This window comes from Rhodococcus sp. IEGM 1354, assembly GCF_030056855.1.
Lineage (GTDB): Bacteria > Actinomycetota > Actinomycetes > Mycobacteriales > Mycobacteriaceae > Rhodococcoides.
Genome location: NZ_JASHKT010000005.1, coordinates 383417 through 441087, shown reverse-complemented (window position 1 = coordinate 441087; position 57671 = coordinate 383417). Strand labels below are relative to the sequence as shown.

General features: G+C 65.4%; 55 protein-coding genes. 37 read left to right on the top strand and 18 right to left on the bottom strand.

The genetic code is table 11. The annotated features are described in order from the left end of the window. Window positions 1–358: 358 nt before the first annotated feature. The gene (locus QM588_RS14205; RefSeq protein ID WP_283314111.1) at window positions 359–1705 is read left to right on the top strand and encodes a hypothetical protein; all 1347 of its coding nucleotides are present in this window, start codon (window positions 359–361) and stop codon (window positions 1703–1705) included. Between the two features lie 5 nt (window positions 1706–1710). Here the strand turns inward: QM588_RS14205 and QM588_RS14200 are convergent, their stop codons facing one another. Then, a complete protein-coding gene (locus QM588_RS14200; protein ID WP_283314110.1) occupies window positions 1711–2988 on the bottom strand; it encodes a glycosyltransferase in 1278 nt (425 codons plus the stop codon). Window positions 2989–3131: 143 nt separating this feature from the next. Between QM588_RS14200 and QM588_RS14195 the strand changes: the two genes are divergently transcribed. Together QM588_RS14195 and QM588_RS14190 are read left to right on the top strand one after the other, a co-directional pair. Beyond that, entirely contained in the window at window positions 3132–4505 is a 1374-nt protein-coding gene (locus QM588_RS14195; protein ID WP_283314108.1) for a hypothetical protein, read from the top strand. Between the two features lie 115 nt (window positions 4506–4620). Continuing rightward, the gene (locus QM588_RS14190; RefSeq protein WP_027496480.1) at window positions 4621–5064 is read left to right on the top strand and encodes a flavodoxin domain-containing protein; all 444 of its coding nucleotides are present in this window, start codon (window positions 4621–4623) and stop codon (window positions 5062–5064) included. Window positions 5065–5079: 15 nt separating this feature from the next. Here the strand turns inward: QM588_RS14190 and QM588_RS14185 are convergent, their stop codons facing one another. The 3 genes from QM588_RS14185 to QM588_RS14175 are packed head-to-tail and all read right to left on the bottom strand — an operon-like array spanning window position 5080 to window position 7699. Then, a complete protein-coding gene (locus tag QM588_RS14185; RefSeq protein ID WP_283314106.1) occupies window positions 5080–5748 on the bottom strand; it encodes a Maf family protein in 669 nt (222 codons plus the stop codon). Between the two features lie 11 nt (window positions 5749–5759). Beyond that, window positions 5760–6062: an acyl-CoA carboxylase epsilon subunit gene (locus QM588_RS14180; protein WP_283314104.1), complete on the bottom strand. Its 303-nt coding sequence runs from the start codon at window positions 6060–6062 to the stop codon at window positions 5760–5762. Next, the gene (locus QM588_RS14175; RefSeq protein WP_032390042.1) at window positions 6059–7699 is read right to left on the bottom strand and encodes an acyl-CoA carboxylase subunit beta; all 1641 of its coding nucleotides are present in this window, start codon (window positions 7697–7699) and stop codon (window positions 6059–6061) included. Before QM588_RS14175 ends, QM588_RS14180 begins: the two co-directional genes overlap by 4 nt. Window positions 7700–7794: 95 nt before the next feature. Between QM588_RS14175 and QM588_RS14170 the strand changes: the two genes are divergently transcribed. Genes QM588_RS14170 through QM588_RS14155 form a run of 4 tightly spaced genes read left to right on the top strand, consistent with a single transcriptional unit; the run spans window position 7795 to window position 11326 of the window. Further along, complete coding sequence (locus QM588_RS14170; protein WP_283314103.1) at window positions 7795–8631, top strand: biotin--[acetyl-CoA-carboxylase] ligase; 837 nt, start codon at window positions 7795–7797, stop codon at window positions 8629–8631. 49 nt (window positions 8632–8680) lie between these two features. Beyond that, window positions 8681–9280 carry a PH domain-containing protein gene (locus QM588_RS14165; protein WP_283314102.1) on the top strand — a complete coding sequence of 200 codons (600 nt, stop codon included), beginning with the start codon at window positions 8681–8683 and terminating at the stop codon, window positions 9278–9280. Window positions 9281–9319: 39 nt separating this feature from the next. Continuing rightward, entirely contained in the window at window positions 9320–10000 is a 681-nt protein-coding gene (locus QM588_RS14160) for a response regulator transcription factor (RefSeq protein WP_027496484.1), read from the top strand. A 6-nt stretch (window positions 10001–10006) separates the two neighbouring features. Continuing rightward, complete coding sequence (locus QM588_RS14155; protein ID WP_283314101.1) at window positions 10007–11326, top strand: sensor histidine kinase; 1320 nt, start codon at window positions 10007–10009, stop codon at window positions 11324–11326. Window positions 11327–11334: 8 nt separating this feature from the next. Here QM588_RS14155 and QM588_RS14150 read toward each other — a convergent pair whose 3' ends face one another. Next, a complete protein-coding gene (locus QM588_RS14150) occupies window positions 11335–11889 on the bottom strand; it encodes a GtrA family protein (RefSeq protein ID WP_283314100.1) in 555 nt (184 codons plus the stop codon). 167 nt (window positions 11890–12056) lie between these two features. Between QM588_RS14150 and QM588_RS14145 the strand changes: the two genes are divergently transcribed. Genes QM588_RS14145 through QM588_RS14135 form a run of 3 tightly spaced genes read left to right on the top strand, consistent with a single transcriptional unit; the run spans window position 12057 to window position 14201 of the window. Further along, complete coding sequence (locus QM588_RS14145) at window positions 12057–13310, top strand: 5-(carboxyamino)imidazole ribonucleotide synthase (protein WP_283314097.1); 1254 nt, start codon at window positions 12057–12059, stop codon at window positions 13308–13310. Continuing rightward, complete coding sequence (gene purE / locus QM588_RS14140; protein ID WP_283314095.1) at window positions 13303–13815, top strand: 5-(carboxyamino)imidazole ribonucleotide mutase; 513 nt, start codon at window positions 13303–13305, stop codon at window positions 13813–13815. Before QM588_RS14145 ends, purE begins: the two co-directional genes overlap by 8 nt. Continuing rightward, complete coding sequence (locus QM588_RS14135; protein ID WP_283314093.1) at window positions 13812–14201, top strand: hypothetical protein; 390 nt, start codon at window positions 13812–13814, stop codon at window positions 14199–14201. The genes purE and QM588_RS14135 overlap by 4 nt, the downstream gene beginning before the upstream one ends. A gap of 25 nt (window positions 14202–14226) precedes the next feature. Here QM588_RS14135 and QM588_RS14130 read toward each other — a convergent pair whose 3' ends face one another. Continuing rightward, window positions 14227–14937, bottom strand: coding sequence for a TIGR03089 family protein (locus QM588_RS14130; protein WP_283314092.1), 711 nt, complete (start codon window positions 14935–14937; stop codon window positions 14227–14229). Window positions 14938–14992: 55 nt separating this feature from the next. Then, entirely contained in the window at window positions 14993–16423 is a 1431-nt protein-coding gene (locus QM588_RS14125; protein ID WP_135043621.1) for an LCP family protein, read from the bottom strand. Window positions 16424–16890: 467 nt separating this feature from the next. On the opposite strand from QM588_RS14125, the gene rfbD reads away from it, so the two are divergent. Genes rfbD through QM588_RS14110 form a run of 3 tightly spaced genes read left to right on the top strand, consistent with a single transcriptional unit; the run spans window position 16891 to window position 19776 of the window. Beyond that, window positions 16891–17742: a dTDP-4-dehydrorhamnose reductase gene (rfbD, locus tag QM588_RS14120; RefSeq protein ID WP_283314089.1), complete on the top strand. Its 852-nt coding sequence runs from the start codon at window positions 16891–16893 to the stop codon at window positions 17740–17742. 38 nt (window positions 17743–17780) lie between these two features. Next, a complete protein-coding gene (locus tag QM588_RS14115) occupies window positions 17781–18692 on the top strand; it encodes a glycosyltransferase family 2 protein (protein ID WP_283314087.1) in 912 nt (303 codons plus the stop codon). After that, entirely contained in the window at window positions 18682–19776 is a 1095-nt protein-coding gene (locus tag QM588_RS14110; RefSeq protein WP_283314086.1) for an NDP-sugar synthase, read from the top strand. Before QM588_RS14115 ends, QM588_RS14110 begins: the two co-directional genes overlap by 11 nt. Before the next feature lie 40 nt (window positions 19777–19816). Here QM588_RS14110 and QM588_RS14105 read toward each other — a convergent pair whose 3' ends face one another. The 3 genes from QM588_RS14105 to cofD are packed head-to-tail and all read right to left on the bottom strand — an operon-like array spanning window position 19817 to window position 22737. After that, a complete protein-coding gene (locus QM588_RS14105; RefSeq protein ID WP_283314084.1) occupies window positions 19817–20365 on the bottom strand; it encodes an NUDIX hydrolase in 549 nt (182 codons plus the stop codon). 6 nt (window positions 20366–20371) lie between these two features. Beyond that, complete coding sequence (locus QM588_RS14100; RefSeq protein ID WP_283314177.1) at window positions 20372–21724, bottom strand: coenzyme F420-0:L-glutamate ligase; 1353 nt, start codon at window positions 21722–21724, stop codon at window positions 20372–20374. A gap of 23 nt (window positions 21725–21747) precedes the next feature. Then, window positions 21748–22737, bottom strand: a complete 990-nt coding sequence (cofD, locus tag QM588_RS14095) for a 2-phospho-L-lactate transferase (RefSeq protein ID WP_032366289.1) — start codon at window positions 22735–22737, stop codon at window positions 21748–21750. A gap of 762 nt (window positions 22738–23499) precedes the next feature. Here cofD and QM588_RS14090 point away from each other — a divergent pair. Next, a complete protein-coding gene (locus QM588_RS14090) occupies window positions 23500–23733 on the top strand; it encodes a WhiB family transcriptional regulator (protein WP_027496498.1) in 234 nt (77 codons plus the stop codon). Window positions 23734–23776: 43 nt separating this feature from the next. On the opposite strand, the gene QM588_RS14085 is transcribed toward QM588_RS14090, so the two are convergent. Continuing rightward, a complete protein-coding gene (locus QM588_RS14085) occupies window positions 23777–24262 on the bottom strand; it encodes a metallopeptidase family protein (RefSeq protein ID WP_283314082.1) in 486 nt (161 codons plus the stop codon). Between the two features lie 72 nt (window positions 24263–24334). Here QM588_RS14085 and QM588_RS14080 point away from each other — a divergent pair, with 72 nt between their 5' ends. The 14 genes from QM588_RS14080 (at window position 24335) to secA (ending at window position 43103) form a co-directional block, all read left to right on the top strand. Next, on the top strand, window positions 24335–24745 hold the full coding sequence (locus tag QM588_RS14080; protein ID WP_283314081.1) for a DUF3499 domain-containing protein: 411 nt from the start codon (window positions 24335–24337) through the stop codon (window positions 24743–24745). 205 nt (window positions 24746–24950) lie between these two features. Next, the gene (locus tag QM588_RS14075; protein ID WP_283314078.1) at window positions 24951–26333 is read left to right on the top strand and encodes a phosphomannomutase/phosphoglucomutase; all 1383 of its coding nucleotides are present in this window, start codon (window positions 24951–24953) and stop codon (window positions 26331–26333) included. Window positions 26334–26404: 71 nt separating this feature from the next. Then, a complete protein-coding gene (locus tag QM588_RS14070) occupies window positions 26405–27547 on the top strand; it encodes a tobH protein (protein WP_283314077.1) in 1143 nt (380 codons plus the stop codon). Next, complete coding sequence (gene manA / locus QM588_RS14065; RefSeq protein WP_283314076.1) at window positions 27547–28782, top strand: mannose-6-phosphate isomerase, class I; 1236 nt, start codon at window positions 27547–27549, stop codon at window positions 28780–28782. The genes QM588_RS14070 and manA overlap by 1 nt, the downstream gene beginning before the upstream one ends. A 137-nt stretch (window positions 28783–28919) precedes the next feature. Then, window positions 28920–30431 carry an amino acid permease gene (locus tag QM588_RS14060; protein ID WP_283314075.1) on the top strand — a complete coding sequence of 504 codons (1512 nt, stop codon included), beginning with the start codon at window positions 28920–28922 and terminating at the stop codon, window positions 30429–30431. A 299-nt stretch (window positions 30432–30730) separates the two neighbouring features. After that, on the top strand, window positions 30731–31834 hold the full coding sequence (locus tag QM588_RS14055; RefSeq protein WP_283314175.1) for an alkane 1-monooxygenase: 1104 nt from the start codon (window positions 30731–30733) through the stop codon (window positions 31832–31834). Window positions 31835–31954: 120 nt separating this feature from the next. Further along, the gene (gene ahcY, locus QM588_RS14050) at window positions 31955–33439 is read left to right on the top strand and encodes an adenosylhomocysteinase (protein WP_135043654.1); all 1485 of its coding nucleotides are present in this window, start codon (window positions 31955–31957) and stop codon (window positions 33437–33439) included. A 17-nt stretch (window positions 33440–33456) separates the two neighbouring features. Continuing rightward, on the top strand, window positions 33457–34122 hold the full coding sequence (locus tag QM588_RS14045) for a dTMP kinase (RefSeq protein ID WP_283314073.1): 666 nt from the start codon (window positions 33457–33459) through the stop codon (window positions 34120–34122). 4 nt (window positions 34123–34126) lie between these two features. Continuing rightward, entirely contained in the window at window positions 34127–34804 is a 678-nt protein-coding gene (gene mtrA / locus QM588_RS14040; RefSeq protein WP_027496508.1) for an MtrAB system response regulator MtrA, read from the top strand. Beyond that, the gene (gene mtrB, locus QM588_RS14035) at window positions 34801–36483 is read left to right on the top strand and encodes an MtrAB system histidine kinase MtrB (RefSeq protein ID WP_032383484.1); all 1683 of its coding nucleotides are present in this window, start codon (window positions 34801–34803) and stop codon (window positions 36481–36483) included. Before mtrA ends, mtrB begins: the two co-directional genes overlap by 4 nt. Next, the gene (gene lpqB / locus QM588_RS14030) at window positions 36480–38261 is read left to right on the top strand and encodes an MtrAB system accessory lipoprotein LpqB (protein WP_442972918.1); all 1782 of its coding nucleotides are present in this window, start codon (window positions 36480–36482) and stop codon (window positions 38259–38261) included. Before mtrB ends, lpqB begins: the two co-directional genes overlap by 4 nt. A gap of 41 nt (window positions 38262–38302) precedes the next feature. Further along, window positions 38303–38986, top strand: a complete 684-nt coding sequence (locus tag QM588_RS14025; RefSeq protein ID WP_283314071.1) for a ComF family protein — start codon at window positions 38303–38305, stop codon at window positions 38984–38986. A gap of 234 nt (window positions 38987–39220) precedes the next feature. Then, on the top strand, window positions 39221–39889 hold the full coding sequence (gene hpf, locus QM588_RS14020) for a ribosome hibernation-promoting factor, HPF/YfiA family (RefSeq protein ID WP_283314069.1): 669 nt from the start codon (window positions 39221–39223) through the stop codon (window positions 39887–39889). A 322-nt stretch (window positions 39890–40211) separates the two neighbouring features. Further along, the gene (secA, locus tag QM588_RS14015; RefSeq protein ID WP_283314068.1) at window positions 40212–43103 is read left to right on the top strand and encodes a preprotein translocase subunit SecA; all 2892 of its coding nucleotides are present in this window, start codon (window positions 40212–40214) and stop codon (window positions 43101–43103) included. A 64-nt stretch (window positions 43104–43167) separates the two neighbouring features. On the opposite strand, the gene QM588_RS14010 is transcribed toward secA, so the two are convergent. Continuing rightward, on the bottom strand, window positions 43168–43509 hold the full coding sequence (locus QM588_RS14010; RefSeq protein WP_336620073.1) for an Rv3235 family protein: 342 nt from the start codon (window positions 43507–43509) through the stop codon (window positions 43168–43170). 429 nt (window positions 43510–43938) lie between these two features. Here QM588_RS14010 and QM588_RS14005 point away from each other — a divergent pair, with 429 nt between their 5' ends. The 5 genes from QM588_RS14005 to QM588_RS13985 all read left to right on the top strand — a co-directional run bounded on the left by QM588_RS14005 (window position 43939) and on the right by QM588_RS13985 (window position 49958). Further along, window positions 43939–45384 carry a WS/DGAT/MGAT family O-acyltransferase gene (locus QM588_RS14005; protein ID WP_283314066.1) on the top strand — a complete coding sequence of 482 codons (1446 nt, stop codon included), beginning with the start codon at window positions 43939–43941 and terminating at the stop codon, window positions 45382–45384. An 11-nt stretch (window positions 45385–45395) separates the two neighbouring features. Next, complete coding sequence (locus tag QM588_RS14000) at window positions 45396–45920, top strand: DUF6912 family protein (RefSeq protein WP_032366300.1); 525 nt, start codon at window positions 45396–45398, stop codon at window positions 45918–45920. 138 nt (window positions 45921–46058) lie between these two features. Continuing rightward, window positions 46059–47174 carry a ferredoxin reductase gene (locus tag QM588_RS13995; RefSeq protein WP_283314063.1) on the top strand — a complete coding sequence of 372 codons (1116 nt, stop codon included), beginning with the start codon at window positions 46059–46061 and terminating at the stop codon, window positions 47172–47174. Between the two features lie 108 nt (window positions 47175–47282). Next, the gene (locus QM588_RS13990) at window positions 47283–48578 is read left to right on the top strand and encodes a fatty acid desaturase family protein (RefSeq protein WP_283314061.1); all 1296 of its coding nucleotides are present in this window, start codon (window positions 47283–47285) and stop codon (window positions 48576–48578) included. Between the two features lie 129 nt (window positions 48579–48707). Next, entirely contained in the window at window positions 48708–49958 is a 1251-nt protein-coding gene (locus QM588_RS13985; RefSeq protein WP_283314060.1) for a fatty acid desaturase family protein, read from the top strand. A 48-nt stretch (window positions 49959–50006) separates the two neighbouring features. Here QM588_RS13985 and rsgA read toward each other — a convergent pair whose 3' ends face one another. From rsgA to ybaK, 3 genes are read right to left on the bottom strand one after another with little or no spacing between them, the layout of a single operon-like run. Continuing rightward, the gene (rsgA, locus tag QM588_RS13980; RefSeq protein WP_283314058.1) at window positions 50007–51041 is read right to left on the bottom strand and encodes a ribosome small subunit-dependent GTPase A; all 1035 of its coding nucleotides are present in this window, start codon (window positions 51039–51041) and stop codon (window positions 50007–50009) included. After that, window positions 50993–52309 carry a 3-phosphoshikimate 1-carboxyvinyltransferase gene (aroA, locus tag QM588_RS13975; RefSeq protein ID WP_283314057.1) on the bottom strand — a complete coding sequence of 439 codons (1317 nt, stop codon included), beginning with the start codon at window positions 52307–52309 and terminating at the stop codon, window positions 50993–50995. Before aroA ends, rsgA begins: the two co-directional genes overlap by 49 nt. A gap of 6 nt (window positions 52310–52315) precedes the next feature. Next, window positions 52316–52807 (bottom strand): Cys-tRNA(Pro) deacylase, encoded by a 492-nt coding sequence (gene ybaK, locus QM588_RS13970; RefSeq protein WP_283314056.1) that lies wholly within the window; start codon window positions 52805–52807, stop codon window positions 52316–52318. 91 nt (window positions 52808–52898) lie between these two features. Here ybaK and QM588_RS13965 point away from each other — a divergent pair, with 91 nt between their 5' ends. After that, the gene (locus tag QM588_RS13965; protein WP_230591196.1) at window positions 52899–53675 is read left to right on the top strand and encodes a sigma-70 family RNA polymerase sigma factor; all 777 of its coding nucleotides are present in this window, start codon (window positions 52899–52901) and stop codon (window positions 53673–53675) included. 44 nt (window positions 53676–53719) lie between these two features. After that, window positions 53720–54007, top strand: a complete 288-nt coding sequence (gene rsrA / locus QM588_RS13960) for a mycothiol system anti-sigma-R factor (protein WP_027496522.1) — start codon at window positions 53720–53722, stop codon at window positions 54005–54007. Window positions 54008–54076: 69 nt separating this feature from the next. Here rsrA and QM588_RS25815 read toward each other — a convergent pair whose 3' ends face one another. Next, on the bottom strand, window positions 54077–54151 hold the full coding sequence (locus QM588_RS25815) for a 50S ribosomal protein bL37 (RefSeq protein WP_370878772.1): 75 nt from the start codon (window positions 54149–54151) through the stop codon (window positions 54077–54079). Between the two features lie 119 nt (window positions 54152–54270). Between QM588_RS25815 and QM588_RS13955 the strand changes: the two genes are divergently transcribed. After that, complete coding sequence (locus tag QM588_RS13955; protein ID WP_027496523.1) at window positions 54271–54486, top strand: biotin/lipoyl-binding carrier protein; 216 nt, start codon at window positions 54271–54273, stop codon at window positions 54484–54486. A 21-nt stretch (window positions 54487–54507) separates the two neighbouring features. Beyond that, the gene (locus tag QM588_RS13950) at window positions 54508–55986 is read left to right on the top strand and encodes a sensor histidine kinase (protein ID WP_283314053.1); all 1479 of its coding nucleotides are present in this window, start codon (window positions 54508–54510) and stop codon (window positions 55984–55986) included. Between the two features lie 141 nt (window positions 55987–56127). On the opposite strand, the gene QM588_RS13945 is transcribed toward QM588_RS13950, so the two are convergent. Both QM588_RS13945 and QM588_RS13940 read right to left on the bottom strand, forming a co-directional pair. Next, a complete protein-coding gene (locus QM588_RS13945) occupies window positions 56128–56382 on the bottom strand; it encodes a WhiB family transcriptional regulator (RefSeq protein ID WP_032366305.1) in 255 nt (84 codons plus the stop codon). 266 nt (window positions 56383–56648) lie between these two features. Continuing rightward, window positions 56649–57602, bottom strand: a complete 954-nt coding sequence (locus tag QM588_RS13940; RefSeq protein ID WP_027496525.1) for a diacylglycerol/lipid kinase family protein — start codon at window positions 57600–57602, stop codon at window positions 56649–56651. Window positions 57603–57671: the final 69 nt, after the last annotated feature.

Genomic DNA, 57671 nt, shown 5'->3' with positions numbered 1-57671 from the left:
GAAGCGAGTACGGCACTCACAATAGGGCGAAAGCGAAACTATTTCGCGACGCGTAAAAGTAATTCTTGTCACTGTCGAGGGGGTTGACCGACGGGTGGATCGCCGGTCGCACAATCGATTCTCGCACACATCTGCGGTGTGAATCCAATGTAACCCCAGTTCAGGGGCCGATAGTGCGAGACAATCGATCCGGGTGGCCGGCTCGGAACCCAGGCCTCGGGCCGTACCGGCACCCCGAGACCGGAGTCACATTCGCGCGTTGGCTCGGTGGAATGGCACCTATTGCAAACATTGAATGAATCGACCGACGAGAAACAGCACCACCTTCCCGTTTCATTCGATGTAGTAGGTTCGGCGCGTGACTCGAATTGGATTTGCCGATCACCTTTTCTTGCGAATGCACCACGGCATCGGATTTCCCGTCTACAACCAGTTCCTCTGGTGGTTCGACGACGTCGTGCAGCGAGAACACCTGGAAAGGCTGCGTGACAACCTGTCCGACGGTTTGCTTGCGCGCAGGGTGGTGGCATCGGCAATTCCGACGGCCCGAGATCGGTGGGTGCCGTCGGCTGCCTCTCATTCACTGGATTTTCATCCGGAATTCATGGACCCGTCGATGGTGCGGCAATGGGCGGACGGCCGGATCCATCCCGATATCGACCCCGAGACCGGATTGGGTTGGCAACTCGCGGCGGCGAGACTGAGCGACGGCGGCATGGTGGTGTCGTTGGTCGCGTCACACATGGTCGCCGACGGCGGTGCCTTGATCGCTGCATTCCGTGCGGCGAACGCCGACTGCCGTCCGTCCCGTGTCACCTCCACCTCGGGCGGTCTCGCGGCCCTCGCTTCCGACATCGGTGACGCCGTCGAGCAGATTCGGTCCGCGGGTGGGTGGCTGGTGAACGCGGCCGTGCAGGCTCTGCCTCTGCCCGGTCGCTCCGAGCCTGCCGGTGCCACCCAGTCGAAGCCGAAACCACACCGGGCAGCTCCCGAGCGCGCGGCTGCGGCGAACTGGACATCCCCGCACGTGGTTGCCGAGGTGGACGCCGATGCGTGGCGGTCGACCGCGGAGCGCTGGGGAGGAACATCCAATTCGCTGTTCGTGGCGGTCCTGACTGCTGCATCCGGACTTGCCGGCCGTGCCTCGGTGGGAGACACGGTGCAGTGGTCCTTGCCCGTCAGTGATCGCGGCGAGGCATCCGACACACGGTCCAACGCCACCAAGATCGTCAAGATCGACGTGCCTATCGCCGAACCGACCGATCTGGACCTCCGTACGATCCGCGCTACGAGCAAGTCGGCGTTCACGGCTTTCGCCGCTGCTCAGGCCGCCGGTGCCGCTCCGGCCGGTCTGTCCCAGGCACTCGTTCAAATGCTGCCCGACGCGGTGGTCGCACGAGTGCCGCAGCCGCGCGACGGTGCCGAAGGGCTGGCGTCGAACCTCGGTTCTCTTCCCGACGACTTCACGACGGTGGCGGGGATCGCTGCCCGGGCGGTGTCCGGTCGAGCGACGTTCGCCGGAGCCGACGCCGACTTCGCTCGTTCACTCGACGGCGGTCTGACCGCATGGTCGAGCGAGACCCACACCAGTGTGACCGTGACCGTCCATGCCATGGACCCCGACCGATGCCCGGACGAGCACGTACTGCGTGAACACTTGACCGAGGCGCTTCGGAGATGGGGGCTCTCGGCGCGCTTCTGGTGAGCGGGTCAGCGGTCTCGCGCTGCTGCTTCGGTGATGTCGGCGGCAGCGGCCGTCGCCGTTCGAGCAGGCGTCATCGTATCGGCAAGCTCTCGCGCGGCCAGCCGGGCGTCTTCGGTCATGAGATCGGAAATGCCTTGCAGTAGAACGGATTCGGTCAACGTCGAGAACTTCGTGCTCGACCCGGCTCCTACGCGCCGCAGCGCCGATCCCCAGAACGGTTGGTCGGCACTGAACCAGCACACCAGGGTCGGCAGTCCGGCTCGCGCCGAGGCGGCAGTCGTCCCTGCGCCGCCGTGATGAACCGCGGCCACGCAACGCGGAAAGACCGTGGCGTGATCGACCGATCTCACGACGACGACGTTCGGGTTCGATCGACGGTCGGCTGAGTCGGAGTCCAACAGATCGCTCCAGCCCGCGCAGACCAGGGCACGAACGCCCAATCGATCGGTGACGTTGTCGATCATGCGCATCAGTGCAGCCGGTTCGGGCACCGGCATGCTGCCGAAGCCGAAATACACTGGCGCAGTTCCGGCGTCGAGCCATCGGCGCAACGCGGGATCCGTCTCGGTGGCTCCGTCGACCAGGCCGATGAAGCCGACGAACGGGCGTAGCGGGCCCCACTGTCGAGCAAGCCCGGGAAACAGCGCCGATTCGTAGGCCTGGATCTCGACGCCGCCGTAGCGGGCCGACCTGACAGGCGTCGACTCCGTGGTCGGGGGCAAACCCAGTGACGCCCTCTGCGCGTTGTCGCGCGTCTTCATCGACTTCCAGCGCAGTGCTTCCAGGGCCGCCCACATCGACCGGTTGACGACGGCAGGTAGGTTCACGCCCGGTGTGATCGACACTGCATCGTTGCGCCTCAGGGGGCAGTAGTGCAGGGACACAAACGCTGTGCCGTGCGCTTCGGCCACGTTCAGAGCCATCTCCTGACCGAGCGAGCCGGTGACGATTCCATCGCACCCCGCCGCCATTCGATTCAGCTCGGACGTCATGTCGTCCCAGCCGTGATGAGCCAGCTCGGAGAGCGCAGCAAAGCGGGTCCGCGGGTTTCGAGACTTGATACGCACTCTGACCAGATCGGACTCCAACAGCTGCTGCGTGTCGGGCCCGAACGGCTGGACCGCGATCCGTTCCGAGGAAGCCGTGGCAGCCGTCACGACATCGGTGAGATTGGGTGGGGCGCCGAACAGCACGTCGTGCCCGCGATCGGCGAGTTCGAGCCCGAGAGCGACACCGGGGGTCACGTCGCCTCGGCTTCCGTTGAACGGCATCACGAACTTCACAGGCGCACTCGCAGACGTATCGGCGTGGGGAAGAGCCCCAACCTATCAGCACCATTCGAACCGAGCCGATACGCAAAACATATGGCGGGAAACACATTTGCGGCCGTTCCACCCACGTGGGCGGGCAGGGATAGTCTCTCGTGGTGGAGAGATTGACGTACGACGACGACCTGTTCCTGCGCATGGAGTGCGTACTCGGAGTGCCCGTGGTCAATCAGATCGTGTGGCGGTTCGATTCGGCCGTCTCGCTCGACGCACTCGAATCCATGTGGCAGTTGCTTGCTACCGGCCCGTTGGATCGCTCCGTACGACGCTCGGCGGTGCCCGGTGCCCGGGACGGCTGGATCACGGCCCGCACGCCCGCCGACCCGGTCGTCATCGGACACGCGATCGCCCGGGACGGCATCGATCAGTGGATCGAGAACGAGGCAGCGGTGACGCTGGACCCCATTCACGGACCTGCGTGGCGCTTGTCGGCTACCTCGGTCGACGGCGGCGGCATGGTGGTCTCGCTCGTGGGATCGCACGTGGTCGGTGACGGCGGTGCCCTGACCTCTGCGGCGGCAGCAGCTCTCGCCGGTCGGGCGACCCCGGACGACTTCGTTCGCGGCGGGCTCGACCACGTTCCCCCGCGGTCGTCGGTACGTGCCGACATCGCGGACGGCGTCGGACAGATCGGTGCGGCAGTGTCCGGGGTGGCGCGAGCGCTCGGACGTACGGCAGTGGACGCGGTGCGTTTGCGGACCTCGTCCGCCGAGGTGGTAGCGGGCTCCACGGCAGCCGAGCCGACGCCCAGCCGTACCCGGTCCGTCACCGCGGCGCGAGAAGGCAAGTGGGTGCCGAGCACGGTGGTCGTCGACTGCGCATCGGGGGACTGGGCCGCGGCCGCAGCGAGCAGAGGCGGGAGCTCGAACAGTCTCCTTGTCGCGGTCGTGCTCGGCATTCTCACCGCGAGTGGACGCGTCGGTCCACACGACCGGGTACGGGTGGCCCTTCCTGTCAGCACCCGAACACCCGGAGACAGTCGCGCCAACGCGACGTCCGGGGTGTCCATTCACGTCGACGGGGGACAGGGCTACCGCGACGATCTGACGGCCATCCGCGCATCGAGCAAGCAGGCGTTCACCGACCAGGCCGACAGTACGGTGACGTCAGTGTTCGAGCTGCTCAAACCACTGATGCAGGTGTTGCCCGACGTCGTCGTCGCCAAGCTGGCAGCGTCGGGCTCGGCACCGCTGTGTCTGTGCTCGAACCTCGGCGATCGCGGCGCGCGACTGCGCACCATCGGAGGCGTCGACGCCGCGGCAGTGGCAATGCGGTCCATCACTCAGAACACCGATGTGGCGTTGCTCCGTCGCACCGCCGGCGGGGTCAGTGCCTGGTGGAACGATTCGGGTGACCGCGCGACGCTGTGCGTCACCGGCCTCGACCCGGATGCGTTTCCCAGCAAAGAGCACCTGCGTGGGCTGGTCGAGGCCGAGTACACGAACTGGGGCCTGACCGCCGAATTCTGGTGACCTCGAGACAAATCACAACATCGGGCATACGCGGATTTTCGGCGGGATCCCCGGTACGGCTATGCTTTTGCGACTGTTCGAGTGTTCGAGCGCATGTGAGAAAGGGGAGCGATCCATGGCAGTGGTCGTGTTGTTCGGGTCCGAGACCGGTACGGCCGAGGAGGTCGCCGACAAGATCGCGGACGTGCTCGGCGATCACGATGCCGAGGTGCGAGACATGCTCGAGTACGAGGTCTCCGACATCGACACGGACGACTTCCACGTCGTCATCTGCTCCACCTACGGCGACGGAGAGCTTCCTACCGGGGCGGAGCCGTTCTACGAGGCACTCGTCGAAGATGCCCCCGACCTCGCAGGGCTGCAGTTCGCAGTCTTCGGTCTGGGCGACAAGGTATACGAGGACACCTTCAACCGCGGCGGCGAGATCATCGCCGAAAAGCTCACCGAGCTCGGTGCGAAGCAGGTCGGCACCCACGCTCGGCACGACAGCTCGTCGAACATCAAGCCCAAGGCCATGGCTGAGGACTGGGCTCGCGAGCTGATCGATCTGTTGCCCTGAGGCAGGTCTCGCCGGTCAGATCCCGATCGGGTCGTCCGGCGAGCCGTCCCAGAGGGCGGCAAGCGACGTACCCACCCGCTCGAGAAGAGTACGTACCAGCGGCAGGCCGATGCCGATCACCGACGAGGGATCACCCTCGATGCTGTCGACGAACCAACCGCCGAGCCCGTCGAGCGTGAATGCTCCCGCTACCTGCAGCGGTTCGCCGGACGCCAGATACGCGTCCAGATCGACTGCAGACGGGGTTGCGAAACGAATCGTCGTCGAGCTGTGTGCTGCAGCCTGCGCCACCACGACTCCGGCGGTCACTCGCAGAACGGCATGACCGGTCAGCAGCGCCCCGGTCGACCCGGCCATGGTCCGCCAACGCTCACGGGCCACCTCGACGGTGTGCGGCTTACCGTGCAGCTCACCGGCAATCGACAGCATCGAATCACACCCGACGATCACCAGATCCGCCTCTGAATCCGAGAACGTCTCGGCGACTGCGGCGGCCTTGGCCCGCGCAAGTTCGGTGACCACGGTGGCGGCGGACGCGGACGGCCCCAGCTCGGCCGTCACCGCGTCCTCGTCCACTCCCGACACCCGGACGATCGGCTCCACGCCGGCACTACGAAGAACCCCGAGGCGAGCAGGTGACGCCGACGCCAGAACGAGTCGTACCGAATCGGCCCGGGTCGTCACGGGCGGCACCGTCACCGCGAGTATCGGCCCGACGCGGCGTACGAATACGCCGACTGCGCCGCGAAGCCGCGATGCATCGACGACGGTGCACCCCACAATTCCCGGGGCCGAGAATCCGCGCTCGATGCCGAATCGTTCTGCGCCGCAGTCAACACCGCCACCAGAGCCGCCACGTCCTCGTCGTCCGGGTTGCCCTTGACGACCCGAATCGCCGCGGACATGCCTGAATCGGCATCGGCCAGACCGTCGTTCACGACGTCAGGGCTCGCTTCGCTGCTTGTTTCGTTCACTGCGTCGTGATTCGCTTCGTTCATAGTGGGATGTTTCCGTGTTTCTTGGGGGGCAGGGTCACTTGTTTGCGTTCGAGCAGTCGCAACGCGGTCACGATCTGGCCGCGGGTGTGACTGGGTGGGATGACCGCATCGAGATACCCGCGTTCGGCAGCGACGTACGGGTTGACCAGAGTGTCCTCGTACTGCTGCTGCAACGTCAGCCGCAACGCATCGACGTCCTCACCGTTCTTCGCCGCCTCGAGCAACTGCTTGCGGTAGACGAACCCGACCGCACCCGAGGCCCCCATCACCGCGATCTGCGCCGTCGGCCACGCCAAATTCACATCCGCACCCATGTGCTTGGACCCCATCACGTCGTACGCCCCGCCATACGCTTTACGGGTGATGACGGTGATCTTCCCGACCGTCGCCTCCCCGTAGGCATACAACAACTTCGCCCCACGCCGAATGATGCCGTTGTATTCCTGCCCCGTCCCGGGCAGGAACCCCGGCACATCGACCAACGTGATGATCGGAACGTTGAAACAATCACAGGTCCGCACGAACCGCGCCGCTTTCTCCGAGGCATCGATATCGAGTGTGCCCGCGAACTGGGTGGGCTGATTGGCCACGATCCCCACCGACCGACCGTCGATCCGCCCGAACCCGACGATGATGTTGCGGGCCCGCCCCTCCTGCACTTCCAGGAACTCGTCGTCGTCGAGGATCCGACGGATCACCTCGTGCATGTCGTACGGAGTGTTCGGCGAATCCGGAATCAACGTATCGAGCTCGAGATCCTCCGCCGTCAACGAATCCTCGATGGATCCAACGATCGGATCCGACGCCACCGTCCGTGGCGCATCGGCCCGATTGTTGCTCGGCAGATACGACAGGAGGTCTCGGACGTAGTCGAGGGCGTCCTGCTCCCCGGACGCGACGTAATGGGCGACCCCGGACTTCTCCATGTGGGTGTGTGCGCCACCGAGCTCTTCCATCGTCACGTTCTCCCCGGTGACGGTCTTGATCACATCGGGGCCGGTGACGAACATCTGGCTGGTGCCGTCGACCATGACCACGAAATCGGTCAACGCCGGCGAATAGACGTGCCCGCCCGCGGCGGGTCCCATGATCACCGAGATCTGCGGGATCACCCCCGATGCGCGGACGTTGCGGTGAAAGATCTCCCCGTACAACCCGAGCGAGACCACACCTTCCTGGATGCGGGCCCCGGCACCTTCGTTGATGCCCACCAACGGCCGCCCGGTCTTGATCGCCAGATCCATCACCTTGACGATCTTCTCGCCGTAGATCTCCCCGAGCGAGCCACCGAAGACGGTCGCGTCCTGGGAGAACACGCACACATCACGGCCGTCGACGGTGCCGTAGCCGGTGACGACACCGTCACCGAAGGGGCGATTGTCACCGAGCCCGAAATTCTGTGATCGGTGCCGCGCCAACGCATCGAGCTCGACGAACGAACCCTCGTCGAGCAGGGCGGTGATGCGCTCGCGCGCGGTCAACTTGCCCTTCGCGTGCACCCGCTCCACCGCCGCCTCACCCGACGGCATCTCCGCAGCCCCGAGACGTTTACGAAGATCGGCCAATTTACCCGCAGTGGTATGGATATCGGGTGCATCTGCCGACCCGGGTGCAGTGGAATCCTGGACGCTGGTCATGGGGCAACACTTTAACTGCGAGTGTGATCTGCGCCCCGACCGAGGGTGGTTCACGAGCCGACGTCGGTTCTCGTCGAACCCATATGCTGGTGGTCATGTGGACCAACCTGGATCGCCCACCGCTCGACGTCCGTGCACTCCGTCGAGCCTTGGTGGACGGACCGCAGGCCTCGTGGTCTCGGGTGGACGTGGTGACCGAGACCGGTTCGACCAATGCCGACCTCGTCGCTGCGGCCGCGGACCGGGCGGACCGGACGGCCTTGATCGCCGAACATCAGGGGAGTGGGCGGGGCAGGCATTCGCGTCCGTTCTCCGGTGCTCCGAGGTCGCAGATATTGCTATCGATGCTGCTGAAGTTCCCGGGGATCGACCCAGCGGTGCTCGGTTGGCTGCCGCTGATGACCGGCGTGGCTCTGGTCGATGCGCTGCGTACCGTCGCCGAGGTCGATGCGCGGTTGAAGTGGCCGAACGATGTTCTGATCGGCGGGAGGAAGGTCTCGGGCATTCTGGCCGAAGTGGCCGCCCATGGGCCGAGTCCGACAGTGGTCATCGGCCTGGGAGTGAACGTCTCGATGACCGAGGCCGAGCTGCCGGTGCCCACGGCGACGTCACTCGCGCTCGAACAGGCCGCGGTGCTCGATCGAGACACCCTGGTGCGTGCGATTCTGCGCGGGGTGGCCGGCGAAGTCGACTCGTGGCGGGATGCGCACTGGGACACCGAGGCGTTGGCGCACCGATACAGAGATCGGTGCGGCACCATCGGACAGCGGGTGCGGGTCGACCTGCCCGGTGGCGAGCACGAAGTGGGAACCGCTGTCGATGTGGACGAACACGGCCGGATCGTGATCGAGGTCGAACGTGCAGGCTCCGCATCGCCGTCGGTGCTCGCGGTGGCCGCCGGCGACGTCACTCATCTCCGACCTGTCTCGTGAGACCATCTTCACCCGGGCAGATCCGGCGCGAATAGTCAGGGGAGTGGACGTGGGTTACCCACAGGATGCGTTGGCCGACGAGGAAGAGCTACTGCTTCATCGTCACCCACACTGGAAGATGTTGATCCTGCCGTCGATCACGTTCGTGCTCGCCACGGGCCTCGCCGGGGTCGCCCTCGGTGTCGCAGGCGCCCGACTCGAATCCACGGCTGCCGATGTGGCCACGATCGCCGCGCTGGTGGTGTGGGCAGTAATCGTCGGGTGGCGATGCCTGGTCCCGCTCGTGAGCTGGAAGTGCACGCACTTCATCGTCACCGATCGTCGGGTCCTCGTTCGGCAGGGAGTGCTCACGCATTCCGGTATCGACATCCACATGAGCCGCATCAGCAACGTGCAATTTCGACACGGGCTGCTGGACAGGATGCTCGGCACCGGCACCCTGATCATCGCGTCGGCGTCGGACGACCCACTCGAGTTCGACGACATCCCCCAGGTGCAACGCGTCCATTCGTTGCTCTACCAGCAAGTATTCGACTCCATGGACTTTCGTCGCGAGTCCGTTCACGATCGGGACCGAGCATTCGAGCCGATGGCCGACGATGCACCGGCCGAGTCCAAGCCCGGTTGGCGCGCGGGTAAACGCAGGTAACACAGGCTGTTCTCACATTCGAACCGTAGGGTTGCCGATGTGACCGATGTTCTGCTTGCCGAAGACGACGAAGCTATCGCCGCCCCCCTCTCCCGTGCCCTCGGGCGCGAGGGCTACACCGTGACCGTCGAACAGACCGGGCCCGCCACGCTGCAGCGTGCTCTCGACGGCAAATTCGACTTGCTGATCCTGGACCTGGGGCTGCCCGGAATGGACGGCCTCGAAGTGTGTCGTCAGGTCCGCGCCAACCGGTCCGAGGTGGCCGTGTTGATGCTCACCGCGCGTACGGACGAGGTCGACTTCGTGGTCGGCCTCGACGCCGGTGCCGACGACTATGTGGGCAAGCCGTTCCGGCTCGCCGAGCTGATGGCACGGGTTCGAGCGCTACTGCGTCGACGTGGTGCCGGGGAGGACGTTCCCATCGAGGTCGGTGCGATTCGCCTCGAACCGGCCGCCCGACGGGTGCTCGTCGGAGGTACCGAGATCTCGTTGGCCAACAAGGAATACGAGTTGCTCAAGGTGCTTCTCGATCACGCCGGTCAGGTGGTCTCGCGGGAGGTGATCCTGCGCGAGGTGTGGGGCGACGCGGAGCTGCGTGGATCCAAGACACTCGACATGCACATGTCCTGGCTACGGCGCAAGATCGGCGACGAAGGACCGGTGGCGGAGCGTCGCATCGCGACCGTTCGCGGTGTCGGATTCCGCATCAACAGCGACTAGCCGTCGATGCGGCGACGAATTCTGGTCTCGATCCTTGCTGTCGTCATCATGACGGCACTGCTGCTCGGGCTGCCGCTGATGTATACGGCCTGGCTGTGGGTCGAGGACTTCACTCGAAACGATCTGCAAGCGCGCCTCGATCGAATGGCCGCGGAGATCATCTCGCAAGAGGGGTCGGCCGGCCTGATCGAGGGCCAACTCGACATCGGTTCGCTGCGTCTGGCGATTCCGCAGGGTGGCCGCCTGGTCGTCATCTATCCGACGCCCGAGGATGCCGCGTCCCGCGCCGACATCGGTCAGGCATCCGTCCCTCGGCCCCTCGTCGAGTCGTTGTCGATGGGGACCTCGGGATCACTGCGACTCGAAGTACCGTCCGACGACATGCGTTCACTGCAGCGGCAGGCCCTCGGGGCCGTGACTCTGGTGGTGTTGGCGTCCGCCTTGGCCGGAACCGTGGTGGCCGTGCTGACGGCCAAGCGACTGGCCGATCCATTGCAGGACGTCGCGCGGCGGGCCGCCAGACTGGCCGAAGGCGACTTTCGGCCGGATCCCCGTCGGCACGGCATTGCCGAGCTGGACCGGGTGTCCGAGGTTCTCGATTCCGCCACCGTCGAGATCGCCGGGAGGCTGCAGCGCGAACACACGTTGGTCGCCGATGTGTCGCATCAACTCCGTAGCCGCCTGACCGCCGTTCGACTGCGTTTGGACGAGATCTCCACCCATCCGGACCCCGCGGTGGTCGACGAGGCGAACGAGGCAATGGATCAGGTCGATCGGTTGACCCTGGCCATCGACGAACTCGTCCGCTCCTCCCGTAGCGACGGTGCCGCCGATGCGCACGAGGTATCGGTCATCGAGGAACTCACCGGCACGGTGGTCGAATGGCAGCGAAATTTCGACGATGCGGGTCGAAGTCTGGTGCTCAAGGGCGACGCCGACCTCAAGGCGTCGGTAACCGGATCGCGTCTGCGCGAGGCGGTGTCGGTATTGGTCGACAACTCTCTGGTGCACGGCGACGGTGCCTGCACAGTTGCAGTGCGCGCCGTATCCGCCGCCGAGGGCACCGACCGGCGGCGAGAGAAACTGGTCTGTGTCGAGGTGTCCGACGAGGGTCCAGGGGTGAGCAACGAACTGGCACCCCACATCTTCGACCGCGGATTCTCCGGAGCCGGTTCGACCGGAGTCGGTCTCGCGCTGGCCCGGGCCCTGATCGAGGCCGACGGCGGACGGTTGGAACTACAGCGCAGACGGCCGGCACTGTTCTCGGTGTTCCTGCCCGCCTGGCGTGAACCGTCGCCCGCGCTCTCGCGGCGCGAACCACGCTGACCGCTGGGTCAGTCGAGCGCGTTCGATGCGTCGGTCGGATCCCCGTTGCGCTCGGCGTCCACTTCCAGGATGGTGCGCGCGTTGTCCTCGGGAAAAGCGAAGCGACGCAGCGCCCAGAAGCGGAACGCCATCTGCAGCAGGTTGCCGATGATGTAGTTCAGCACGAAGTCGATGACGACCACCATCGTCAGCGACTCGTTGGTGTCGCGGATGTCGAAGATGTTGTTCGCGATCCACAGCGGACCGGCGGCGATGAGCACTCCGATGCCGCTGATGGCGAAGAAGAGAAGCGCTTCGTGGTGGCGTTCGCGCCCGCCGCGGTGCTTGAAGGCCCACTCACGGTTGAGGAAATAGCTGAGCACAGTGGCGAGCACGCCGGAGATGATCTTCGCGATCACCGGCTTCTGCTCGAGCACCGTCAGGCTCAGCGAGTAGAAGATGACGAGGTCGAACACCATCGTCGTACCGCCCACGATGGCGAACTTGATCAACTCGCTGTGCCGAATCGCAAGGTCCCTGATGGGCTTGGGTAAGCGCTGAAGCACGCTGTCGATCGTCGGCACAACGGTGAAGTCTACGAAACGAACGCCCGATCCGGCGAACCGACGCTCTGTTCATCAGCGTTTCCACAGTCTTGACGACAGTGTTTCCACGATCTTCGCGACAACGACGACCGCCGTGCGACTGCCGGTTCGGCCCGAACCGGCCGGACATGACACCATGGTGAGCCGTGACAGGTACCGAACCGCGCCCCACCGCTGCGCGCCCGTCGTCGACCGGAATGCCCGTGGTGACGATGATCGGCGGAGGTCAGCTGGCCCGCATGACCCATCAGTCGGCCATCGAACTCGGCCAAACGCTGCGCGTGCTCGCCGCGGGCGCAGACGAGCCGGCGGCTCAGGTGAGCCCCGACGTCGTGTTCGGGCTTCACGACGACCTCGATGCGCTGCGCACGGCCGCGACCGGATCCAACGCCCTGACCTTCGACCACGAGCACGTGCCGACCGAGCACCTCGAGACTCTGGTCACCGAGGGTGTCAACGTCCAGCCGCCGCCGAGCGCGCTGATCTTCGCTCAGGACAAACTGCGCATGCGTCGCAAGCTCGAAGAGCTGGGCGCGCCCGGACCGGCGTATGCGGAGGTCTCGTGGGCGCAGGACGCCATCGCGTTCGGTGACGAACACGGGTGGCCGGTCGTCCTCAAGGCAGTCCGCGGCGGCTACGACGGCCGCGGTGTCTGGATGCCCGCCGACGCCGAGGAAGCCGAAGAGATCGTCACTGCCCAGCTCGACCTCGGTGTGCCGCTCATGGTCGAGGAGAAGGTCGCCATGCGCCGCGAGTTGTCGGCCATGGTCGCGCGATCGCCGTTCGGTCAGGGTGCTGCGTGGCCCGTCGTGCAGACCGTGCAACGGCACGGACAGTGCGCGGTGGTCCTGGCCCCGGCTCCCGACCTCGACGAGGACGTCGCGACGTACGCAGGCCGGCTGGCGCTCGATATCGCGGGCGCGCTCGGCGTGGTCGGAGACCTCGCGGTCGAGCTGTTCGAGACCACCTCGGGCAAGCTTCTGGTGAACGAGCTGGCCATGCGTCCGCACAACTCCGGTCACTGGACCATGGACGGCTGCCGCACCTCGCAGTTCGAGCAGCATCTGCGTGCGGTGCTCGACTACCCGCTGGGTGACACCGATCCACTGGCACCGTTGACGGTGATGGCGAACATCCTGGGTGCACCCGAAGCGCCGGAGATGACCATGGACGAACGCCTGCATCACCTGTTCGCCCGCATGCCCGACGCCAAGGTGCACCTGTACGGCAAGACCGAGCGGAAAGACCGCAAGATCGGCCACGTGAACATTCTGGGCGCGAGGTCCGGCTCGCTCGGCGACCCGGCCTACGTGGCGGCCGTACGCGAACGAGCCGAACGTGCAGCGCACTGGATGTCGCACGCCGAATGGACCGACGGATGGGACCCGCACCATGACTGACGAATCCGGTACCGCCGTCGTAGGCCTGATCATGGGCAGCGATTCCGACTGGCCGACCATGGAAGCTGCAGCAGAAGCGTTGGCGGAGTTCGGTATTCGTTTCGAGGTCGGCGTCGTCTCGGCGCATCGCACCCCGCAGCGGATGCTCGACTACGCCCGCGAGGCAGCCGGTCGCGGAATCAAGGTGATCATCGCCGGTGCCGGGGGAGCGGCGCACCTGCCGGGCATGGTGGCGTCGGCGACGCCACTGCCGGTCATCGGCGTTCCGGTACCGCTGAAGTACCTCGACGGCATGGACTCGCTGCTCTCGATCGTGCAGATGCCGGCCGGTGTGCCCGTTGCGACGGTCTCCATCGGTGGTGCGCGTAATGCGGGGTTGCTCGCCGTCCGGATTCTGGGGGCGTCCGATCCTGTTCTGCAGCAACGGATGTCGGCCTTCCAGTCCTCCCTCGAGGCCATGGTGCTGGAAAAGGACGAAGCGCTGCGAACCACGCTGCTGGGATGACTGCCGCGGCGTCGCGGCGCGAGCAGATTCGACGAGCCGGTCGCGGCAAGTGGCAGTCGGTGGTGGTGACCCGGCTCGCGCTGCGCTACTCGCAGCTGTGGGGCGGAACGGCACGCTTCGACGACGAGTTCTCGATTTTCGTGTGTTCCGGCCTGCGCGGCGGATTCGGCCGCGGCGGAACCACATTCGGTGGGGCATACCTGACGGCGAACAATACCGCTCGTCGGGTGCTGCGACACGAGGCGATTCACGCCGATCAGTGGGCGAGGTTCGGGCTGACCTTTCCGTTCCGCTACCTTGTCGAGGAAGCGCGTCACCGCGGCAGCGCCAATCGGTTCGAGATCGAAGCGGGACTCGCGGACGGCGGCTACCGCCCGACCGGATGAATCTGCGTCTCGGTCGAGGCCCGTCTCAGTCGAGGATCGTCGTGACCTTCTCGGTGTCGATGCGTCGTTCCTTCTTGCTCTCGTCGGAGTTGGCCACCTGTACCAACGACGCTCCCGCCGCGAGCACCGAGAGCAGTCCGTCGATCAACTCGTCGGCGGTGGTCCAGGATGCACCGGACAACACTCGATCCGCGGCCGAGAAAGAACGAGCCTCGGCGCGTTCTCTCGCTGCGGCGAGGACGTCGTCCCCCGAGCGGCCGTCCAATGCTGCGGCCCCCGATCCGGTCGCCCTGAATTGGTCACCGTGTACGCGAACCGAGGTGGCGTAGTCGGTCATCCCGAGGGGGAGATCGGGGACTGCCTTACCGAAGGCATCGAGCGAGAGCGCCAGGACTTCGTCGACGTCGGGTGCATCGTCGAGACGATCGCCGTGTACCAGGGCGAGATCCGCGGAGTCGTCGGCACCGAGCACCACCTCGCCGCCCGTCCACCAGATTCCCAGGAGTACGGCAGCGGTCTGCCAGTGCGCCGGCAACAGCACGCACACGCGCGCGCCCTGATCGAGTGCGAACTCGTCACGGAGCAGGTTGGCAGTCTTGGCCGCCCAGTTCGCCAGTGTCACGGCGGACACCTCGACCCGTTCGCCGGTGGCATCGTCGTAGTACGTGATGCGGGGACCGGCCGGATCTGCCGCCAGGATCGGCTCGAGCAGGGTTTGAGTCAGGTTCGAAGCCACACCACGACCCTAGTCGACGCCGACCCGGCCCGATCTCCGCGCGGCGTTCGTTCTGTCAGTTCACGCACATGGGGCCGGTGGAACCAGCGTCGATCGGTGCCGCAGGCTCCTCGGGTACTGCTGTACCTGCTTCGGGCGCAACGGTTTCGGCCGTTGCGGCCTGGCCCGAGCCGGGGCCCGCGTAGTCGTCGGCGAGAACGACCCGGACGGCATCGGCAGGCATGGTGTCATCGGCGGTGACCTGCAGGCCACCGAGTGCTGCCGACACGGCGCGAGCGGCGTCGCTGTCCGCGTCGGCGGCCTGGATGCGACTCGTCGAGATGGACGAGCCCTCGTAGTTGCCGATGGTGCCACCGACGTACCCCAGCGCTGCCAACGAGCCGGCCACGCCGTTGGCCAGACCTTCGATACCGCTGTCGTTCGCGACGTCCACCGTCACCGTCGACGGATCGACGGCCGGAGCATCGGAATTCTCGGCGTTGGTCTCGGCGGAGTTCCCGTCCTCGAGTAGCCCGGCGACGTATTTCTTCACTGCGGCCGGGTCGACCTGCACGATGGACTCGCCGTAGTCGGTCGTTGCATTGATGTCGACCGCGGGAATGGTCTCGAACTTGACCTTGCCACCGGCAAGATCCTGCAGGCGAGTGGCGAACTGCAGGATGTCCCAGTCCGAATCGAGGGTCACCGACCGCTGCACCGCGGTACTGAGCTGACCGAGCTTGCTCGGATTGCTCAACGTCTTGGCGCTGAGCACACTGCGCACGAGGGAGGCCATGAAGACTTGCTGGCGCACGATCCGGTCCAGGTCACCGCGGGGCAGATCGTGTCGTTGCCGCACGAAACTCAGCGCCTGCGAACCGGACAGATTCTGCTCACCGGCCGCGAAGTTCGCACCCGACAACGGCTCCTGCACCGGATTGTTCAGGCATACCGCAACTCCGCCGACGGCGTCGGTCAGCAGAACGAAACCGAGCAGACCGACCTCTGCGTAGTGATCGACCGTGATACCGGTCAGGTTGGCAACCGAATCGATCAGCGCTTCGCGTCCGGCCTCGGTGGCCTGCGGTTCGGCATCGGCATCGGACACCCCCTGCTCGACCAGTTCGAGCCGTTTGTTCTCCTTGGTCGCTCCGTATGCGGCGTTGATCTTGGACATTCCGATCCCGGGCACCTCGACGTACGAGTCGCGCGGGATGGAGATGGCAGTGGCCGACGAGCCGTCGTTCGGGACGCGGATCAACACGATCGTGTCCGTGTTCGACGCTACTTCCTCGCCTGCGTTGAGCGAGGCCAGTTCCTCCGGTGAGAGCGCGTTGCCGTGGGCGTCGGTGCGGCTGTCGGTGCCGACCATGAGGATGTCGACCGCGCCGTCCGCTGCACCGCCCAGACCGAGGCCGCCCGCAGTGGCGATGTTCGACCGGAGACTGTCCACGCTGCGCCACGCGAAGCCGGTCACCAGCAGGACGAGCACCGACAGTACGGCCACCGCAACGTGGGTCGCCGGCCAGCGACCGCCGGCACCCGGTCGGCGGGGTGCCTCGCCTGCGTCGGATCGTCGGTCGTCGCCTCGGGGCTCGCGCTGCGGTCGTCGTGCACGGGAGGCCGTGGTTCGTCGTTCGTCGCCGCGCACACTGCCTCGGCGATGCACGCCCGCTTCGTCGTCCGCGGAGGGACGTACAGGTCGATCCTGGGAGTCGCGCCCGCGGGATGCGCGAGGTTCGGTGTCACGGTCGCGCAGACCGTCGCCGTCGGCTCGCCGCGAGGTGCGCCGGTGTGGTGGGGGTGTGCGCTCACCTCCGTGCGTGCCTGAATCTCGTGGCACCTTCGACCCTTTCCTCGTTTCCGGCAGGCATGGTCACCCACCGACAGACGTTCACTCCCCCCGAGTCGAAGGTTACTGGCGATCGGCCGCGCTCTCGCCGAACCGAGCGCGGCGTGCCACACTTGGCAACCGTGAATGCGATCGTGGTGACCGGTGCACATGGCCAGTTGGGCCGACGGGTGGTCTCGCTCGCCGCCGAGCGTGATTCCGGCGTCGAGGTGCACGGCTATTCGTCCGCCGACCTGGACATCACCGACCCCGGTGCCGTCGACGCCGTGGTGACCGCGGGTGCGACCGTCGTCAACTGCGCCGCGTACACAGCGGTCGACGCCGCCGAAACCGACGAGTCCAGGGCCATGGCAGTCAATGCCGAGGGTCCTCGAAATCTCGCGCGGGCGTGCGGGCGTGTCGGTGCCCGACTGATTCACATTTCCACCGACTATGTGTTCGACGGCACAGCGACCGAGCCGTACGACGTCGACGCGGCGACCGCGCCGACGTCCGTGTACGGACGCACCAAGCTGGCCGGGGAAACGGCGGTGCGCGAGGAACTTCCCGAGGCCGTCATCGTCCGAACCGCCTGGGTCTACGACAACACCGGTAAGAACTTCGTCACCACGATGCGAAGACTCGAAGGCGAGCGGGAAACCGTCTCGGTGGTCGACGATCAGATCGGATCGCCCACCTTCGCCCTCGATCTGGCTGCCGGTCTGCTCGAGATCGAAGCCGACGCGGCGGTGACCGGACGGACACTGCACTTCACCAACGCCGGGCAGGCCAGTTGGTACGAGCTCGCCCGGGCAGTGTTCTCGGGCATCGGCGCCGACCCCGAGCGGGTGCGCCCGTGTTCGAGCGCAGAGTACGTCGTCCCGGCACCTCGGCCTGCGTACTCGGTGCTGTCGCCGAGTGCGTGGTCCGCGGCCGGGCTCGGTGCACCCCGCCCCTGGTCCGAGGCTTTGACGGCGGCCCTTGCTCGGTCGTGATGCGGGATCGATGCCCGCCTCGGGCTAGTCTTGCCCGCGTGAGTTCCGACCTGGCCGTGGTGACGGTGACCTATTCCCCCGGCGCATACCTCGAGCAATTCCTGACGTCTCTTCGCGAGGCCACGACCCGGCCCGTGCGAGTGATCATGGCCGACAACGGGTCGGTCGACGGCACTCCGGAAGCTGCCGAGGCTGCGTTCGCGGAGGCAGAATTGCTGCGTACCGGCGCCAACATCGGCTACGGCGCCGCCGTCAATCGGGCGATCGCCGCGGTCGACCCCGAGGTCGAATTCGTCGTGGTTGCCAATCCGGATGTCAGGTGGCACCCCGGGTCCCTGGACGGACTGCTCGACGCCGCGGCGCGATGGCCGCGCGCAGGTTCGCTCGGCCCACTCATTCGTGAGCCGGACGGGTCGCGCTACCCGTCCGCGCGATCGGTGCCCGATCTGACGTCCGGAGCCGGCCACGCAATTCTGGGCAAGCTCTGGCCGACCAATCCGTGGACTCGTCGCTACCGCCAGGAGAACGAGACGGTGTCCGAGCGGCCGGTGGGATGGCTGTCGGGATCGTGCCTGTTGCTTCGCCGCGCGGCGTTCGACTCCATCGACGGATTCGATTCGCGCTACTTCATGTACATGGAGGACGTGGACCTCGGTGATCGGCTCGGCAGGGCGGGTTGGCAGAACGTCTACGTACCCGACGTCGAGGTCACGCACTCGAAAGGTCATGCGGCAGGACGGCATCCGGAAGTGATGCTGCCCGCGCACCACACCAGCGCCTACCGATTCCAGGCCGATAGGCACGACCGGGTGTGGCAGGCTCCACTACGATGGGCGCTGCGCGCAGGTCTCGGTCTTCGCTCGAAGGTCGTTGTGACTTCGGCGCTTCGGGCCCGAGCTCGTGAAGGACGACCGTCGGACGAGAGAACAGAGGCTGGACATGTCGGATAGTTCCCCATCGGTCGCCGCACGCACGGATGCAGTGATCTTGGTCGGCGGCAAGGGAACTCGGCTGCGTCCGTTGACTCTCTCGGCACCGAAGCCGATGCTCCCGACCGCAGGACTCCCTTTTCTCACCCACCTGCTGGCCAGGATCAAGGCTGCGGGCATCGAACACGTGGTTCTCGGAACGTCGTTCAAAGCCGAAGTGTTCGAGCAACATTTCGGCGACGGGTCCGCGTTGGGCATCGAACTCGAGTACGTGTTCGAGACCGAGCCCATGGGTACCGGCGGCGGAATCAGAAACGTGCTGCCGCGACTGCGGGCAGACAACGTCATGGTGTTCAACGGTGACGTGTTGGGTGGCACCGATCTGACGGCAGTGCTCGATACGCACCGCACGACCGATGCGGACGTTACGTTGCATCTCGTTCGGGTCGGCGATCCCCGCGCGTTCGGATGCGTACCGACCGACGAGAACGGCCGAGTCACCGCGTTTCTGGAGAAGACCCAGGATCCGCCCACCGATCAGATCAACGCCGGTTGCTACGTGTTCAAGCGCGAGATCATCGAGTCCATCGCACCCGACCGGCCGGTGTCGGTGGAGCGGGAGGTGTTCCCCGCCCTGCTCGCCGAGAACAAGAAGGTTTACGGGCACGTCGACAGTGCGTACTGGCGCGACATGGGTACCCCCGAGGATTTCGTCAAGGGTTCGGCCGACCTCGTTCGCGGAATTGCGCCCTCGCCCGCACTGCACGGAGATCGCGGCGAGTCCTTGGTTCACCCCGGAGCGGGTGTCGCACCGGGTGCACTGCTGATCGGTGGAACCGTCGTCGGACGTGGCGCCGAGATCGGCGCAGGCGCTCGTCTCGACGGCGCGGTGGTGTTCGACGGTGCGATCGTCGAAGCGGGGGCCGTGGTCGAACGATCCATCCTGGGCTTCGGAGCCCGCATCGGACCGCGGGCACTGGTGCGTGACGCCGTCATCGGTGACGGTGCCGATATCGGAGCTCGTTGCGAGTTGCTACGTGGGGCACGCGTGTGGCCCGGAGTGAAGCTGCCCGACGGGGGAGTGCGCTTCTCCACGGACGTCTGATCGTCGTCCCGAGGGGCTGAGCGGTGCCGAGCCGGCCCGATCAGCGACGCGCGGCGAGCGCGACGAGATTGTCGATGGTCTCGCGCTCGGCCGCGTCGGGTAGTTCGTCCACCGGCCACCAGCGCAGATCCGTCGATTCCTCGCTGCGCACCGCGCGAGCGCCGTCCGGGGCGCGCACCAGGAACCGAAGGTCGAGGTGTCGGGTCGGCTTACCCAGCGAGCACGTGATCGGGTGAGTGTGGGCCGAGAGCAATTCGGGATCGATCGACAGGTCGGCAATTCCGGATTCTTCGGTCGCTTCGCGCAGCGCCGCCGCGACGACCGTCTCGTCCTCGGGTTCGCAGTGACCGCCCAGCTGAATCCACCGGCCCACCCTGGGATGCAGGGTCAACAGAACGTGTCGACCCGACGCGTCGAGTACCAGCGACGACGCCGTGATGTGGCCGGCCTCGTTGGCACGTAGACACGCGTCGGGATTGCTGTGCAGAAAGGCGATCACGGTGTGCCGAAGGGATTCGTCCCTGGAATCGGTGGGTGCCCATCGGTCGAGCGTCCGGGCTGCGGACTGCCACAGTGAGGAAGCGGACATCGTCGGTCAGAGCTCCACCAGCGAAGACCCGGGCACGGCCGGATCTCGTACCGTCAGCGGCTCGCTGGGGTGTCCGATTGCGATGGCCCCCAATGCTTTCCAGTCCGCACGCAAGCCGAGCTCGGCGCGGACGGTATCGGCGGCGAAGATCGTCGAACCGATCCAACAGCTACCGAGATCGCGAACGGCCAGGGCGACGAGCAACCCCTGAACGGCGGCACCGACCGCCACGGTGAACATGGTGTCCTCGGCTGCGCGACGCCTCGCGTCGGGATAGGTGTGCGCCCCGTCCGGCACACAGAACGGAATCACGATTTCCGGCGCGTCGAACAGAATGTCACCGCGGCTCAGCCGTGCGGCGATGCGGTCCTCGGTCAGCCCGTCACCGGCCAGATCGGCTCGCCACTGCTCTCGCATGGTCTCGAGCAGTCGGCGGCGCACAGCGGGCGTTCTGATCCAGACGAATCTGACGGGGTGGGTGTGGTGCGGGGCGGGGGCGGTGAGGGCATCCGCGACGGCGCTCCGAATGGAGTCCGGGTCGACTGCGTCGGGGGAGAACGATCGAACCGACCGTCGGCGGAGCAGGGCTTCGCGTCGACCACGCTCCAGCGCCTCGGCGGTTCCCAGCCAGAACAGGTCGTCTTCGCCGCCGCGGAGCAGGGTGGCGGCGTTGGAGCCGTCGTCGACGGGTGACAGTCCGCGAACGACGGCTATCGGAACGCCACCCAGCTTGCCCTTCACGAGATCGCCTGCCGCAGCGAGTTCGTCGGCGATCGCGACTTCGGTGACGATCAGCTCGTTGCCCTGTCCGTCTTCTGCCCCGGCGTATCGGTGCACGACCGCCAGGCCGGCAGCCCCGATCGCGGCGTCGGTCTGACCGATCCGCCAGGCCCGGCCCATCGTGTCGGTGATCACGACAGCCACGGTGACTCCGGCCGACTCGTGCAGTGCCTGCCGAAGAGCTGCAGCGCTGGCGTCGGGATTCTCCGGGAGCAGCGCCAGTTCGCTGCCGTCGACGTTGGACCCGTCGATACCCGACGCGGCTTGCACGATGCCGAGGCGGTTCTCGGTGATGAGTGTCCGGCCTTTTCGGGCGACGACGCGAACGGCCTCCTGATCGACGAGGACCCGGCGGGCTGCGTCCCGCTCCTCGGGGTCCTGCGGTGCGGGCACCAGACGTCCCTCGACTTTGGAGACGATCTTGCTGGTGACCACGAGGACGTCTCCGTCGCGCAGCCAGGGCGCACGGGCGACGATCGCTGCGGCGAGATCGTCGCCCGGCCGAAACTCGGGAAGTCCGGTGACCGGCAGGATTTCGATCGATCCGCCCGGCGCGTGATCGCCGGGAGCGTCCGGCATCGACGCCACCTCGCGTGGGGCGGTCACAGTTCGAGTCCGGCGGCGCGCAGGGCGGTTCGTGCCATCACCGCTGTGGTCTCCGGGTCGGTCATCAGCAGCGGAATCGACTGCACGTCGACTCCGTCGACCACCGCTGAGTCGGTGCTGTGCACCAGCCAGGCGTCGAGAATGCCGGTGCCGCTTCGGCTTCCGTAGAGGCGTCCGACGGCTTCTGCCGTCGTCTCGACGCCGATGACCGACAGGCACTCGTCTGCCATGCCGCGCAACGGTTTACCGTCCACCACCGGGGACAGGCCGACGACCTTGGCTGCGGTGGTGCGCAGTGCGCCACGGATGCCGGGTACGGCAAGGATTGCGCCGACACTGACCACCGGGTTGGACGGGGCCAGGATCACCGCGTCGGCCTCGGCGATCGCTTCGGCGACTCCCGGTGCAGCAGTAGCCTGTTCGGCTCCGATATGAGCGAAACTGTGCGTGGGAATCTGCGCGCGGTAGCGAACCCACCACTCCTGGAAGTGGATTGCGCGTTGCTGCTCGCCGCTGGGGTCGTCCGGGTCGGTGACCACGACGTGTGTTTCCGAGCGGTCGTCGGTGACCGGCAGCAATCGGACCCCGGGCTGCCACCGGTTGCACAGCGCCTCGGTGACGGCCGACAGCGGAAATCCGGTGCGCAGCATGCGACTGCGGATCAAGTGCGTGGCGATGTCCCTGTCGCCGAGCCCGAACCAGTCGGGATCTGCTCCGTACGCGGCCAACTCGTCGCGGGCGTTCCATGTCTCCGCCACCCGGCCCCAGCCTCGCTCGGTGTCGATCCCGTTCCCGAGGGTGTACATGCACGTGTCGAGATCGGGACAGATGCGAAGGCCGTGCATCCAGACGTCGTCGCCGACGTTGACCACCGCCGTGATCTCGTTCTCGGGTTCGTCGCCGAGAAGGGAGTCGCCGAACAGGGATTTGAGCCCCTGGAGGAACCGTGCGCCACCGACGCCACCGACCAGAACAGTAACTTTCACAACATGCGAGCCTAGTGCGGTTGCCGCAACCCCGGGTGAGCGCCCACCCGGACCGTCCGCGGGGCCGGGATCCGAGCCCGAGAACCGCCGCGACACGCACGGGACGCGCTCCGATTCGGGGAGACAGCCGATTTCGGGCATGGGATGGTATTGGATTTGTGCGATCGGCTTGACCGCGACACACCTGTACGTGTCTAATCACAGGTATGTCATTCAGCGTTCGCGGCACGAGTTCGACTGCAGCGAACCTGGTTTCGAACACTCGTTCCCTTCCTGTTCGTCCCTGAGTGGACGTCGAGTAGAGGTCGAGAGTTGGACGGGTGGAGAGCAGGCTCGGACTACCAGCTCGATCGAATACCGGCGCGGGGCAAGGTATTCGAGATTACGAGGACCGAAAGTATCTGCGCTACCACAGGTGAGGAGGCGGAAGCGATGTATGACCAGCACGTGACACGTGATCAGCGGGGCGGACCCACTGCACACCTCAGCGCTGTCGACGACGCGCCGCAAACCGAGTCCGATTCCGGCGTGGATTCGAGCGTCACCGTCGACGCCGGTTCTGCGTACGTGACCCCGTCGAACGATGCAGCCGAAGGCGAGCTCTCGAGTGACGCCGTGCGAATCGATGAGGACATCGACAGCCCTGATGTCGGCGACGTCGATATCGACGACTCGGACAACGACGCCGACTCGATGCCGTTCGTGGCCGAATCGGTTCCACCCGCCAAGCCGTTTCTCAGTCTCGTGGCGGGTTTCGACGAGATGTTCGAGGAGATAGAGGATCAGTGGCAGGAGCGCGCACTGTGCGCTCAAACCGATCCCGAAGCCTTCTTCCCCGAAAAGGGCGGCTCCACCCGCGAAGCGAAACGAATCTGCCTCGGCTGCGAGGTCAAGGACGAGTGCCTCGAATACGCTCTCGCCAACGACGAGCGATTCGGAATCTGGGGCGGCCTGTCCGAGCGTGAGCGTCGTCGGCTCAAGCGCGGGATCGGCTGAGCCGAACGCGTTCGGAGTGATCCACCCACGCGCCGACGCTGCATCACGGCTCGGCGCTGGCGGGGTCCACCTCGTCGGGGTCGATCCCCAAATATGTTGCCACCTGCTCGACCAAGACCTCGAAAAGTAGGTCCTCCAGATCTTCCGGGTGCTTGGCGCGCCGCTCGAGCGGACGCCGGAACAGCACCACGCGGGCGCGTGTCGTCTCTCCGCGCTTGTCGATCCCAGCGGGGACCAGTCGCGACAGGGGTACCGGTCCTTCGGCGACCACCTCGGGCGGCCACGTCACCGATTCCGGGTCCAACGCCCTGATCTTGGGCACGTCGTCGACGGCGATGTCGAGTTTGGAGAGTTTGTCGTGCCATCGGTGGTCGATGCGCGCGAACGCGTCGAGAACCAACCGATCGAACTTCTCCGCACGCGATCGCCGGGCAGGTAGGTCCTCGGGCAGCACCGGTCCGCGGATGCCGCGGCCGTGCCGCGCAACGGACCGTGACGTGATCCGGCGCGTGGAAGAGAACTGAGGCATGGGGGCAGGTTATCGCGCCTGTCCGGTGTGTCGGTCGTTCGGTCGGTTGCACGTACCGGATACTCTGCACTCGTGAGATCACTGCGTGGCTGCTGCAGGCCTGGTTGCAACCGTTCTGCCGTTGCGACGCTCACATATGTCTACTCCGACTCCACTGCGGTCGTCGGTCCTCTGGCCACCGTGGACGAGCCGCACTCCTGGGACCTGTGCGAGGTCCATGCCTCGACGACCACTGCACCCAAGGGCTGGGAGCTCGTGCGGTACGAGGGTGGTTATTCGACATCGACCCCCGACGAGGACGATCTGACCGCGCTGGCCGAGGCCGTACGCGAAGCCGGTCGGGGAGACCGAACGCGCTCCGAAGAGCGAGACACCGGTGACCGGTCGCCCGCTCGCCACCATGACACCGACCGGCGGGCCACGCCCCCCGTCCGAACCGGCCGACGCGGACACCTCAGAGTCCTACCCGATCCCACGTCCTAGATCCCCTGAACAGAACGCCGCGGCGGGACGAGGCGCAGTGTCCGCCCGAACGAACGACGGGTCGACTGGCCTGTCCACCGGGCGTCTGGCAAGGTTTGCACCAGTACCGAAACGGACAAGCCGGTCTGGCGAGCTTCGGTGTTGATCGCCCCGTACCCAACGCTGGATGTCCGACGCCGGACGACCGACAATCAGGAGAATTTTCGTGGCCCGTACCGCAGAGTCCGTCAACGCCGTCATCAAGGCCTACGACGTCCGTGGCGTCGTAGGCGAGCAGATCGACGAGGCGTTCGTCCGGGACGTCGGTGCGTCGTTCGCCCGGTTGGTACGCGACGAGGAGGGTGCAGCGCGCACCGTGGTCATCGGACACGACATGCGCGACTCCTCGCCGGGCCTGTCCCGCGCTTTCGCGGACGGCGTCACCGCGCAGGGACTCGACGTCGTACACATCGGTCTCGCCTCGACCGATCAGCTCTACTTCGCGTCGGGCCTGCTGGAATGCCCCGGTGCGATGTTCACCGCAAGCCACAATCCGGCGAAGTACAACGGAATCAAGCTGTGTCGCGCCGGTGCCAAGCCGGTGGGGCAGGACACAGGGCTGGCCACGATCAAGTCGGAACTGATCGACGGGGTGCCGGACTTCGACGGCCCGGCCGGTACGGCAGCGTCGCGAGACGTGTTGACCGACTACGCCGGGTTCGTCCGCGATCTGGTCGACCTCTCGGGTCTCGGGTCCATGAAGATCGCCGTCGACGCGGGTAACGGCATGGGCGGGCACACGGTCCCCGCGGTGTTCGCTCCGCTCCCGGTGACGATCGAACCGTTGTTCTTCGAACTCGACGGCAGCTTCCCCAATCACGAGGCCAACCCGCTGGATCCGGCGAACCTGGTGGATCTGCAGCGCTTCGTCGTCGAGACCGGTGCCGACATCGGACTCGCGTTCGACGGGGATGCCGACCGGTGCTTCGTCGTCGACGAGAAGGGCGATCCGGTCTCACCGTCGGCTGTGACCTGCTTGGTGGCAGAGCGCGAGCTGGCCAAGGAGCCCGGTGCGTCGATCATTCACAATCTCATCACCTCGCGTGCGGTGCCGGAGTTGGTGACCGAGCTCGGCGGAAAGCCTGTCCGCACCCGAGTGGGGCACTCGTTCATCAAGCAGCAGATGGCCGATACCGGTGCGATCTTCGGCGGAGAACATTCCGCGCACTACTACTTCCGCGACTTCTGGGGTGCCGATTCCGGCATGCTCGCCGCGCTGCACGTTCTCGCTGCCCTCGGCGCACAGGATCGGCCGCTCTCGGAGATGATGGCCTCGTACGAGACGTACAGCGCGTCGGGTGAGATCAACTCGACGGTCGACGACGCAGCCGAGCGCACTCGGGCCGTACTCGACGCGTTCGCCGATCGGACCACTGGCATCGACCGTCTCGACGGCGTGACCGTCGACCTCGAGGGTGGTGCGTGGTTCAACCTGCGTGCGTCCAACACCGAGCCCTTGTTGAGACTCAATGTCGAGGCGCGCACCCGCACCGAGGTCGACGCGTTGTCGACCGAGATATTGAGCATCGTCCGCTCCGGACTGCAATAGTGGTTACCTAGAGTTCACAAGTGGGTATACAGGCAGTTCGAGTCGGTGACGTAAGGGAAGGTGCCGAGGTCATGAGGGCAGTGACGTCTCTGGTCGATCTCGACGACGCCGGCGCGATCGTGGCCGCCGATCGGGAGGGCGCGCTCCGCAGCGCCGCGCTCGCGGGTGCTCAAGTACGCGCCGTCGCCACTGCGGTCGAAGAGTCGGTACTCGCTCGCCTGGCCGACCTACGACCTCGCAGCGTGGTCATCGTGACGGGCGACGGCCGCAGCAGCCGTGCCGCGTCTCTGCTTGTCGCCGCTCTCGGAAGCCACTTGGGTGTTCCCCTGGTTCGTAGTACCGGAACCCCGCCGTGGATCGGGCCACTGGATGTCGTCGTGGTGGCCGGCGACGATGCGGGCGATCCGCGTCTGGCCGAATCGGTCGACGCGGCAGCGCGGCGTGGTGCGGAGGTCGTCGTCGTGGCACCGGAAGAGGGTCCCTTGCGCGCCGTGCGCGGTGCCAGGGTCATGTGGTTGCCGCCGCGAATAGCGGTTCGTGACCACAATGCGTTGATGCGCTATCTCGCGGCGTTCGTGGCCGTCCTCGGCGCGGTTGCCGGCGGTTCGTGGAAGGCGCTGCTGCCCAACCTTTCTCGGCTCGCCGATCTGCTCGACGCCGAGGCTGTGCGCAACAGCCCGTCCAACGAGGTGTTCCACAACCCGGCCAAAGCACTCGCCAGTGGGTTCAGCGGCAAGCGTGTGGTGCTCAGCGGTGCCGGGCCGGCTGCCGTCGAGGTGGCGCGACACGGTAGCGAGGTGTTGCTGCGGGTGGCCGGTCTGATCGTGGCTGCGGGTGAGCTCGGCGATGTCATCGCTGCATCCATCCGTGCGTCCATGGTCGAATCATCGGGCCCGGTAAGCACATTCGACTCGATCTTCCATGACGAGGAACTCGACGGACCGGCTCCCGAACAGCCGATGCGGGTATTCGTCCTGACGTCCGAATCCGATCGCGCGCTGACCGAACGACGCATTGCCGGTGTTCCGAATTCCGAACTGGTACTGACCGAGTCCGGTGAGGCGACGTCCGGCGGGGAGTTCGTGAGTTCGGGTTTCGAGGCCCGCGCGGCGTTGCCCGATCCGGTTACACTCTCGATGCTCGACACGATGTCCGTGTTGGCAACGCGGTTGGACACGACTGCCGCGTACCTGTCTTTGATGGGCGGTAGCTAGTGCAACTCCTGCGAGGCGCAGTCCGGTCCTACGCTTGGGGTTCGCGCACGGCACTGGCTCGTATCCAAGGTCGGCCGGTACCGTCCGATCATCCCGAAGCAGAGATCTGGCTGGGGGCACACCCGGCCGACTCTGCGCACGTGGTCCACGAGGGTGGCAGTACACCGTTGCTCACCCTCATCGACGGCGACCCGGACACCCAGTTGGGCGGCTCTGCACAGGACTTTTCGTCGCGGCTGCCGTACTTGCTGAAACTGCTTGCCGCAGAAGAACCTCTGTCGTTGCAGGCACATCCGAGCAGCGCGCAGGCGCGTGAGGGCTTCGCGCGAGAAAACGCCGCAGGTGTCCCGATCGATTCTCCGGTGCGCAATTACCGGGACCCCAACCACAAGCCCGAGCTGATCGTGGCACTCACCGAATTCGAAGCACTGGCAGGGTTTCGGCAACCGGCCGACACGGTCGAGTTTCTCGATGCGTTGGCCGTGCCGTCCCTCGCGGGGTATCGCACGTTGCTCGCCGCTCAGCCCGACGCGTCGGGCCTGCGGACAGTGTTCACCTCGTGGATCACGTTGCCCGGGCAGTCCCTGGACGATCTGTTGCCTGCGGTCGCCCAGGGCTGCATCGATTATCTTTCGGGGCCTGCACGCACCGACGGCGGTCGATTCGCCGCCGAGGCGCGGACGTTGCTCGAGCTGGGGGAGTCGTATCCCGGTGATGCCGGGGTACTGGCGGCCCTACTGCTCAACCGGGTGACCCTGACTCCTGGTCAAGGCCTGTACCTGGATGCGGGCAACCTCCATGCATACCTGCGCGGAACCGGTGTGGAGATCATGGCCAACTCCGACAACGTTCTGCGTGGAGGGTTGACGCCCAAGCATGTCGACGTGCCGGAGTTGTTGCGTGTGCTCGACTTCGAGCCCGCCGACATCTCTCCGATCACGCCGGGTGAGAACGATCGGCCCACCTACCGGTACCGGACACCGGCCCCGGAATTCGTCCTCAGCCGGACGGCGGTCACTTCGGGGGAGACCGTCGAGATCCCTGGAACCGGTCCGCGAATCCTGTTGTGCACCAGTGGTTCGGTGCTCGCGACGACCGGTGACACACACGCGGGGCTCACCGTGCCCCAGGGTAGTTCGGCGTGGATTCCCGCTGCCGACCGATCCGTCACCGTCACCGCGGACTCCGACGGTGCCGAGGTGTTCGTGGCGGCGGTCGGATCACTGCAGTCGTAAGACGCGGCAAGTCGCACGGTCGAAGTGTGCAACACGGGTGCCCGCAACCAATAAGGTGATGTCACAGTGAATTCTGTGACGGGTGTGTCCGATCGGATCGGCCGTCTGCAGAAGCGAAGTGGCGATACGGAGGTCCGATGACCAAGGCAGACCGGCCCAGGAAGGCTCCGCGTACGACGGGGTGGTTCCGGACCAAGTCGATCGAACAATCGATCAAGGACACCGATGAACCGGACACCAAGTTGCGCAAGGAGCTCGGTTCGTGGGATCTGACCGTGTTCGGTGTCGCGGTGGCGGTCGGAGCCGGCATATTCACGCTGACGGCGAGGACAGCCGGAAACGTTGCCGGACCGGCTGTCTCGCTGGCCTTCGTGTTGGCGGCCATCGCTTGCGGGCTCGCGGCCCTGTGTTACGCCGAGTTCGCCTCAACGGTTCCGGTCGCCGGTAGTGCCTACACGTTCTCCTATGCGGCGTTCGGTGAGTTCATCGCCTGGATCATCGGCTGGGATCTGATCCTCGAATTCGGACTTGCCGCGGCGGTGGTGGCGAAGGCTTGGTCGCTCTATCTGGGAGACCTGCTCGGCACGTCTGCCCCGGTACTACAGATCGGTTCGCTCGATTTCGACTGGGGCGCACTGCTCATCGTGGTGGTTCTGACGGTACTCATAGCCTCGGGCACCAAGCTGTCCTCGCGCGTTTCGCTGGTGATCACAGCGATCAAGGTAATCGTGGTGCTGTTCGTCGTCGTGCTCGGCGCGTTCTACATCAAGGTCGCCAACTACGACCCGTACATTCCGCCGTCCGAGCCCGCGTCCACGGGTGAAGGGCTTCATCAGTCCCTGTTCTCCTTCGTCACCGGTGCGGGCGGTAGCACCTTCGGCTGGTACGGACTGCTGGCGGCGGCGTCGCTGGTGTTCTTCGCGTTCATCGGCTTCGACGTGGTCGCGACCACGGCAGAGGAGACCAAGGAGCCGCAGAAGGCATTGCCGCGCGGCATTCTCGGATCTTTGGCCATCGTGACCGTGCTCTACGTTGCGGTCACCCTGGTGCTGACCGGAATGGTGAAGTACACGGATCTGGCCGGCGACAGTGCCACGCTGGCAACGGCTTTCGAGCTGAACGGGCTGACGTGGGCAAAGAACATCATTTCGTTCGGCGCGTTGGCAGGTCTGACGACGGTGGTCATGGTTCTCATGCTGGGGCAGACCCGCGTCCTGTTCGCCATGTCGCGAGACGGACTGGTGCCGCGCGGTCTGGCCCACACGGGAAAGAAGGGCACGCCGGTTCGGACGACGATCCTGGTCGGTGTGGTGGTCGGACTGCTCGCCGCGTTCGTCCCCCTCGGCACGCTCGAGGAGATGGTCAACATCGGGACGCTGTTCGCGTTCGTTCTCGTGTCGGCCGGTGTCCTCGTCCTGCGCAAGACGCGTCCCGATCTCGAGCGCGGGTTCCGCGTGCCCTGGGTACCGCTGGTTCCGATCCTGGCAGTGGCCGCGTGCCTGTGGCTGATGCTCAACCTGTCCGTCGAGACGTGGTTGCGGTTCCTGGTGTGGATGGCCGCGGGTGTCGTCATCTATGTGTTGTACGGCCGCCGCCATTCGGTGATGGGTCTGCGCGAGGCGAAGAAGGTCGAGTCGCGACCCGAGTGAGACGCCGCTGAGTCGTCCAGCGAGGCCGGCCCGGACCGTCGACTGCGCGGGCGGGGCCGGTTTTCTCGGTTCTGACGTATCCGGGGTATCCGTCACACCCCTCGGTTCGAACGCCCGGGATGTTATACCCTCGAAAACAAACTGATAGGACTGCAAACATTCGGTGAGAGGGTGTGGCAACTGTGAGCGTGGACGGCCGAATCACCTCATCGGACGATTCGGGTGTCGCTTTCGGGGGGCGGGATTCGGCCGGGGCTGCACCCGCGGTTCGGCGGTGGGACAACAAGCGTTATCTGTGGATGCTGGGTCTGCTGGCACCGGCATCGGCATTGTTGCCTTCCCAGCTGGTGTACTGGACCGGCATGCCGGTGTTCTGGTGGAGCGGCGTCCTGGTGTTCTTCGTGATCATTCCGATCATCGATCTGCTCGCGGGCGAGGACGGTCACAACCCGGACGCGTCTGCGGCCGAGAAGCTGCAGAACGACCGCTATTACCGCTGGTGTACCTACCTGTTCCTGCCCATCCAATTCATCGGTTTGATCGTCGCCTGCTGGATGTGGGCGTACGGCGGTCTGAGCGTGGTGGACGAGATCGGGCTCGCAGTGACGGTGGGCCTGGTCGCGGGAACCGGGATCAACGCCGCCCACGAGCTGGGCCACCGGGTCGAGCAGCACGAACGCTGGCTGGCGAAGGTGGCCTTGTCGCAGACCCTGTACGGACATTTCTTCGTCGAGCACAATCGCGGTCACCACGTGCGGGTGGCCACTCCGGAGGATCCGGCCAGTGCCCGGCTGGGAGAGAGCGTGTGGACGTTCGTGCCGCGCAGCGCTGTTCTCGGGCTGGCCTCGGCCTGGAAGCTCGAGGCTCGGCGGCTGCGCCGCAAAGGCCACTCCGTGTTTCACCCGTCGAACGCCCTGCTGCACACGTGGCTGCTCAGCGCCGTTCTCTTCGTCACGCTGATGGTCGTCTTCGGCTGGGCGATCGCGCCGTATCTGCTGATACAAGCCGTCGTGGGATTCGTGCTCCTGGAGATGGTGAATTACGTGGAGCACTACGCACTGCTGCGCGAGACGAACGAGCGCGGCAGATACGTGCGATGCGCACCGCGGCACAGCTGGAACAGCGACCGGCTGTGCACCAACATCTTTCTCTACCATCTGCAGCGACACAGCGATCATCACGCCAATCCGGGGAAGCGGTACCAAACTCTGCTCTCGTGCGACGAGGCCCCGCAGCTGCCCGCCGGGTACGCGACGATGGTCCTACTGGCAGCGGTACCGCCGCTGTGGCGTCGGGTGATGGACCCGCGGGTGCTCGACCACTACGACGGCGATCTCGTCCGAGCCAACATTCTGCCCCGAAAGCGCGATCGGATTCTGGCGCGAGCCCAGCAACACGGGTGACCGCGGGACTACTCGACGAGCCGTCCGAAGGGCATCGGACCGATTCGCCGGGCAGACGGTCGCCGCGCGCCGCGACCCGATAGCCTGGACGAAGACATTCAAGTCAACAGGAGAGGCAAGATGACGACCTCAGTTACGTCAGGATCGGCACTCACCGTGGAACACCGCGGTGGAATCGACTTCAAGGTCGCAGACCTGTCACTCGCAGAATTCGGCCGTAAGGAAATTCGGCTGGCAGAGCACGAGATGCCCGGCCTGATCGCGCTTCGTCGCGAGTACGCCGACGTGCAGCCGCTCAAGGGCGCGCGAGTATCCGGATCGCTGCACATGACCGTACAGACCGCCGTGTTGATCGAGACGCTGGTGGCACTCGGTGCCGAGGTGCGTTGGGCCTCGTGCAACATCTTCTCCACCCAGGACCACGCTGCCGCGGCCGTCGTCGTCGGCCCGTACGGCACCGTCGAAGAGCCCAAGGGCGTTCCGGTGTTCGCCTGGAAGGGCGAGAGCCTCGAGGAGTACTGGTGGGCCGCCGAGCAGATGCTCACCTGGCCCGATCAGCCTGCCAACATGATCCTCGACGACGGCGGTGACGCCACGATGCTGGTGCTGCGCGGCGCTCAGTTCGAGAAGGCGGGCGTCGTGCCGCCGACCGACGACGACCAGGATTCCGACGAGTACAAGGTGTTCCTCGGCCTGCTGCGTCGCTCCCTCGAGGCGTCGACGACCAAGTGGACCGAGATCGCCGCGTCCGTGCAGGGCGTCACCGAGGAGACCACGACCGGTGTGCTGCGCTTGTACCAGTTCGCTGCTGCCGGTGAGCTGTCGTTCCCGGCCATCAACGTCAACGACTCGGTCACCAAGAGCAAGTTCGACAACAAGTACGGCACTCGCCATTCGCTGATCGACGGCATCAACCGTGGCACCGACGTTCTGATCGGCGGCAAGGCCGTGCTGGTCTGCGGCTACGGCGACGTGGGCAAGGGCTGCGCCGAGGCACTCAAGGGCCAGGGCGCTCGCGTGACGGTCACCGAGGCAGATCCCATCAACGCCCTGCAGGCACTGATGGACGGCTTCGACGTGCGCACGGTCGACGAGTTCATCGAGCAGGCCGACATCGTGATCACCTCGACGGGCAACCTCAAGATCATCACGTTCGAGCACATGCGCAAGATGAAGCACCAGGCGATCCTGGGCAACATCGGCCACTTCGACAACGAGATCGACATGGCCGGCCTCGAGAAGGCTGCCGACGTCACGCGGATCAACATCAAGCCGCAGGTCGACGAGTTCCAGTTCAAGGACGGGCACTCGATCATCGTGCTGTCCGAGGGCCGCTTGCTGAACCTCGGCAACGCCACCGGTCACCCGTCGTTCGTCATGAGCAACAGCTTCTCCAACCAGGTCATCGCGCAGATCGAACTGTGGACCAAGCCGAGCGAATACGACAACGAGGTCTACCGGTTGCCCAAGCACCTCGACGAGAAGGTTGCTCGCATCCACGTCGAAGCGCTCGGTGGCTCGATCACCAAGCTCACCAAGGAGCAGGCCGAGTACATCGGCGTCGACGTCGAGGGCCCGTACAAGCCCGAGCACTACCGCTACTGACCGAGAGAGTTCGGTCGTTGGGAAAGCTCTTCGTCATCGAGGGAGTCGACGGAGCGGGCAAGAACACGCTCGCCCGTCGGCTCGTCTCGGCGTGGGAACGCGACGGCCTGGCCGTCGTCCGGGTCGGGTTTCCCCGGTACGGCAGGTCGGTTCATGCCGATCTGGCGGCCGAGGCGCTGCAGGGGGAACACGGAGACACCGCGGGCAGCGTGCACGCCATGGCGCTGTTGTTCGCACTCGACCGCAAGGATGCGGCCGACGAGATCCGAAACTTGTTGTCCGGCAACGACATTGTCCTGCTGGATCGGTATGTGGCGTCCAACGCCGCCTACACCGCGGCGCGGTTGGAGCAGTCCGTCGACGGAGCGGCCGTCGAGTGGATCCGGTCACTGGAATTCGATCGGTTCGGTGTGCCCGTTCCGGACGTTCAGGTGCTGCTGGACGTACCGGTGGCTCTGGCTGCGGAGCGCGCCGCTGCGCGTGAGAGTGCGGACGCCGCGCGCACCCGAGATGCCTACGAACGCGACGGCTCGCTGCAGACTCGAACCTCGGCCGTGTACGGCCGTCTCGCAGAAACGAACTGGGCGTCGCCTTGGCGAGTCGTACAAGCCGACGTCGACCCCGATCGACTCGCCGCCGACATGTTCAATCAGCCATCCGCCGAGCCGAAAGTGACACGATAGAGCCATGAAGCCTCGGATTCTGGTTGTGGACGACGATTCGGCTCTGGCGGAGATGCTCACCATCGTGTTGCGCGGTGAGGGATTCGAGCCGTTCGTGGTCGGAGACGGCACCCAAGCTCTGGCGGCGGTCCGCGAGAATCGACCCGATCTGGTGTTGCTCGACCTGATGCTTCCCGGAATGAACGGCATCGACGTCTGTCGCGTGCTGCGAGCCGACTCGGGCGTCCCGATCGTCATGCTGACCGCCAAGACCGACACCGTCGATGTGGTGCTCGGCCTCGAATCCGGGGCAGACGACTACATCATGAAGCCCTTCAAGCCGAAGGAGCTGGTGGCACGCGTCCGGGCACGACTGCGTCGCACCGAGGACGAGCCGGCGGAACTGTTGTCGATCGCCGACATCGTCATCGACGTCCCCGCCCACAAGGTCAGCCGCGGCGACGAGTTGGTCTCGCTCACCCCGCTCGAATTCGATCTCCTGGTCGCCTTGGCCCGCAAGCCGCGCCAGGTGTTCACCCGTGAGGTTCTGCTCGAACAGGTGTGGGGCTACCGGCACGCCGCCGACACCCGCCTGGTCAACGTCCACGTTCAGCGCCTGCGCGCCAAGGTCGAGAAGGATCCGGAGAACCCGGAGGTGGTGTTGACCGTGAGGGGGGTCGGGTACAAGGCCGGACCGCCGTGATCGGTTTTTCCCACTCTCGGCGACGAATCAACGGCAAGTTCTCCCCGCTCCTGCGTTGGTTCAGGTCGCTGAGCACATCGCTGGGCCATGCCTGGAGAAGGTCACTGCAACTGCGCGTGGTCGTCTCGACCCTGACGTTGTCGCTCGTGGTGATCCTGATTCTCGGCGTCGTTCTGACCAGCCAGATCACCGATCGGTTGCTCGAAGCGAAGCTGTCCGCAGCCACCGAGGAACTCGACCGCTCGCGCACCACGGTGGAGGGCAACCTCGCCGGTGCCGATGATTCGAGTGGCCTGTCCACCCGTCTCGAACGGGCCAGAGCAGCGTTGACCAATCAGGACCTCGACGCTGCGTCGACCACGGGGTCGGCGGGATCCTTCGACCCTGTTCTGATCGTCGAGGGCGACGCGACCCGCGCGGAGGCGTCGGTCGGTCCGGTCGACCAGATACCGGCCAGCTTGCGCGACTTCGTCAAGAAGGGCCTGATCAGCTCGCAGTACGCCACTGTGACCGACAGTGACGGCGGATATTCCGGATCGGCGCTCATCATGGGGTCGCCCACCGGTTCCGACATATCGGCGCTGCAGCTGTATCTCATCTTCCCGCTGGCCAGCGAAGACCGGACGCTGTCCCTGGTACGCGGCACGCTGTTCATCGGGGCCGTGGTGCTGTTGGTGCTTCTCGCTGCGATCGCGATGCTCGTCGCACGGCAGGTAGTGCTGCCCATTCGATCCGCGTCTCGCATCGCAGTACGCTTCGCCGACGGCAGGCTCAAGGAGCGGATGCCGGTTCGCGGTGAGGACGACATGGCGAGGCTGGCGATGTCGTTCAACGAGATGGCCGAAAGTCTGTCCAAACAGATCACCCAGCTCGAGGAATTCGGAAACCTGCAGCGCCGGTTCACCTCCGACGTCAGCCACGAACTTCGGACCCCGCTCACGACCGTGCGGATGGCCGCGGATCTCATTCACGACGCCAGTGACGATCTCGAACCTGCCCTCAAGCGTTCGTCCGAACTGTTGGTCAACGAGCTGGACCGCTTCGAGACGTTGCTCGGTGATCTGCTCGAGATCAGTCGCCACGACGCCGGTGTCGCCGAACTGGCTGCCGAACAACTCGACCTGCGGATGTGTGCACGCGCGGCGGTCTCCACCGTGCGTCACCTCGCCCGCGAAACCGGCACCGAAGTGATCGTCGACATGCCCGAGACCGCCGTCATCGCCGAGGTGGACCCGCGGCGCGTCGAACGAATTCTGCGCAATCTACTGGCCAACGCCCTCGATCACGGGGAGGGCAAGCCGGTACTGTTGCGCCTGCGATCGGATGCCGACGCGGCGGCCTTCGTGGTGCGCGACCAAGGAATCGGTCTACGCCCCGGCGAGGAGAAGCTGGTGTTCAATCGGTTCTGGCGCTCGGATCCCTCCCGCGTCCGGCGCTCCGGCGGTACCGGCCTCGGGTTGGCGATCAGTGTCGAGGACGCTCGGCTGCACGACGGTAAGCTCGAGGCGTGGGGTGCAGTCGGCGAAGGCGCGTGTTTCCGGCTCACGGTGCCACTGGTACGTGGTCACAAGGTGATCGGCTCACCTCTTCCGTTGAAGCCGAGCACCAAGAAATACGCTCAGGGACAACCGATCCCGGCTATCGGTGCGCAGCGGGCCGCGTCGGAGTCGGCGACGTGATTCGCTCGTCTCGTCGCCTGTCTCGCTCGCTTGCCGTCTGCGCCCTGATCGCCGCCCTGGTCTCCGGCTGCGCCAGCCTGCCCGAGTCCTCGAGTCCCCAGGCCATCGGCACGTTGACCGACGGTGCCGCGCCCACCAGCGCCCCGGCCCCCGAACCCGGACGTGAACCGGACCGGCTGCTGGACGACTTCTTCGAGGCCAGCGCAGTATCGGCCAACCGCCACCAGGCCGCCCGACAGTTCCTGACCGAGGACGCGTCGAACACCTGGGACGACGGCGCTCGGACCGTCGTCGCAGATCGCATCGATACCCTGTCCGGGCCCCGAACTGCAGACTCTGCGCAGTTCACGATTCGGTCGACGACAGCGGGAATTCTGGCTCCCGGCGGGGAGTACCAGGCTGGATCGGACACGTTCGACATCGCCATCGACATGACGCGCGTCGACGGCCAGTGGCGCATCTCGAAGCTGCCACCGGGTGTAGTCATCGATCGCTCGGCTTTCATGGACACCTATCAGCAGCGATCCATCTACTTCGTCGATCCGCTCGGCGGAGTGTTGGTGCCGGACGTTCGGTGGACGAGCGGATCGCAGGATCAGCTCGCCAACCAGCTCGTCCAACTGTTGATCGACGGACCGAAGTCCGCGCTGTCTGCAGCGGTGAGCAACGAATTGTCCGACGACGTCAGTATCCGGGGGCCCATCACGAAGGCCGACGGGCAGACGTCGCAGGTCGGCGTCGGTCTCGGCGGTATCAGAATCGATTTCGGTGGTTTGCAGAACAAGGGCGACCGCGACCGGGAATTGCTTGCCGCACAGGTGATCTGGACTCTGGCTTCGGCGGAGGTGGCCGGGCCGTACGTGCTGCTCGCCGATGGGCAACCCATCGACACGACGAAGCCGGACGGGTGGACGACGGCCGGGGTCGACTCGTTCGATCCGCTGGGCTCCACCAACGAATCGGTCGGCCTGCACGCATTGGCCTCCGGTCGATTGCTCCGCGTCGAGGAAACCGCCACCACACCCGCTCCCGGATACTTCGGGCAGGCGCGGAATCTGCGCTCGGTGGCCCTGTCGAACGACGGCACGCTCGTGGCCGGCGTCGCGGACACCGGTAGGCCCGCTCCGGCACCGTCGAGCACCTTGATGGTCGGTAGCTACGACGGTGGTGCGTTCCCGGTGGCAGAGGGACAGTCCATCACGCGCCCGACGTGGGGAGCCGATGACAACGCCGCCTGGGCGGTCATCGACGGCACCAATGTCATCCGCGCCGCCCGTGACCCCTCGACCGGTCAGGTGTCGGTGATACCGGTCGACGCCCGCGCGGTCACCACCCTCGGAACTCGCATCACCGAACTCCGGCTGGCCCGTGACGGCGTTCGGGCTGCGCTCATCGTCGACGGCGTGGTGTACGTGGCCACCGTGGTGCGCGATCCTTCGGGTGTCTATTCGCTGACGGCCCCGCGCGCAGTTGCGATCGGACTCGGCAGTGACGCCACCAGCCTGGACTGGAGCACCGGCGAGGCGATCGTGATCGCACGGGTTGCCACCGATACGCCGGTGGTCCAGGTGACGGTCGACGGGTCGAGGATGGACCCCCTGCCGTCGCGCAATCTCACCAATCCTGTCCTGGCGGTCGATGCGTCGCCGGAAACCGAATACGTGGCAGACGCTCGCGCTGTGTTCGCACTCAACAATGCCGATCCGGTCGGCGACAGGTACTGGCGCGAGGTCACCGGCCTGGCCGGTGTGAAGGCTGTGCCGATCCTTCCCGGCTGACGTCCGGCGGGTGTCGGTGGCTACCGGCACACTTCACGGTCATGAGAACGCTTCTCGACCTCGTCCTGCCCCTCGAGTGTGCCGGGTGTGCGGTGCCGGGGGAGCAGTGGTGTCGCCGTTGTGAACAGGCGCTGTCGGTGCCGCCCGTCCGGGTGCGTCCGCGGGTCGATCCGGGGGTGCCCTGCTGGGCGCTGGGCACGTACACCGGCCCTCGGCGCAACGGGGTGATCGCATTGAAGGAACGGGGCCGACGAGCCGTATCCGTGCCGTTCGGGCGCGCGCTGGCCGGTGCGGTGCGAGAACTGCGTGCTGCGGGCGAGATCGACCCACCGGAGTTGAGTCCCCTCGTTCTGGTGTGCGCTCCGTCCCGGGCGCGCGCAGCGCGAGCCAGAGGGGGTGATCCGGTGCTGCGGTGTGCGAGGAACGCAGCGACCGAGTTGGCACCGGAGCGAGTATCGGTTCCCCAGCTGCTGAAGATGGCCGGGGGAGTGCGGGATTCGGTCGGGCTCTCGGCAGGTCAGCGTCAGCACAACGTGGCGGGCCGGATCGAAGTGATCGGACAGTCGCGCTCGGGTATCGGCCGGGCGCGCCCGCGAACCGACGAATTGACCGTTCTTCTCGTCGACGACGTGGTGACCACCGGGGCGACCCTGGCCGAATGTGCAAGAGTACTAACCGATTTCGGGATTTCGCTGGCCGGTGCGGTCGTGGTGGCCAGCGCGTGAATGCGAGTCGACGAGACACGCCGACAACCAATTCGGGGTGAACGGTGGCACACGCGTCGATGACCGACTAACGTCGCGGACACGCTCCATCACAGCAGGAGTGGACCGGTAGAACGACCCGTAGAAACACGGACGTGAGGTGATGCCCCGGACTCGAGATGCCGGAAGGTTCCCCATTCGGCATGCACACCTGCCACGTCCAACAGTGGGCGTGGCCGATATCGGGAGGTACACGTGACGACCCCTTCACAAGCCTCGGTTTTCTTCGACGAGAAGCCTTCGGAAGAACCCGCCAAGAGCAATGCCGACGTCGTGGTCAAGGGCCGCAACGTCGAGATACCGGATCATTTTCGGATATACGTCTCCGAGAAACTGGCTCGACTCGAGCGCTTCGACCCCTCCATCTACTTGTTCGATGTCGAACTACAGCACGAACGAAATCGCCGTCAGGCCAAGGCTTGTCAACGCGTGGAAATCACCGCGAAGGGCAAGGGCCCGGTCGTTCGTGCCGAAGCGTGCGCAGACAGTTTCTATGCCGCACTCGAAGCAGTGACCTCGAAACTCGAAAGCAGACTCAGGCGTACCAAGGACCGGCGCAAGGTCCACTACGGCGAGAAGAGACCCGTATCCGTCGCCGAGGCCACCGCTGAACTCGCCGAGGACGACACGCTTGCACTCGACCCCGAGACCAAGCTGGATTCGTTCGAGGACGATCAGAGTGGCCCCGGGCACATCGTTCGCACCAAGATCCACTCGGCGGCACCGATGAGCGTCGACGATGCGCTGTACGAGATGGAACTGGTCGGCCACGACTTCTTCCTGTTCCACGACAGCGCCACCGACCGGCCTTCCGTGGTGTATCGACGGCATGCCTTCGACTACGGCCTGATCAGGCTCACCTGACCGGAGCGTGACGGCGGACCGGTCGTTCGCCGTCCGTGAAATATCCGACCACTGCAGGCTCGACACCGGAAGACACGATCCCCACGTCGAGCCTGCAGTGCTGTGTCGGGGTTGTCCGAATGCAGACGTGGCGTCGTTCGGGGACCGACAGTGGGGCTGCCGTACTCACAGTGAGACCGCCTACCATGGACGCGTTCGGGTTACTGCCGCGCGGACGTCACGGTGACGAACCCGTGCGCCTGTGCGAGTAGCAGTAACGCGTCGAGTAACAGATTTGTTCGTGTCAGTACCCGTGAACCGAGGATCGAGGACGAGAAAACCCGTGCCGTCGCTGTCGTTTTCCAAGCTGCTCCGTGTTGGTGAAGGTCGCATGGTCAAGCGGCTCAAGAACATCGCTGACCACGTCTCGACCCTGTCTTCGGACGTCGAGAGTCTCTCCGACGACGAACTGCGGGGCAAGACCGCCGAGTTCAAGGAGAGGTACTCGTCCGGGGAGACCTTGGATCAGTTGCTGCCGGAGGCATTCGCGGTCGCTCGTGAGGCGTCGTGGCGGGTGCTGTCCCAGCGGCACTTCGACGTGCAGGTGATGGGCGGAGCTGCCTTGCACTTCGGCAACATCGCCGAGATGAAGACCGGCGAGGGCAAGACTCTGACGTGTGTCCTGCCTGCTTATCTCAATGCCATCTCCGGCGACGGTGTGCACGTGGTGACGGTCAACGATTACCTCGCCAAGCGTGACTCGGAGTGGATGGGCCGCGTGCACCGCTTCCTGGGTCTGTCGGTGGACGTGATCCTGTCCGGGATGACGCCGGTCGAACGCCGCGCAGCGTATGCCGCCGACATCACCTACGGCACCAACAACGAGTTCGGGTTCGACTACCTGCGCGACAACATGACGCACTCGCTCGACGACTTGGTGCAGCGCGGACACAACTTCGCCGTGGTCGACGAGGTCGACTCGATCCTCATCGACGAGGCGCGAACCCCACTCATCATCTCGGGCCCCGCCGACGCGTCGAGCAAGTGGTACGGCGAGTTCGCCCGGATCGCCCCCATGTTGAAGGTCGACACCCACTACGAGGTCGACATCCGCAAGCGCACCATCGGTGTGCACGAGGCCGGCGTCGAGCTGGTCGAGGATCAGCTCGGTATCGACAACCTCTACGAGGCGGCAAACTCGCCGCTGGTGAACTACCTCAACAACGCCATCAAGGCCAAAGAGCTCTACACCAAGGACAAGGACTACATCGTCCGCGACGGCGAGGTCATCATCGTCGACGAGTTCACCGGTCGCATCCTGGTGGGACGCCGCTACAACGAGGGCATGCACCAGGCGATCGAGGCCAAGGAGAAGGTGGAGATCAAGGCCGAGAACCAGACCCTCGCCACGATCACCCTGCAGAACTACTTCCGCCTGTACGACAAGCTCTCGGGTATGACCGGTACGGCCGAGACCGAGGCCGCGGAGCTGCATCAGATCTACGGATTGGGCGTCATTCCGATCCCGACGAACCGCCCGATGGTCCGCGTCGACAACGGCGACTTGATCTACAAGACGGAAGAAGCAAAGTTCGACGCGGTGGTCGACGATGTCGTCGAGCGGCACGAGAAGGGCCAGCCGGTTCTCATCGGCACCACGAGCGTGGAACGGTCGGAGTACCTGTCGAAGCAGTTCACCAAGCGCGGCGTCGCGCACAACGTGCTCAATGCGAAATTCCACGAGCAGGAAGCGACGATCATCGCCGAGGCCGGGCGACAGGGCGCGGTGACGGTGGCGACCAACATGGCCGGCCGTGGCACCGACGTCGTGCTCGGCGGCAACCCCGACATCCTCGCCGATCTGAAGCTGCGTAAGCAGGGCTTGGACCCGGTGGAGACGCCCGAAGACTACGAGGCCGCCTGGGAGCCTGCTCTGGAAGAGGTCAAGGCTCAGGTCAAGGCCGACGCGGACACCGTGCGCGAAGCCGGTGGCCTGTACGTTCTCGGAACCGAGCGCCACGACTCACGCCGTATCGACAACCAGCTCAGAGGGCGCTCCGGTCGCCAGGGTGATCCGGGCGAATCACGGTTCTACCTCTCGCTCGGCGACGAGTTGATGCGGCGATTCAACGGCGGCGCACTCGAATCGATCATGACTCGGCTCAACCTGCCCGACGACGTCCCGATCGAAGCCAAGATGGTGTCCAAAGCCATCAAGAGTGCACAGACGCAGGTCGAGCAGCAGAACTTCGAGATCCGCAAGAACGTCCTCAAGTACGACGAGGTGATGAACCAGCAGCGCACCGTGATCTACGAGGAGCGCCGACGCATCCTCGAAGGTGCCGACATGGAGGGCCAGGTCGAGGGCATGATCACCGACGTGATCACTGCCTACGTCGACGGTGCGACGGGCGAGGGCTACGTCGAGGACTGGGATCTGGAGCAGCTGTGGACGGCGCTGAAGACTCTGTATCCGGTCGGTATCGACCACAGGGTTCTCTCGGGCGAGAACGAAGACGGCGAAAAGGGTGACCTGAGCCGCGACGAACTGCGCGAGGCGTTGCTCGAGGACGCCCGCTCGGCCTACGCCGCTCGCGAGGCCGAGATCGACGGCATCGCAGGCGAGAACGGAATGCGAGAGCTCGAACGCCGGGTCCTGCTGTCCGTCCTCGATCGCAAGTGGCGCGAACATCTCTACGAGATGGACTACCTCAAGGAGGGCATCGGACTGCGTGCGATGGCCCAGCGAGATCCACTGGTCGAGTACCAGCGCGAGGGCTACGACATGTTCCAGGGCATGCTCGACGGCCTCAAAGAGGAGTCGGTGGGCTTCCTGTTCAACCTCCAGGTCGAGGCGACCCCAGCCCCGGCAGGTCCGGCCGCGTCCGCTGGTCTCGCGGTTGCCCCCGGATTGGCCTCACCCGTTGGATCCGGTCGCCCGGCACCTGCGGCTACGTCGGCACCTGCGGCCACGGGCGCTCAGCCTGCTGCCCCTGCCCCGGCTCCTGCTCAGGCGGCTCCCACCGCTCTGCGTGCCAAAGGACTCGACGAGCGGGACGAACAGAGATTGACGTTCTCCGGCCCAGCCGAAGGCGGCGGCACCGCTGTGCAGCGATCCGGTGCTGCCGCGAGCGGGGAGTCGGCGGCCGACGGGACCCGGCGCGAACGTCGCGAAGCAGCGAGAGCGCAGAACAAAGCACCGAAGAAGTCGGCCCGCTCCAAGCGCAAGAAGTAGTCGGCCGGGTCGATCCGTCGCGACCTTGCCGGATCGACCCGACCCAGGTACGCAACACTCGTATTCAACCCACTCGCAACGAGGTGACCGTCCAGCCTGGCCGCCGCGGGTCGACCGCCTGCTCGATTCGGCCCGCGAACGCGAAGGTGCGTGGACCGCGAGTGTACGAGCCGAATATCTCGGCCGACGTGTCCGACCGATAAGCGACGTGCACGCGGCGCACCGCGGCGAATCCGAGCCGCCGCCCCGGTGGGGGTGTCCGGACGATGGTGCGAATCAGGTCGATCACGGGTGCAGTGAACAACGGTGAGAGTTGCTCGGCACTGCGCCTTCGGTCGATCACCTCGATGAGCAACCGCATGGCGCGTTCGGCGCTCGCCCGCGCATCGGCGGGCACGACTTGCACGATCGGTCGATGCGGTGCCTCGGTCCGGCGGCGGGAGCGTGTGCTGCGTACAGATGCCGGATGGCGTTCCGGTGGCCTTTCCGAGCTCTCACCCCGGCCCCAGGTGTGCACAGCGCCCGCCGAGAGTGGCGGCTCGAACTGGGTGGGCCGCGACAGAAAGCAATGGTGCTCAGCGCGCAGCCGAGAGTCCGCCGGGGACGGTATCGGGCTGTCGTCCGCGGTGTCCGGCGGATCGTTCGATTCGATGACGCTCACACCGACATTGACGGTCCCGGTCGAATTTCGGTTCCCGAGATCGACGACACGTCGGTGCCCGCCCGGCACTGGGACTCACGTCGCGAACCCACGTAGTCTGAGTTCGAGCACACCGCGCAACAGGCGGTATCGATCGGGGCGCACCACGTGCGAGGACGGGGACCGAGACACGCGATGGCGACCAGACTGACAGCGCAGGATGCGTCGTTCTACTTTCTCGAGGCCGGCAGCAGTCCCATGCACCTCGGCTCGCTCGCCGTCTTTCGGACCCCGCGGAGCGGTTTCAGTTACGACCGACTGCTGTCGTTGGTCGAACAGCGACTGATGCTGGTTCCGCGATACCGGCAGAAGGTCCGCGAAGTCGCGTTCGGGCTGGCGCGACCGGTCTGGGTGGACGACGCGGATTTCGACATCACTTATCACATCCGTCGTTCGGCACTACCCAAGCCGGGGACGGACGAACAATTGCACGACCTGATCGCGCGACTGACCTCACGGCCGCTCGATCGCACCCGACCGTTGTGGGAGATGTACCTGGTCGAGGGGCTCGCGAAGAATCGTTTCGCCATCTTCACCAAGTCTCATTCGGCACTCGTCGACGGCGAGAACGCGCTGGACATCGGGCAGGTCATTCTGGACGCGAGCAAGAACCCCGCGCCGATGGCCGAGGAGCTGTGGATGCCCGCCCGTGAGCCCAAGGACTCGGTGTTGGTGCTCGACGCGCTCACCGAACTGGTGGTGCGTCCGGGCGAGAGCATCGAGACGTTGCGCGGCGCGGTCAACGGGGTTGCCGGTTTCGCGGGCGACGCATTGCGCGCCGCGGGCAAGGTCGCGGCCGTACTGCGCACCGCGACGCAGAGCGCCCCGTCCAGCCCACTGAACGCGCCTATCTCACGAAATCGTCGGTTCGCCGTGGCCAAGACCGAGCTGGCGGATTACCGCAGGATCCACGACAGGTTCGACTGCTCGATCAACGACGTCGTGCTCGCAGTCGTCACCGGAGCGCTGCGAAATTGGCTGCTCTCGCGCGGCGAACCCGTCACGGCGTCGTCCACGGTGCGGGCCATGGTGCCGATGTCGGTGTACGTCTCGTCCGATCGCGTCGGCTTCGGTGAGGGCAGCGACATGTCCGGCGAGCCGGCCGAGGACGATCGCAGCGAAGTGTCTTCGTTCCTCGTCGACCTCCCGGTGGGGGAGTCGAACGCCGTCGTCCGGCTGTCTCACATCGCGCACGCAACCGAGGCGCATTCTCATCAGAGCCGCGGTGTGACGGCTCAGACGCTGATGCGGATCAGTGGGTTCGCTCCGGCGAGCCTGCATGCCATGGGTGCGCGGGCGGGTAGCCGACTCTCGCAGCGAGTGTTCAACTTGATAGTCACCAACGCGCCGGGACCGCAGTTTCCGCTGTACGTCGGTGGTGCCCGGATGCTCGAGATGTACCCGGTGTCGCCGCTGTTCGAGAATCAGGCGTTGAGCATCGGGCTGACGTCGTACGACGGTTTCGTGTTCTTCGGACTCAATGCCGACCGCGGGGCGATGCCCGATGTGGATGTGGTGACAGCGCTACTGCACGAGGCGCTGGAAGAGTTGGTCGACGCAAGTAACGAATCGAGAGTGTGAGGTCTTCTGCAATGCGTGTCTACGTTCCGGCGACGCTGGAGTTCTTGAAAGTGCTCGCAGCCGAGGGCGAGTTCAGTCCGGTCTCGCGAACCGCATTCGCGGTGACGCCCACCTTGCGTGAGGCGTACTCGTCGGGCGACGACGAGGAGTTGTCGGAGGTCGCGATGGGAGAAGCGGCGCGTGCCTCGCTGCGACTGATCGCTGCGGCCGTCGACGACGAGGCGGACACGGGGACGGTAGCCGACGGCGTTGTCTATCGGCGGGCGGTGATTGCTGCAGACGTCGACGATCCCACCCTGCGTCCCGATCTCGACGACGCTGTCGTTCGGCTGAAGGAACCACTGCGAATGGATCAGGTCGCGTCGGTGCACGTCGATCTGGAAGGGGCCGAAGAAGCGGTTGCCAAGGCTGTCTCCGCCGTGGACGCGGCGGACATGGGCGATGCCGATGCAGAATTCGTTCTCGGTGATGCCGAGGACCACACACTGGCGTGGTACGCCCCCCAGGAACTACCGTTTCTGCTGGACTTGCTGTGATCCTGCTCTCGGCCGCGACCTGGCGGTATCCCCTGTCGGGCTGCCTGCAGAGGTGACCCGCGGCCTCAACCTACGGTAGCGTAACCTCGATGCCCGCACGCGGTTCGGTATGACGATCGAGGGGATGGGGAACACCCGATGGATCTGAAGAAGTGGTTGGAGGCCCCGGTGGCCGGTGTCTCGGCACCCAAGCGGCCGAGGCTGAACATGCTGCGTGGTGCCTTCACCCGCATCACCACTCCCTTGCTGCCCGACGACTATCTGCACCTCGCCAACCCGTTGTGGTCGGCTCGTGAACTGCGCGGCCGCGTCGTCCGCGTGGAAAAGGAAACCGCTACCGCGGTGACACTGGTGATCCAGCCCGGGTGGGGCTTCAATTTCGATTACAAGCCGGGTCAGTACATCGGAATCGGACTGCATCTCGGCGGTCGGTGGCACTGGCGCTCGTATTCACTGACCTCGCCGCCGAACTGGGAAGACAAGCTGATCTCCATCACGGTCAAGGCGATGCCCGAGGGGTTCCTCTCGTCACACCTGGTGGGCGGCGTGCCGCAGGGGACCATCGTGCGACTCGCGGCACCGAAGGGCAATTTCGCACTGCCCGTTCCGCCGCCCGCCAAAATTCTCTTCGTCACCGCAGGCAGCGGCATCACCCCGGTCATCTCGATGCTCAGAGCACTCGATCGCCACGGTGACATGCCCGATACCGTGCATATCCACTCGGCACCCACCGAGGACGAGGTAATGTTCGCGGCCGAACTCGCCGCCCTCGAGAAGTCGCATCCCGAGTTCACCTCGCATGTGCAGCTGACGCGTTCCGACGGCAAGTTCGCTCTGTCCTCGCTCGACGAGTACTACCCCGATTGGCGTACCCGAGACACCTGGGCCTGCGGTCCCGCGGCACTGCTCGAAGAAATCGAGAAGACGTGGAAGCACGAGGGCATCGAGCACAAGCTGCACCTCGAGCGGTTCGAGATCTCACGCGCCGATACGTCCGGTTCGGGCGGTACCGTCACGTTCTCCAAGTCCGACAAGAAGGCAGCGGTGGACGGGGCGACCACATTGCTCGAAGCCGGCGAGAGTCTGGGTGTTCGGATGCCGTTCGGCTGCCGTATGGGTATCTGCCAGACGTGTGTGGTGCCGTTGACGGCAGGGCATGTGATCGACCTGCGTTCCGGTAAGGAACACAGCGAGGGTGACCGCGTCCAGACGTGCATTTCCGCAGCCGCGGGGGACTGCACATTGGAACTGTAGGTCTGTTTTTCGCACACTGCCTTCTCAGGCTGTTCGGTTACGCTGACGTAGGTTGCCCACGCTGAACCCCGGTATTTCGGGCGCCGCACACAACTGTTGGAGGACCCGGTGGCCATCACCGACATCAAAGAGTTCGCTCACCTGACCGAAGAAGACATGGAAGCGTTCGGGCGCGAACTGGACGCCATTCGCCGAGACGTCGAGGACAGTCGCGGTGAACGCGATGCCGCATACATTCGCCGGACCATTCGAGCTCAGCGCATGCTCGAGCTCGGCGGACGCGCCGTGCTGCTCGGCAGCAAATACCGGCCCGCATGGCTCGTGGGGACCGCGATGCTCAGCGTCGCCAAGATCGTCGAGAACATGGAACTCGGCCACAACGTGATGCACGGCCAGTGGGACTGGATGAACGATCCGGAAATCCACTCCACCTCGTGGGAGTGGGATCAGACCGGACCGTCGGAGCAGTGGAAACGAGCGCACAACTACTCGCACCACACGTACACCAACATCGTCGGAATGGACGACGACATCGGCTTCGGCATCCTGCGGATGACCCGCGACGAGCCGTGGAAGCCGATCAACCTCGTCCAGCCGCTCGCCAACATCGTGCTGGCGACGACGTTCGAGTGGGGCATCGCGCTGCACGACTACGACGCTCAGAAGCAGCTCGACGGGCAACACGAAAAAGGCCTCTTCAAGTCACCGGCGGCCCGCGCTTTCGCGCGCAAGATCGCCAAGCAGGTCGGCAAGGACTTCGTCCTGTTCCCGGCCCTGTCCGGCCCGGCGTGGAAGTCCACGTTGACCGCCAATGCCACGGCCAACCTGGTTCGCAACCTCTGGGCCTACGCCGTGATCTTCTGCGGTCACTTCCCCGACGGAGCAGAGAAGTTCACGATCGGTCAGTTCGAGAACGAGACCCGTCCCGAGTGGTACCTCCGGCAGATGCTCGGTAGTGCCAACTTCGAGGCCGGCCCGGTCATGGCGTTCATGAGCGGAAACCTCTGCTACCAGATCGAGCATCACATGTTCCCTGACCTGCCGAGCAATCGGTACTCGGAGATCGCCGAGAAGGTGCACGCGCTGTGCGAGAAGTACGACTTGCCGTACACGACAGGGTCGCTCGGTAAGCAGTACCTGTTGGCGCTGCGGACGATCCACAAGCTGTCGCTGCCCGACAAGTGGCTGCGCGCAACCTCGGACAACGCCCCCGAGACATCGTCGGAGCGTCGTTGGCGGGACGGCGATTCGCCCACCGTGCATGCACTTCGGATCGACCCGCTCACCGGGCAGCGCCGTGGACTGCGCTCGGCCATGCAGGAGGCGCGAGTGGCTCTGCGCAACGCCAAGAAAGAAGCCAGACGTCAGGCGAAGGCGCTTCGGCGGTCGGACGTCACCGCGTGATTGTGAATCGTCACACAGATTTACACCCGTAACCTACGGGACCGTAAGTTACGATACGGTAGGTGACGGAAATGCACACGGCTCACTACCGCACGCTGTGTGTTCACAACTGCCAGGAGGCTGTTTCCCATGGCGATTTCGGACATCAAGGAATACGCGCATCTGACCGACGCCGACATCGAAGCGCTGGGCCACGAGCTCGACGCGATTCGGCGAGACATCGAGGCGTCCCGTGGTGAACGCGACGCCCGGTACGTGAAGAACACGATTCGGCTGCAACGCTCACTCGACATCGGCGGACGAGCTGTCCTGTTCGCCAGCCGGCGCCGCCCGGCATGGCTGGTCGGCACCGCCATGCTCGGGGTCGCGAAGATCATCGAGAACATGGAGCTCGGCCACAACGTCATGCACGGCCAGTGGGACTGGATGAACGATCCGGAGATCCACTCCACCTCGTGGGAGTGGGACAACACCGGGCCGTCGGCGCACTGGAAGCAGACGCACAACTACATCCACCACAAGTACACCAACGTGTTGGGCATGGACGACGACGTCGGCTACGGCCTGCTGCGCGTCACCCGCGACCAGCGGTGGAAGCCGTTCAACATCGGCAACCCGGTCTACAACCTGTTGCTGCAGTTGTTCTTCGAGTACGGCGTGGCGCTCCAGCACCTCGAACTGGGCAAGGTGGCCAAGGGTCGCGTCCCACGTGAGGAATTCGAGCAGAAGCGTCGCGAGGTTCTCGAGAAGGTCGGCAAGCAGATGGGCAAGGACTACGTCCTGCATCCTCTGCTCACCGGACCTGCTTGGAAGAGCACGCTGACGGCGAACATCGTCGCCAACATGATGCGGAACGTGTGGACCAACACCGTCATCTTCTGCGGGCACTTCCCCGACGGTGCCGAGAAGTTCACCAAGTCGGACATGGAAGGCGAAACGCAGGGGCAGTGGTACCTGCGTCAGATGCTGGGCAGCGCGAACTTCAACGCCGGTCCGGTCATGGAGTTCATGAGCGGCAATCTTTGCTACCAGATCGAGCATCACCTGTTCCCCGATCTACCCAGCAATCGTCTGCGGGAGATCAAGGTTCGGGTTCTCGAACTCGCGGAGAAGTACGACCTGCCGTACACGACCGGTTCGATCGTGCACCAGTACTTCCTGTCGTGGCGAACCATCGCCAAGCTGTCGCTTCCGAACAAGTACTTGAAGGCGACCAGCGACGACGCGCCGGAAACCGCGTCCGAGCGTAAATGGGAACAGGCACCTGCAGGTCTGTTCGCCATCGACCCCGACACCGGAAAGCGGCGTGGCCTCCGGACCGCGATCGCAGAAACCAAGAAGCGCAAGGGAATTCGCAGACTGGTCGGCAAAGCAGCCTGACCGACTCCGATTTCGAGTAGCGAAGCCTGGTACAGACCCCGTGGGTCTCTACCAGGCTTCGTTCGTTCGAACCGCTTCCAGCAGGAGCCGTACGGCAGCCACCCGTCGTGCTGCATCCCCGGTGAGCGTGTCGAGAGCGCACTCGGGATCTGCCGGGGGGCCCAGGTGAGTGCAGCCGCGGGGGCAGTCCTCGATGGTCTGGGCGAGGTCGGAGAATGCGGCCACGACGTTCTCCGGCGAGATGTGTGCCAATCCGAACGACCGGATGCCGGGAGTGTCCACCACCCATCCGCCGCCCGGTAGCGGCAGTGCCACCGATTGTGTCGACGTGTGGCGGCCCTTGCCGACGCCCGAGACCACCCCGGTCGCGCGGTAGGCGTCGGGCACCAGTCTGTTGACGAGGGTCGACTTGCCGACACCGGAGTGCCCGATGAGCGCAGTGACCTTGTTCGTCAGCATGGCGGTCAGTTCGGTCAGGTCCTCGGACTGGCCGGCCAGCACGACGGGGACGTCGAGGTCGGCGAACGACGCGGTGAACTCGTCGGGTGCAGCGAGGTCGCTCTTGGTCAGGCACAGCACCGGTTCGAGACCGCCGACGTACGCCGCGACGAGGGCGCGCTCGACGAAGCCGGTGCGTGGAGGTGGATCGGCGAGCGCTGCGACGATCAGCAGCCGGTCTGCGTTGGCAACCACCACCCGCTCGAAGGGGTCGGTGTCGTCCGCTGTTCGGCGCAGTACGGTGCGGCGTTCGGCCACGCGAACGATGCGCGCGAGCGTGTCGACCTTGCCGGACAGGTCTCCGACGATGCCGACCTCGTCGCCCACCACGATCGGAGTTCGCCCCAGCTCCCGCGCCCGCATCGTCACCACCGGCCGCATCGGGTCGCCGCCGAGCACGCATCCCCACCGGCCACGGTCCACCGACACCACCATGGCGGCCTCGGCATCGTTGTGTTCGGGACGGGTCTTGGTTCGCGGCCGCGAGCTCTTGCCCGGTCGAATACGGACGTCGGACTCGTCGTAGCGGCGCGCGGTCAGGAGCCGACCCCGCTGGGTGCGGAAGCGGACAACATCGTGTCCCACAGCTTCTCGAAACCGGGCAGAGTCTTGGCGGTGGTCCCGATGTCGTCGACCTCGACGCCCGGGACGCGGAGCCCGACGATAGCGCCGGCAGTGGCCATGCGGTGGTCGGCGTAGGAGTGCCAGGTGCCGCCGTGCAGCGGTGCGGGATCGATGCGAATCCCGTCGTCGGTTTCGACCGCTCGCCCGCCGAGGCGCACTATCTCGGTCGTCAGTGCGGCGAGTCGGTCGGTCTCGTGCCCGCGTAGGTGAGCGATGCCGCGCAGGATGGACGGCCCCTCGGCCAGGGTGGCGAGCGCTGCGACGGTGGGGGTCAGCTCGCCGACGTCGTGCAGATCGAAGTCGATGCCGCGCAACGTGTTCGGACCTTCGACGGTCAGCACCCCCGCGCGTAGTTCGACCACCGCGCCCATCTGCGTGAGGATCTCGCGGAACACATCACCGGGTTGTGTCGTCGACTCGGGCCAATTCGGTACTCGCACAACACCTTCGGTGACAGCGGCGGCAGCGAGGAACGGCGTGGCGTTCGAGAGATCCGGTTCGACGCTCCAGTCGACGGAGGTGATCGAACCGGGATGCACACGCCAGGTGTTCGCGTCTCCGCTCGATTCCGGGGTGTCGACTCGGACGCCCGCACGGCGCAGCATCTCCACGGTCATGTCGATGTGCGGCATGGAAGGGACGGGCTTACCGATGTGATGGATCTCGATTCCCTCGTCGAACGCCGCGGCCGAGAGCATCAGACCCGAGACGAACTGCGACGACCCCGAGGCATCGATCTCGACGGATCCACCACGCAGCGAACCGGTACCGCGCATCGTGAACGGGAGCGCGCTGCCGTCGACGTCGGCACCCACAGCGCGCAGTGCGTCGAGGATGGTGTCGAGCGGCCGGATACGAGCCTGCTCGTCTCCGTCGAAGGACACCAGGCCGTCGGCGAGCGCGGCCAGGGGCGGGACGAAGCGCATGACCGTTCCGGCCAGGCCGCACTCGACGGATCCACCATGCAGCGTTCCCGGTGTCACACGGAGCGACGTCGGATCGTCGCGGTCGGCGGCCACCTGCACGCCCAGTGTCTCCAGAGCGTGGATCATCAAGTCGGTGTCGCGGCTGCGAAGCGCACCGGTGACGGTCGACGGACCGGATGCGAGCGAGGCGATGATCAGCGCGCGATTGGTGATCGACTTCGATCCGGGCAGAGTGACTGTCGCGTCGATCGGTCCATCGGCGGCGGGGGCTGTCCAAGTGCTCACCCGTCCATCTTCGCTCATCGGCGGTCAGTGTGCGGCGATGGGCGCGGTGACGGCGCTCGTGAGTCGAATCAGATCGGCCGGCGCGAGTTCGATCTCCAGGCCACGGCGACCCCCACTGCACAGCACACGGTCGAACTCGAGTGCCGAGTCGTCGATCACGGTGGGCAAGGATTTACGTTGGCCGAGCGGAGAGATCCCACCGAATACGTAGCCCGACGACCGCTCGGCGGCGGTCCTGTCGGCCATCGCGACCTTCCGCGTGTCCAGAGCTGCTGCTGCCGCTTTCAACGAGAGCGATCCGGTGACGGGAACCACCGCGACGGCCAGCGAACGATCTGCGCGTTCGACGACCAGGGTCTTGAACACCTGCTCCGGGCGCACCCCGAGGCGCTCGACCAGAATCTCGGCGGCCTCGCTGCCGAAGGACGGCGCGCGCGAATCGTGCTCGTAAGTGTGCACGGTATGCACCACCTTCCGTGCGGTGAGCAGCGCAAGAGCGGGAGTCGACGCAGCCATTCGTCGGACTCTATCGACAGCGACGGGAACACCGCGGCGCGCGGCTGTGTTGTGACAGGGCAGATACGGATGCAGGCGGAAGGAATGACGAATGGCAGTGCTGACCGCGGGACGTCCCTTGGCGATCAAGGGGGTGATCTCGTCGCAGAAGCCGACTTCGGGCGCGGTAGCCTGGGCGGTGGAAGCTACCGAAGGGATCAGCGTGACAGAAGCCAGGACTCCCACCGAAGCGGACGAGAAGGCGATCGCCGAGCAGCGGGCCGCCGAGACCGAGGCCCAGCTGACCGAACGCTTCGAGCGTGACGCGTTGCCGATGCTCGACCAGCTGTACGGTGCCGCGCTGCGGATGACGCGCAACCCCGCAGATGCCGAGGACCTGGTGCAGGAGACGTTCGTGAAGGCCTACTCGGCTTTCCGGTCGTTCCGTGAGGGCACGAACCTCAAGGCGTGGCTCTACCGAATCCTGACCAACACCTACATCAACTCCTATCGCAAGAAGCAGCGTCAGCCCGCGCAGTACCCGACCGACGAGATCAGTGACTGGCAGCTCGCCGCGACCGCCGAACACACGTCCACCGGACTGCGCTCGGCCGAGGTCGAGGCCTTGGACGCACTGCCGGACGACGACATCAAGGCCGCTCTGCAGTCGTTGCCCGAGGAATTCCGGATGGCGGTGTACTACGCCGACGTCGAGGGTTTCCCGTACAAGGAAATCGCGGAGATCATGGGAACGCCCATCGGAACGGTGATGTCGCGCTTGCATCGGGGGCGTAAGCAACTTCGAGGTTTGCTGGCGGGTGTGGCCCGCGACCGTGGATTCAACCGGGACGGCGCAGTCGACCGGCACGAGCAGGAGGTAGTCCAGTGACGCGCACCGGTGATTCCGGCGATGACATCATCGGCGGCGGTTCTGTGGGCGACGGCGGAGCCGATGCCGAGTTCGAGCGACTGGATTGCTCGGCCGTGATCGCGGACGTGTGGATCATGTTGGACAACGAGTGCGACGAGGCCAGCAGGCAACGGTTGCAGAAGCACATCGACGAGTGCGGATCGTGCTTCGAGGCTTACGGCATCGAAGAGAAGGTCAAGCGGCTGATCTCCCGTAAGTGTGGCGGAGATCAAGCGCCTGCCGGACTCCGCGAGCGACTCAGCGTGGAAATTCGACGTACGGTGCTCACTCGTAGCGTCGACTCCGAATAATCTGTTCGTACCGACGACGAAGGGCCGAGAAGCAGTGCTTCTCGGCCCTTCGTCGTCGGTGGCAGAACGTCAGCTGTTGGGACGTTTGCCGTGGTTGGCCTTGTTGCCCTTACGAGCACGCTTCTTACGTCCACGCTTTCCCATGATGGGCTCCTCTCGTTTGTTCACTACAGTCTCCCACGTGTGATTGGCTTACTGTGACGGGCATGGTCTCCGGTGTGTGCCCGCCGCGGTTCTAGGTGTCGTGAGAGAGGGGTTCGCCGGTGTCCGAGGATGTTCGTGCGGAGATGGTGTCGACGGTTTTTCAGGTGGTCGTGGCCCGCGGTGATGCCGTCGAGGTCGGTGACACGCTGGTCGTCCTGGAGTCGATGAAGATGGAGATTCCTGTGCTCGCCGAGACCGCAGGCACCGTCACGTCCGTGGACGTCGCAGTGGGGGATGTCATTCAACAGGGCGATCTCATCGCTGTGGTGTCCTGACCGACGGCCACGTGAGAACCCGTGTCGACGCTCAGTGATCTGCTGGCCGAACACACCGATCTGCCCGGTGCCGCGGTGGACCATCTGCAGCGCGTCGTAGGGGAGTGGCAGCTCCTGGCCGACCTGTCGTTCGCGGACGTGTTGCTGTGGGTCGGTACCGACGACGTCTCGGACGGGTCGGCGGACGTGCTGTGTGTCGCCCAGTGCAGACCCACCACCGCGCCGACGGTGTTCACCCACGACATCGTGGGGACGACCATTTCCGAGTCCGAGCACCCCGAAGTGCTGGTTGCGTTGCAACAGCGAAAGATCGTGCAGGGTGGTGTTCTGACCCGGAGCGAGAGCATTCCTGTGCGGTGTGGAGAGCACGTCATCGCGGTGCTGACCCGTGACACCAATCCGGCCCAGCTTCGTCCGCCGAGTGCGCTCGAGGTCGCGTATCGGGAATGTGCGGACGATCTGTGCCTGATGATCAGCGAGGGAACGTTTCCGACGCCGGAGGAGCGAACCGACGTCAATTCCTCGCCGCGGGCCGGCGACGGCTTCATCCGCATCGATACCGACGGACGGGTGGATTACGCGAGCCCCAATGCGCTGTCGGCGTACCACCGGATGGGTTTGACGACGGAACTGTCGGGCCGCGACCTCGCGTCGGTGACGCGGTCTCTGGTGACCGACCCGTTCGATTCGCAAGAAGTGGCCGACCACATCCGTTCGTCACTGTCCGGCAACGTCGGGCACAGAATGGAAGTGGACGCACGCGGCGCGACGGTTCTGGTGCGCACGTTGGCCCTGCAGCCGAACGGTCGATCCGCGGGTGCCGCCGTACTCGTCCGAGACGTCACCGAGGTGAAGCGACGCGACCGTGCGTTGTTGAGCAAGGACGCGACGATTCGCGAAATTCACCATCGGGTGAAGAACAACCTGCAGACCGTAGCGGCTCTGCTCAGGCTGCAGTCGCGTCGGCTCGAGAACGAGGAAGCGCGCACCGCGTTGTCCGAGTCCGTTCGCCGCGTGACGTCCATCGCGCTGGTGCACGAGATGCTGTCGATGTCGGTCGACGAAGAAGTGGATCTCGACGAGATAGTCGACCGTTTGGTGCCCATCATGCTCGACATAGCCACTGTGAACCCTCGGGTGCGGGTGGTCCGAGACGGCCAACTCGGTGTCTTCTCCGCCGAGCGGGCGACGCCTCTGGTGATGGTGTTGGCCGAGCTGGTACAGAACGCGATGGAGCACGGGTTCGACGCCGGATCGGTCGGCGTGGTGCGCATCGGTGCCGACCGCTCGTCGAAATGGCTCGACGTCGTCATCCACGACGACGGCCGCGGGTTGCCCGCAGGGTTCTCGTTGGAGCGTTCGGACGGACTGGGGCTGCAGATCGTGCGCACACTGGTGTCGGTCGAACTGAACGGTTCTCTGGGCCTGCATCCGGCTCCTGGAGGTGGCACCGACGCCATGCTGCGAGTGCCACTGGGCCGTCGGGTAACGCGAGCCTGACGGGCTGCTCGTGAACAGTGCGTTACGAACCGGCCGCCCGACGACCTGTGGAAACGCCCGATATGTAGAAACGCCGACATGCAGAAGGCCCGGCATCCGCTGAACGGATACCGGGCCGACCGAGTGTTGTGTGTCTGCGTCCTAGACGGAGCTACGTGCGCGCGTACGTGCGTTGCGTCGCTTGAGTGCACGGCGCTCGTCTTCGCTCATTGCGCCCCATACCCCTGCGTCCTGGCCGGATTCGAGTGCCCAGGACAGGCATTCTGCGGTGACGGGGCACCGAGTACAGACGACTTTGGCATCGGCGATCTGCGCGAGCGCCGGACCACTGTTTCCCACCGGGAAAAATAGTTCCGGATCTTCATCGCGACAAATTGCCTTGTGGCGCCAGTCCATCCTCTGCTCCTTACCGGGCGCCGAAGCGCCGTTTCGTTTCTCTTCTGTTTCACGAGTGGGTAACCAATGTTTCCGCACTGTTGCTTGTGAATGCTTTCACGAACTCAGGTGAAGTCAAGGGATACGCGCGTGACCGTGGTCAAGCTCACTCTGTTACGCTCGCTTTAGCCTTCTGCGCTCCTTTGTACCCCGACTCGGCAGATATTGCTCGTGATTTCGCAGGATTCCGCCCATCGAGCACCTTCGCGCGCAGGTCACGGCGGGTCCTACGTGACGGGCGCGACAACATCCAACGCGTCGGGAGTCGAGAAGAACTCCGCCTCGGTGCGTTCACCCAGATAGTCCCCATCCATCTGCAGCCCCATCGGTTCTGCGGACGTGATTCGAACACTCGGGACGTCGTCGACTCGAATCAACTTGCGAGACTTCGGTTCCGCGCCTTTGGCCAACAGCTGACGCGACACCCGCAGCGTGGGGAACAATGCCGTCGAGCGCATCGCGAACACTCCGAGACCCGAATCGAAGGCGGTCCCGGGGTTGGTATGGACCGGACGATCGTTCAAGAAAGTCCACGGACTCGAGTTCGAGACGAACGCATAGTGCACGTTCTCGAACGGATCCCGCCCGGGAACCTCCACCGTCAACTGCGCCGGACGACGCTTGTGCTTGAAGAACTCCTGCACCGAGAACCGGAGATAACGCGTCGCCGACACCGGCGTACCGTCTTTTCGGCTCGCATCGATGGCCCGACACACTTCCGCATCCAAGCCCATCCCCGCATTGAACGTGAACCACCGATTGTCGCAATGCCCCAGACCGACCGTCCGCCGCGCGCGCGCGTCCAGCAGACCGATCAACTGATTGGTCGCCGCTACCGGATCCGCCTCGATTCCGAGAGAGCGCGCGAACACGTTCGCACTACCACCGGGAACGACCGCAATAGGCGGAATAGCACCGATCGTCACCGCCTGCATCGACGTCGGTAACGGAACCCCGAGCAAACCGTTGATGACCTCGTTCACCGTGCCGTCACCCCCGTGAACGATCACCAGGCCCACCCCGTCCTCACGGGCACCCCGAGCCAACTCCGACGCATGATCACGATGCGTCGTCTGCGCCACCGTCACCCGCAGCCGACTCGACAACGCATGGGCCAACAGATCCCGAGCTGCAGCCGTCGTAGAAGTCGCATTGGGATTGACGATCAGCAGCGCACGCACAGGAACAAACACTAACCGGGTGACTCGGCGGACTCCACCGGCACCACCCGGGCCGCTCCGCAGGCTCCA

Excerpts from the sequence above, each read along its gene's own strand:
- ybaK (WP_283314056.1), bottom strand. The coding sequence starts at position 52,807 with ATGGCTGCGTCGACTCCCGCTCTTGCGCTGCTCACCGCACGGAAGGTG.
- QM588_RS14180 (WP_283314104.1), bottom strand. The coding sequence starts at position 6,062 with ATGAACGAAGCGAATCACGACGCAGTGAACGAAACAAGCAGCGAAGCG.
- QM588_RS14100 (WP_283314177.1), bottom strand. The coding sequence starts at position 21,724 with ATGCCGGACGCTCCCGGCGATCACGCGCCGGGCGGATCGATCGAAATC.
- purE (WP_283314095.1), top strand. The coding sequence starts at position 13,303 with ATGACTGACGAATCCGGTACCGCCGTCGTAGGCCTGATCATGGGCAGC.
- QM588_RS14000 (WP_032366300.1), top strand. The coding sequence starts at position 45,396 with ATGCGTGTCTACGTTCCGGCGACGCTGGAGTTCTTGAAAGTGCTCGCA.
- ahcY (WP_135043654.1), top strand. The coding sequence starts at position 31,955 with ATGACGACCTCAGTTACGTCAGGATCGGCACTCACCGTGGAACACCGC.
- QM588_RS13945 (WP_032366305.1), bottom strand. The coding sequence starts at position 56,382 with ATGGACTGGCGCCACAAGGCAATTTGTCGCGATGAAGATCCGGAACTA.
- QM588_RS14175 (WP_032390042.1), bottom strand. The coding sequence starts at position 7,699 with ATGACCAGCGTCCAGGATTCCACTGCACCCGGGTCGGCAGATGCACCC.
- QM588_RS14105 (WP_283314084.1), bottom strand. The coding sequence starts at position 20,365 with ATGTCCGCTTCCTCACTGTGGCAGTCCGCAGCCCGGACGCTCGACCGA.
- QM588_RS14005 (WP_283314066.1), top strand. The coding sequence starts at position 43,939 with ATGGCGACCAGACTGACAGCGCAGGATGCGTCGTTCTACTTTCTCGAG.
- QM588_RS13985 (WP_283314060.1), top strand. The coding sequence starts at position 48,708 with ATGGCGATTTCGGACATCAAGGAATACGCGCATCTGACCGACGCCGAC.
- QM588_RS14085 (WP_283314082.1), bottom strand. The coding sequence starts at position 24,262 with ATGCCTCAGTTCTCTTCCACGCGCCGGATCACGTCACGGTCCGTTGCG.
- QM588_RS13995 (WP_283314063.1), top strand. The coding sequence starts at position 46,059 with ATGGATCTGAAGAAGTGGTTGGAGGCCCCGGTGGCCGGTGTCTCGGCA.
- QM588_RS13965 (WP_230591196.1), top strand. The coding sequence starts at position 52,899 with ATGGCAGTGCTGACCGCGGGACGTCCCTTGGCGATCAAGGGGGTGATC.
- QM588_RS14170 (WP_283314103.1), top strand. The coding sequence starts at position 7,795 with ATGTGGACCAACCTGGATCGCCCACCGCTCGACGTCCGTGCACTCCGT.
- QM588_RS14055 (WP_283314175.1), top strand. The coding sequence starts at position 30,731 with ATGCTGGGTCTGCTGGCACCGGCATCGGCATTGTTGCCTTCCCAGCTG.
- QM588_RS14135 (WP_283314093.1), top strand. The coding sequence starts at position 13,812 with ATGACTGCCGCGGCGTCGCGGCGCGAGCAGATTCGACGAGCCGGTCGC.
- QM588_RS14090 (WP_027496498.1), top strand. The coding sequence starts at position 23,500 with ATGTTCGAGGAGATAGAGGATCAGTGGCAGGAGCGCGCACTGTGCGCT.
- QM588_RS14190 (WP_027496480.1), top strand. The coding sequence starts at position 4,621 with ATGGCAGTGGTCGTGTTGTTCGGGTCCGAGACCGGTACGGCCGAGGAG.
- aroA (WP_283314057.1), bottom strand. The coding sequence starts at position 52,309 with ATGAGCGAAGATGGACGGGTGAGCACTTGGACAGCCCCCGCCGCCGAT.
- QM588_RS14025 (WP_283314071.1), top strand. The coding sequence starts at position 38,303 with ATGAGAACGCTTCTCGACCTCGTCCTGCCCCTCGAGTGTGCCGGGTGT.
- QM588_RS14070 (WP_283314077.1), top strand. The coding sequence starts at position 26,405 with ATGAGGGCAGTGACGTCTCTGGTCGATCTCGACGACGCCGGCGCGATC.
- QM588_RS14060 (WP_283314075.1), top strand. The coding sequence starts at position 28,920 with ATGACCAAGGCAGACCGGCCCAGGAAGGCTCCGCGTACGACGGGGTGG.
- mtrA (WP_027496508.1), top strand. The coding sequence starts at position 34,127 with ATGAAGCCTCGGATTCTGGTTGTGGACGACGATTCGGCTCTGGCGGAG.
- QM588_RS14155 (WP_283314101.1), top strand. The coding sequence starts at position 10,007 with ATGCGGCGACGAATTCTGGTCTCGATCCTTGCTGTCGTCATCATGACG.
- QM588_RS14110 (WP_283314086.1), top strand. The coding sequence starts at position 18,682 with ATGTCGGATAGTTCCCCATCGGTCGCCGCACGCACGGATGCAGTGATC.